The organism is Microbacterium sp. NPDC091662, from assembly GCF_044756705.1.
GTDB lineage: Bacteria > Actinomycetota > Actinomycetes > Actinomycetales > Microbacteriaceae > Microbacterium.
On the sequence record NZ_JBIVTM010000002.1, the window covers coordinates 768,930 to 825,419 of the forward strand.

Annotated in this window: 50 protein-coding genes and 1 riboswitch (1 of these 51 cut by a window edge); of the genes, 19 read left to right on the plus strand and 31 right to left on the minus strand. The window is 69.2% G+C overall.

The features are described from left to right. Window positions 1-180: 180 nt before the first annotated feature. Window positions 181-1,353: an N-acetylglucosamine-6-phosphate deacetylase gene (gene nagA / locus ACIQLD_RS16990; protein WP_402609872.1), complete on the minus strand. Its 1,173-nt coding sequence runs from the start codon at window positions 1,351-1,353 to the stop codon at window positions 181-183. Continuing rightward, the gene (locus ACIQLD_RS16995; RefSeq protein WP_402609874.1) at window positions 1,350-2,861 is read right to left on the minus strand and encodes a family 20 glycosylhydrolase; all 1,512 of its coding nucleotides are present in this window, start codon (window positions 2,859-2,861) and stop codon (window positions 1,350-1,352) included. Before ACIQLD_RS16995 ends, nagA begins: the two co-directional genes overlap by 4 nt. Window positions 2,862-2,969: 108 nt before the next feature. Further along, a riboswitch (ZMP/ZTP riboswitch) is annotated at window positions 2,970-3,054 on the plus strand. 40 nt (window positions 3,055-3,094) lie between these two features. Between ACIQLD_RS16995 and glyA the strand changes: the two genes are divergently transcribed. Both glyA and ACIQLD_RS17005 read left to right on the plus strand, forming a co-directional pair. Next, the gene (gene glyA / locus ACIQLD_RS17000) at window positions 3,095-4,369 is read left to right on the plus strand and encodes a serine hydroxymethyltransferase (RefSeq protein ID WP_402609876.1); all 1,275 of its coding nucleotides are present in this window, start codon (window positions 3,095-3,097) and stop codon (window positions 4,367-4,369) included. Window positions 4,370-4,577: 208 nt separating this feature from the next. Continuing rightward, a complete protein-coding gene (locus ACIQLD_RS17005; protein WP_402609878.1) occupies window positions 4,578-5,456 on the plus strand; it encodes a bifunctional methylenetetrahydrofolate dehydrogenase/methenyltetrahydrofolate cyclohydrolase in 879 nt (292 codons plus the stop codon). 85 nt (window positions 5,457-5,541) lie between these two features. Here ACIQLD_RS17005 and ACIQLD_RS17010 read toward each other — a convergent pair whose 3' ends face one another. From ACIQLD_RS17010 to ACIQLD_RS17055, 10 genes are all read right to left on the minus strand, one after another. After that, window positions 5,542-6,099: a hypothetical protein gene (locus tag ACIQLD_RS17010; RefSeq protein ID WP_402609880.1), complete on the minus strand. Its 558-nt coding sequence runs from the start codon at window positions 6,097-6,099 to the stop codon at window positions 5,542-5,544. 44 nt (window positions 6,100-6,143) lie between these two features. Further along, complete coding sequence (locus ACIQLD_RS17015) at window positions 6,144-7,232, minus strand: N-formylglutamate amidohydrolase (RefSeq protein ID WP_402609882.1); 1,089 nt, start codon at window positions 7,230-7,232, stop codon at window positions 6,144-6,146. 30 nt (window positions 7,233-7,262) lie between these two features. After that, complete coding sequence (locus tag ACIQLD_RS17020) at window positions 7,263-7,985, minus strand: DUF6882 domain-containing protein (RefSeq protein ID WP_402609884.1); 723 nt, start codon at window positions 7,983-7,985, stop codon at window positions 7,263-7,265. A gap of 38 nt (window positions 7,986-8,023) precedes the next feature. Beyond that, window positions 8,024-9,253: an MFS transporter gene (locus ACIQLD_RS17025; protein ID WP_402609886.1), complete on the minus strand. Its 1,230-nt coding sequence runs from the start codon at window positions 9,251-9,253 to the stop codon at window positions 8,024-8,026. A 113-nt stretch (window positions 9,254-9,366) separates the two neighbouring features. Beyond that, the gene (locus ACIQLD_RS17030; protein WP_402609888.1) at window positions 9,367-10,167 is read right to left on the minus strand and encodes an aldolase/citrate lyase family protein; all 801 of its coding nucleotides are present in this window, start codon (window positions 10,165-10,167) and stop codon (window positions 9,367-9,369) included. After that, the gene (locus ACIQLD_RS17035; RefSeq protein WP_402609890.1) at window positions 10,152-10,937 is read right to left on the minus strand and encodes a 2-keto-4-pentenoate hydratase; all 786 of its coding nucleotides are present in this window, start codon (window positions 10,935-10,937) and stop codon (window positions 10,152-10,154) included. Before ACIQLD_RS17035 ends, ACIQLD_RS17030 begins: the two co-directional genes overlap by 16 nt. 9 nt (window positions 10,938-10,946) lie before the next feature. Beyond that, on the minus strand, window positions 10,947-12,110 hold the full coding sequence (hpaD, locus tag ACIQLD_RS17040; protein ID WP_402609892.1) for a 3,4-dihydroxyphenylacetate 2,3-dioxygenase: 1,164 nt from the start codon (window positions 12,108-12,110) through the stop codon (window positions 10,947-10,949). A 93-nt stretch (window positions 12,111-12,203) separates the two neighbouring features. Then, window positions 12,204-13,703, minus strand: coding sequence for a 5-carboxymethyl-2-hydroxymuconate semialdehyde dehydrogenase (hpaE, locus tag ACIQLD_RS17045; RefSeq protein ID WP_402609894.1), 1,500 nt, complete (start codon window positions 13,701-13,703; stop codon window positions 12,204-12,206). Continuing rightward, window positions 13,700-14,398, minus strand: a complete 699-nt coding sequence (locus ACIQLD_RS17050) for a GntR family transcriptional regulator (RefSeq protein ID WP_402609896.1) — start codon at window positions 14,396-14,398, stop codon at window positions 13,700-13,702. Before ACIQLD_RS17050 ends, hpaE begins: the two co-directional genes overlap by 4 nt. Then, on the minus strand, window positions 14,395-15,879 hold the full coding sequence (locus ACIQLD_RS17055; RefSeq protein WP_402609898.1) for a fumarylacetoacetate hydrolase family protein: 1,485 nt from the start codon (window positions 15,877-15,879) through the stop codon (window positions 14,395-14,397). The genes ACIQLD_RS17050 and ACIQLD_RS17055 overlap by 4 nt, the downstream gene beginning before the upstream one ends. Window positions 15,880-16,032: 153 nt before the next feature. On the opposite strand from ACIQLD_RS17055, the gene ACIQLD_RS17060 reads away from it, so the two are divergent. Beyond that, entirely contained in the window at window positions 16,033-17,412 is a 1,380-nt protein-coding gene (locus ACIQLD_RS17060) for an MFS transporter (protein WP_402609900.1), read from the plus strand. 186 nt (window positions 17,413-17,598) lie between these two features. Here the strand turns inward: ACIQLD_RS17060 and ACIQLD_RS17065 are convergent, their stop codons facing one another. Then, a complete protein-coding gene (locus ACIQLD_RS17065; protein WP_402609902.1) occupies window positions 17,599-18,309 on the minus strand; it encodes an IclR family transcriptional regulator in 711 nt (236 codons plus the stop codon). 160 nt (window positions 18,310-18,469) lie between these two features. On the opposite strand from ACIQLD_RS17065, the gene ACIQLD_RS17070 reads away from it, so the two are divergent. The 6 genes from ACIQLD_RS17070 (at window position 18,470) to ACIQLD_RS17095 (ending at window position 24,610) form a co-directional block, all read left to right on the plus strand. Continuing rightward, the gene (locus ACIQLD_RS17070) at window positions 18,470-20,341 is read left to right on the plus strand and encodes an FAD-dependent monooxygenase (RefSeq protein WP_402609904.1); all 1,872 of its coding nucleotides are present in this window, start codon (window positions 18,470-18,472) and stop codon (window positions 20,339-20,341) included. 185 nt (window positions 20,342-20,526) lie between these two features. Next, window positions 20,527-21,501: an ABC transporter ATP-binding protein gene (locus ACIQLD_RS17075; protein WP_402609905.1), complete on the plus strand. Its 975-nt coding sequence runs from the start codon at window positions 20,527-20,529 to the stop codon at window positions 21,499-21,501. Window position 21,502: 1 nt separating this feature from the next. Further along, window positions 21,503-22,258: an ABC transporter permease gene (locus tag ACIQLD_RS17080; RefSeq protein WP_402609907.1), complete on the plus strand. Its 756-nt coding sequence runs from the start codon at window positions 21,503-21,505 to the stop codon at window positions 22,256-22,258. A gap of 40 nt (window positions 22,259-22,298) precedes the next feature. After that, the gene (locus ACIQLD_RS17085; protein ID WP_402609909.1) at window positions 22,299-23,492 is read left to right on the plus strand and encodes a sensor histidine kinase; all 1,194 of its coding nucleotides are present in this window, start codon (window positions 22,299-22,301) and stop codon (window positions 23,490-23,492) included. After that, window positions 23,486-24,118 carry a response regulator gene (locus tag ACIQLD_RS17090; RefSeq protein WP_402609911.1) on the plus strand — a complete coding sequence of 211 codons (633 nt, stop codon included), beginning with the start codon at window positions 23,486-23,488 and terminating at the stop codon, window positions 24,116-24,118. The genes ACIQLD_RS17085 and ACIQLD_RS17090 overlap by 7 nt, the downstream gene beginning before the upstream one ends. Window positions 24,119-24,235: 117 nt before the next feature. Further along, on the plus strand, window positions 24,236-24,610 hold the full coding sequence (locus tag ACIQLD_RS17095) for a VOC family protein (protein ID WP_402609913.1): 375 nt from the start codon (window positions 24,236-24,238) through the stop codon (window positions 24,608-24,610). Here ACIQLD_RS17095 and ACIQLD_RS17100 read toward each other — a convergent pair. Next, on the minus strand, window positions 24,598-25,002 hold the full coding sequence (locus ACIQLD_RS17100; protein WP_402609915.1) for a VOC family protein: 405 nt from the start codon (window positions 25,000-25,002) through the stop codon (window positions 24,598-24,600). The genes ACIQLD_RS17095 and ACIQLD_RS17100 overlap by 13 nt on opposite strands. A 169-nt stretch (window positions 25,003-25,171) precedes the next feature. On the opposite strand from ACIQLD_RS17100, the gene ACIQLD_RS17105 reads away from it, so the two are divergent. Then, window positions 25,172-27,088, plus strand: a complete 1,917-nt coding sequence (locus ACIQLD_RS17105; RefSeq protein ID WP_402609917.1) for an endonuclease/exonuclease/phosphatase family protein — start codon at window positions 25,172-25,174, stop codon at window positions 27,086-27,088. Between the two features lie 84 nt (window positions 27,089-27,172). On the opposite strand, the gene ACIQLD_RS17110 is transcribed toward ACIQLD_RS17105, so the two are convergent. Then, window positions 27,173-28,822 (minus strand): thiamine pyrophosphate-binding protein, encoded by a 1,650-nt coding sequence (locus ACIQLD_RS17110; RefSeq protein ID WP_402609919.1) that lies wholly within the window; start codon window positions 28,820-28,822, stop codon window positions 27,173-27,175. Window positions 28,823-28,985: 163 nt separating this feature from the next. Here ACIQLD_RS17110 and ACIQLD_RS17115 point away from each other — a divergent pair, with 163 nt between their 5' ends. Further along, the gene (locus ACIQLD_RS17115; RefSeq protein WP_021198813.1) at window positions 28,986-29,495 is read left to right on the plus strand and encodes a phosphoribosyltransferase; all 510 of its coding nucleotides are present in this window, start codon (window positions 28,986-28,988) and stop codon (window positions 29,493-29,495) included. An 18-nt stretch (window positions 29,496-29,513) separates the two neighbouring features. Here the strand turns inward: ACIQLD_RS17115 and ACIQLD_RS17120 are convergent, their stop codons facing one another. The 8 genes from ACIQLD_RS17120 to ACIQLD_RS17155 form a co-directional block, all read right to left on the minus strand. After that, complete coding sequence (locus ACIQLD_RS17120) at window positions 29,514-31,037, minus strand: ATP-dependent DNA ligase (RefSeq protein WP_402609921.1); 1,524 nt, start codon at window positions 31,035-31,037, stop codon at window positions 29,514-29,516. A gap of 160 nt (window positions 31,038-31,197) precedes the next feature. Then, window positions 31,198-31,968: an enoyl-CoA hydratase/isomerase family protein gene (locus ACIQLD_RS17125; protein WP_402609923.1), complete on the minus strand. Its 771-nt coding sequence runs from the start codon at window positions 31,966-31,968 to the stop codon at window positions 31,198-31,200. 11 nt (window positions 31,969-31,979) lie between these two features. Further along, the gene (paaE, locus tag ACIQLD_RS17130) at window positions 31,980-33,143 is read right to left on the minus strand and encodes a 1,2-phenylacetyl-CoA epoxidase subunit PaaE (protein ID WP_402609925.1); all 1,164 of its coding nucleotides are present in this window, start codon (window positions 33,141-33,143) and stop codon (window positions 31,980-31,982) included. 1 nt (window position 33,144) lies between these two features. After that, the gene (gene paaD, locus ACIQLD_RS17135; protein WP_402609927.1) at window positions 33,145-33,639 is read right to left on the minus strand and encodes a 1,2-phenylacetyl-CoA epoxidase subunit PaaD; all 495 of its coding nucleotides are present in this window, start codon (window positions 33,637-33,639) and stop codon (window positions 33,145-33,147) included. Further along, on the minus strand, window positions 33,633-34,484 hold the full coding sequence (gene paaC / locus ACIQLD_RS17140; protein WP_402609929.1) for a 1,2-phenylacetyl-CoA epoxidase subunit PaaC: 852 nt from the start codon (window positions 34,482-34,484) through the stop codon (window positions 33,633-33,635). Before paaC ends, paaD begins: the two co-directional genes overlap by 7 nt. Then, complete coding sequence (paaB, locus tag ACIQLD_RS17145) at window positions 34,481-34,786, minus strand: 1,2-phenylacetyl-CoA epoxidase subunit PaaB (protein ID WP_017828375.1); 306 nt, start codon at window positions 34,784-34,786, stop codon at window positions 34,481-34,483. The genes paaC and paaB overlap by 4 nt, the downstream gene beginning before the upstream one ends. After that, on the minus strand, window positions 34,786-35,760 hold the full coding sequence (paaA, locus tag ACIQLD_RS17150) for a 1,2-phenylacetyl-CoA epoxidase subunit PaaA (RefSeq protein ID WP_402609931.1): 975 nt from the start codon (window positions 35,758-35,760) through the stop codon (window positions 34,786-34,788). Before paaA ends, paaB begins: the two co-directional genes overlap by 1 nt. An 86-nt stretch (window positions 35,761-35,846) precedes the next feature. Continuing rightward, window positions 35,847-36,266: a pilus assembly protein CpaE gene (locus tag ACIQLD_RS17155; RefSeq protein ID WP_402609933.1), complete on the minus strand. Its 420-nt coding sequence runs from the start codon at window positions 36,264-36,266 to the stop codon at window positions 35,847-35,849. 92 nt (window positions 36,267-36,358) lie between these two features. Here ACIQLD_RS17155 and ACIQLD_RS17160 point away from each other — a divergent pair, with 92 nt between their 5' ends. Next, window positions 36,359-38,479, plus strand: coding sequence for a RecQ family ATP-dependent DNA helicase (locus tag ACIQLD_RS17160; protein ID WP_402609936.1), 2,121 nt, complete (start codon window positions 36,359-36,361; stop codon window positions 38,477-38,479). A 71-nt stretch (window positions 38,480-38,550) separates the two neighbouring features. Here ACIQLD_RS17160 and ACIQLD_RS17165 read toward each other — a convergent pair whose 3' ends face one another. Next, window positions 38,551-39,318, minus strand: a complete 768-nt coding sequence (locus ACIQLD_RS17165; protein ID WP_402609938.1) for an IclR family transcriptional regulator — start codon at window positions 39,316-39,318, stop codon at window positions 38,551-38,553. A 159-nt stretch (window positions 39,319-39,477) separates the two neighbouring features. Between ACIQLD_RS17165 and dhaK the strand changes: the two genes are divergently transcribed. From dhaK to ACIQLD_RS17200, 7 genes are all read left to right on the plus strand, one after another. Next, window positions 39,478-40,470 (plus strand): dihydroxyacetone kinase subunit DhaK, encoded by a 993-nt coding sequence (gene dhaK / locus ACIQLD_RS17170; protein WP_402610300.1) that lies wholly within the window; start codon window positions 39,478-39,480, stop codon window positions 40,468-40,470. Then, window positions 40,470-41,111 (plus strand): dihydroxyacetone kinase subunit DhaL, encoded by a 642-nt coding sequence (gene dhaL / locus ACIQLD_RS17175; protein WP_402609940.1) that lies wholly within the window; start codon window positions 40,470-40,472, stop codon window positions 41,109-41,111. The genes dhaK and dhaL overlap by 1 nt, the downstream gene beginning before the upstream one ends. Next, window positions 41,111-43,624, plus strand: a complete 2,514-nt coding sequence (gene ptsP, locus ACIQLD_RS17180) for a phosphoenolpyruvate--protein phosphotransferase (RefSeq protein WP_402609942.1) — start codon at window positions 41,111-41,113, stop codon at window positions 43,622-43,624. The genes dhaL and ptsP overlap by 1 nt, the downstream gene beginning before the upstream one ends. A gap of 151 nt (window positions 43,625-43,775) precedes the next feature. Continuing rightward, window positions 43,776-45,062, plus strand: a complete 1,287-nt coding sequence (locus ACIQLD_RS17185) for a hypothetical protein (protein WP_402609943.1) — start codon at window positions 43,776-43,778, stop codon at window positions 45,060-45,062. 135 nt (window positions 45,063-45,197) lie between these two features. Next, window positions 45,198-45,626 (plus strand): hydroxyphenylacetyl-CoA thioesterase PaaI, encoded by a 429-nt coding sequence (gene paaI / locus ACIQLD_RS17190; RefSeq protein WP_402609945.1) that lies wholly within the window; start codon window positions 45,198-45,200, stop codon window positions 45,624-45,626. Window positions 45,627-45,647: 21 nt separating this feature from the next. Next, on the plus strand, window positions 45,648-46,973 hold the full coding sequence (paaK, locus tag ACIQLD_RS17195; RefSeq protein WP_402609947.1) for a phenylacetate--CoA ligase PaaK: 1,326 nt from the start codon (window positions 45,648-45,650) through the stop codon (window positions 46,971-46,973). Window positions 46,974-47,049: 76 nt separating this feature from the next. Then, window positions 47,050-47,691 carry a TetR/AcrR family transcriptional regulator gene (locus tag ACIQLD_RS17200; RefSeq protein ID WP_402609949.1) on the plus strand — a complete coding sequence of 214 codons (642 nt, stop codon included), beginning with the start codon at window positions 47,050-47,052 and terminating at the stop codon, window positions 47,689-47,691. A gap of 36 nt (window positions 47,692-47,727) precedes the next feature. Here the strand turns inward: ACIQLD_RS17200 and paaZ are convergent, their stop codons facing one another. The 7 genes from paaZ to ACIQLD_RS17235 all read right to left on the minus strand — a co-directional run. Then, window positions 47,728-49,809: a phenylacetic acid degradation bifunctional protein PaaZ gene (gene paaZ, locus ACIQLD_RS17205; RefSeq protein ID WP_402609951.1), complete on the minus strand. Its 2,082-nt coding sequence runs from the start codon at window positions 49,807-49,809 to the stop codon at window positions 47,728-47,730. Window positions 49,810-49,835: 26 nt separating this feature from the next. After that, window positions 49,836-50,705, minus strand: a complete 870-nt coding sequence (locus tag ACIQLD_RS17210) for a 3-hydroxyacyl-CoA dehydrogenase family protein (RefSeq protein ID WP_402609953.1) — start codon at window positions 50,703-50,705, stop codon at window positions 49,836-49,838. Further along, entirely contained in the window at window positions 50,702-51,457 is a 756-nt protein-coding gene (locus tag ACIQLD_RS17215; RefSeq protein ID WP_402609955.1) for an enoyl-CoA hydratase/isomerase family protein, read from the minus strand. Before ACIQLD_RS17215 ends, ACIQLD_RS17210 begins: the two co-directional genes overlap by 4 nt. Further along, entirely contained in the window at window positions 51,457-52,650 is a 1,194-nt protein-coding gene (locus tag ACIQLD_RS17220; RefSeq protein WP_402609957.1) for a thiolase family protein, read from the minus strand. The genes ACIQLD_RS17215 and ACIQLD_RS17220 overlap by 1 nt, the downstream gene beginning before the upstream one ends. 132 nt (window positions 52,651-52,782) lie before the next feature. Then, window positions 52,783-54,102: an MFS transporter gene (locus tag ACIQLD_RS17225; RefSeq protein WP_402609959.1), complete on the minus strand. Its 1,320-nt coding sequence runs from the start codon at window positions 54,100-54,102 to the stop codon at window positions 52,783-52,785. 133 nt (window positions 54,103-54,235) lie between these two features. Then, window positions 54,236-55,678 carry a dihydrolipoamide acetyltransferase family protein gene (locus ACIQLD_RS17230; protein WP_402609961.1) on the minus strand — a complete coding sequence of 481 codons (1,443 nt, stop codon included), beginning with the start codon at window positions 55,676-55,678 and terminating at the stop codon, window positions 54,236-54,238. Next, window positions 55,675-56,490: the 3' portion of an alpha-ketoacid dehydrogenase subunit beta gene (locus tag ACIQLD_RS17235; RefSeq protein ID WP_402609963.1), read on the minus strand. It continues 213 nt past the right edge of the window; only the last 816 of its 1,029 coding nucleotides appear in the window; its start codon lies off the right edge, out of view — the gene reads right to left on this strand; the stop codon is at window positions 55,675-55,677. Before ACIQLD_RS17235 ends, ACIQLD_RS17230 begins: the two co-directional genes overlap by 4 nt.

Genomic DNA, 56,490 nt, shown 5'->3' on the forward strand with positions numbered 1-56,490 from the left:
GCACTGGTGCGGGGGGGTATTCGCACCGGTCGGGCAGGTCGGGATCCTCGGGGGAGGAGAGCCCGGCCGCCCGTCTCACGAGGGGGAACGAGGCCGCCGATCTGGGGAACGGCGGCCTCCCGCCCCATCACCTATGCATGATCGGAGAGCGCAGAGCTGCGCGTCGCGCGCGGCGCCGTCTCAGACGAGCAGCCGTGGTCCTGACCACACGCGCGCGACGCGCAGCTCCGCATCCCACAGCACGGCATCGCCGAGCATCCCGGCGGCCAGGCTGCCGAGAGCGGAATCGCGTCCGATCGCCCGTGCCGGCGTCTCCGTGAGCGCGCGGACGGCTTCGGGCAGCGACACGCCGGCCTGCACCGCCCGCTGCAGGGCCACATCCTGAGTCAGCGTCGATCCGGCGATCGATCCGGTGTCGTCAGCCCTCGCCACGCCATCGCGCACCGTGACGCTCACCGCTCCGAGATCGTAGTGGCCGTCGGCGCTCCCGGCGGCCGCCATCGCGTCGGTGATCAGCGCCACCCGCCCCGGGGCGGAGTCGAACACGAGTTTGACGACGTGCGGGTCCAGGTGCACGTTGTCGGCGATGGCCTCGAGCACCACGCGATGATCGGAGGCCGCCGCGAGCACGGGCCCCGGAGCGCGGTGATGGATACCCGGCATGGCATTGAACGCGTGGGTGAGGATGGAGGCTCCCGCCTCGAACGCGGCGACAGCCATCGCGGCATCCGCATCCGTGTGGCCGACCGCAGCCGCGGAGCCCGCCGCAACGATCTGCCGGATCGCGTCGAGTCCGCCGGGGAGCTCCGGTGCGATGGTGACCTGTCGGACGGTGCCGCGTCCGGCAGCCAGCAGGCGCGCGACATCCGCAGCCGCCGGATGACGAAGAAGCGACGGTTCGTGGGCCCCGTGATGACCGGGGTCGAGGAAGGGGCCCTCGAGGTGCGAGCCCAGGATGTCGGCATCGGTCTCGGTCAGATCCGCGATGAGGGCGACGCTGCGGGCGAGCGAGTCCAGCGACGCCGTGACGAGCGAGACGACCGCACGGGTGGTGCCGTGCGCGCGGTGAAGGTCTCGTCCGGTGCGGATCGCCTCCACGCCGTCATCGAACGCCGCACCGGCACCGCCGTGCCCGTGGATGTCGATGAGGCCTGGAGTGAGGAGGGCGCCGTCACCGCTCACCGCCACGGCGTCGACGACCTCGTCCGCCGTCGTCCACTCCGCCCCCGTCCCACGGGCGGCCACGATGCCCTCCTCGATGCGGACCCAGCCGTTCTCGACGATGCCGCCGCGATCGACGATCCGCGCGGAGTGGATGACCAGCGAACCGGTCGATGAGGAGTGGGTGCTCAACGTGCGCTCCAGGGAATCTCGTCTGCGGGGTGGAAGTCGACCCCCTCAGCCTTCCACAGCGGCGCCAGCGACCCGACCCGCACGCGGAACGACTCCCATGCGCGCTCCGGCGCCTCTCTCGGCGACCAGGCGACCTCTGCCTGTGCGGCAGCGCGCGGGAAGACGAGCTGCTCGACCTCGCTGATCGTGCGGGTGGTCTCGGACCAGAGCGGGGCTTCGACGCCGAGGATCGCGGCATCCGGCACATCGAGGACCGCTGTGGGCTCCCACTCGTAGGCGGAGCGGACGTCGATGATCGCCGCCCAGGTGAGTCCGAGAGGAAAGTCCTCGGTGTACTTCATGTCGAGGTAGGTGACGTTCGCCGCCGACATGATGAGGGCACCGCCGCGTTCGACGAAGTGGGCGGCCTCCGCGGCGTGCGTGCCTTCGGGGGTGGTCTTTCCCCAGTACTGCCCGACTGTCCCCTCGGCGATGTTCGCTGCGGATCCCATCTCGTGCCAGGCCACCGGGATCTTGCCCGCTTCCACGACGATCGAGGTCGCACGCTCGGCGAACAGATCGAAATCGGCCTGGGGAGTGCCGAGCGACTCGTCGCCGCCGATGTGGATGTACGGTCCCGGCGTCATCTCGGCCAGTTCACGGACCACGTCGCGCACGAAGTCGTACGTGCGCTCGTCGTGGATGCGCACGCTGGAGTGGCCGACGCCCCAGCCCACGTACGTCTCGCCGGCGACGGGGAGCGGCTGGCCCAGACGGGCGGAATCCGCGATGAGGTTGTCGTTCAGTACCGGCGCCTCGACGAGCTCGGGGTAGGCCACACCGATGGCATGGGTGTGACCGGGCAGGTCGACCTCGGGGATCACGATCATGTGGCGCGAGGCTGCGTACGCCACGATCTCGCGGTAGTCGTCCTTCGTGTAGAAGCCGCCGGCATCGCCGTTCGCCGAGGTGGCGGAAGCACGCTCTGTCAGCAGCGGCCAGGAGTCGATGTGCACGCGCCACCCCTGGTCGTCGGTCAGGTGCAGGTGCAGGTGGTTGTACTTGAGTGCGCTCGTGCTGTCGATGAACTTCTTCACATCGTCGACGCCGAAGAAGTGCCGCGCCACGTCGAGCATGACGCCCCGTCGCGGGAAGCGCGGGGAGTCTGCCACGTCGGCGCAGAGCAGCGCCCAGCCCGATTCGCCCTCGCGCAGCAACTGCAGCAGCGTCTGCACGCCGTAGAAGAGACCCGCCTCGTCGGCGCCCACGATGATCGCACGATCACCGATCTCGAGCGTGTAGCCCTCCGACGCAGACGATGCCGGGTCGACGATCAGCTCGATGTCCGCGGGGGCCTCGTCGGCCACGGAGAGGCGGATGCCACTGCGGCGCTCGACCGCGTCGATCAGCTGAGCGGTCGCGGGGGAGGGACCGAGCACGCGCGTCTTCGCGGTGATCGGCAGGCGTCCCTCTCGTGCGACGGCGGAGACGGGCGCGGGAACGAGCGGAAGAGGATGAGGAAGGACCATGAACAAAACCTACCCGTCGGAATCGCCCAGCGGAATGGTCCAAGTCGAATCGATTCTGCGATGGTCCTCCACACGTCAGCGTGCGCGGACCGCCTCATCGGCTATGCTCGTAACCGTCGCGACTGGCGTCTGGGTGGACTACCACCGGGGAGCGACTGACCACGGAATTCGACCGCGCGCCTGGGCCGATAGGAACACCCCTTTCGAATCCGTTGTCAAAGGAGCACGTCATCATGACCGACCGTTACTTCAACGCCCCGCTTTCCGAGGTCGACCCCGAGATCGCTCAGGTTCTGGATCGCGAGCTGAAGCGCCAGCAGACCTTCCTCGAGATGATCGCGTCGGAGAATTTCGTGCCCGTCTCGGTGCTGCAGTCGCAGGGTTCCGTGCTTACGAACAAGTACGCAGAGGGTTACCCCGGACGCCGCTACTACGGTGGCTGCGAAGAAGTCGACGTCGCGGAGTCCCTCGCGATCGAGCGGGCGAAGAGCCTGTTCGGCGCGGAGTTCGCGAACGTGCAGCCGCACTCGGGTGCCTCGGCAAACGCGGCGGTCCTGCACGCGATCGCGCGCCCCGGCGACACCCTGCTCGGCCTGTCCCTCGACCAGGGCGGCCACCTCACGCACGGCATGAAGATCAACTTCTCCGGCCGTCTGTACGACATCGTCGCCTACGGCGTCGACCCTGAGACCTCGACGATCGACATGGCGGAGGTGCGCCGTCTCGCGATCGAGCACAAGCCGAAGGTCATCATCGCCGGTTGGTCGGCCTACCCGCGCACCATGGACTTCGCGGCGTTCCGCGAGATCGCAGACGAGGTCGGCGCACTGCTCTGGGTCGACATGGCGCACTTCGCCGGTCTGGTCGCCGCTGGTCTGCACCCGAACCCGGTGCCCCACGCCCACGTGGTCTCCTCGACCGTGCACAAGACCATCGGCGGCCCGCGCTCGGGCTTCATCCTCACCAACGACGCCGACCTCGCCAAGAAGATCAACACTGCGGTGTTCCCCGGCCAGCAGGGCGGCCCGCTCATGCACGTGATCGCGGCCAAGGCGACGGCGTTCAAGCTCGCGGGCACCCCCGAGTTCAAGGAGCGCCAGGAGCGCGTGCTGCGCGGAGCGAAGCTCATCGCGGAGCGCCTGTCGCAGCAGGACGTGAAGGATGCGGGCATCGCGGTGCGCTCGGGCGGCACCGACGTGCACCTGGTGCTGGTCGACCTGCGCGACGCCGAGATCGACGGCAAGCAGGCGGAGGACCTGCTGCACGACATCCACATCACCGTTAACCGCAACGCAGTCCCCAACGACCCGCGCCCGCCGATGGTGACCTCGGGTCTACGAATCGGCACCCCGGCGCTCGCGACCCGCGGCTTCGGTGACGTCGAGTTCACCGAGGTGGCCGACATCATCGCGCTCGCGCTGCTCCCCGGAGCCGACGTCGAAGCCCTGCGCGCGCGCGTCGACGCCCTCGCCGCCGCGTTCCCGCTCTACCCGGACCTGCAGCAGTAGCACCTCTCGCTCCTCGCTCCTCGCTCCTCGCTCCTCGCTCCTCGCTCCTCGCTCCGCGAGTGCACGCGATATCGCCGAATGCACGGCTCGTTCACGCGAACCGGCCGTGCACTCGCCGAGTACCGGTGCACTCGACGGGCCGAGTGGGGCGAGGGGCGGGCGGCAAGGGTGCAGGAGCAGGACACGACAGGGAAAGAAGGAAGAAGACATGACCGCGAAGATCCTCGATGGGAAGGCGGCTTCGGCCGCGATCCGCGCCGAGCTCACCGAGCGCGTCACCGCGCTGAAGAGCAAGGGGATCACGCCGGGAATCGCGACCGTGCTCGTGGGCGCCGACCCGGCGTCGCAGCTGTACGTGGGCATGAAGCATCGGCAGTCCGAGGCGATCGGGATGAACTCGATCCAGCGCGAGCTGCCGGCGGATGCGACCCAGGCCGACGTCGAAGCACTGATCGACGAGCTCAATGCCGACCCCGCGTGCCACGGCTACATCGTGCAGCTGCCGCTGCCGAAGCACCTCGACACCGATGCGATCCTCGAGCGCATCGACCCGGCGAAGGATGCCGACGGCCTGCACCCGACCAACCTCGGCCGGCTCGTACTCAACGTCAACAGCCCCATCCACACGCCGCTGCCGTGCACACCACGCGGCGTGATCGAGCTGCTGCTGCGCAACGACTACGACCTCAAAGGCAAGCACGTCGTGGTGGTCGGGCGCGGCGTCACGATCGGACGCTCGATCGGCCTGCTGCTCACCCGGCGCGACCTCAATGCCACGGTCACGCTCACGCACACCGGCACGGTCGACATGCCGCGCTATCTGCGTGAGGCCGACGTGATCGTCGCGGCCGCAGGGGTGAAGCACCTGATCCGCGCGGAAGACGTCAAGCCCGGCGCTGCTGTTCTCGACGTCGGCGTGACGCGCGAGACCGACGAGGAGACGGGCAAGAGCATCGTGTTCGGCGATGTGGCCCCGGATGTCGCCGACGTCGCGGGATACATCTCCCCGAATCCGGGTGGTGTCGGCCCGATGACGGTCGCACTGCTCATGACGAACGTCGTTGAGGCTGCGGAACGGTCGCTCTGACGACGACCGCTACGCCGCACAGGAAAGGCGCCCTCCCGGCAACGGGAGGGCGCCTCTTCTCGTCCGGGGCTCGTACGCGCCGGGATCAGCCGAGTTCGTCGAGCATCCGTCGCTGCTCCGGTGTCAGCCCGTCGCTGAGTTCATCGCGTGCGGCGCGGGTCTCCGGCGAGTCCGGTGGTGCGGTGGGTGCGGCGGAAGGGTTCTTCGCGCCGCCCTTCACCCGCGCCTGCACCGAATCGTAGATCTCGCCGGCCTTCGCGCGCAGCCGATCGTCGATCTGGTCGTAGATCATCCAGCCGAACAGCAGCGCGAGCGGCGGCAGCACGAAGGCCCAGAAGCCGGAAGCACGCACACCGCTCAGCCACACCGTGAGCACCCAGATGATGAGCTCGACGAGATACACCAGGACGTACTGCACGACCTTCTCGCCGGTCTTCGTGCGCTCGGCCGCCGACTTCGCCGCGGACGTGCGGAAGGCCCCTGCGAGCAGCGGCTTGACGAACAATGCGGCGAGGGTCAGGATGACGGAGGCCCACAACGCGTTCAACCCGACCGAGACGCCGGGCAGCAACAGGCCGATCAGCAGCAGCACGGCGACGTTGAACACGTAGAGCGCCGCGAACCGGACGATTCCGTTCTTCATGCGACCAGAATCCCACATCCACTCGGAGCGGTCGAGGACGTGGCTCAGAGCGCGCGGTACAGATCCCAGGCACGCTGACATGCTGCGGCGACCGCGCGCACGTGGGTGGGGCTTTCGTCGACCCAGTCCGTTCCCGGACGATGCAGCTCGTCGACCGCATCCGGTCCGAGCAGGTACTCGCGCAGGAATTCGGCCTGCACGGCATCGAGCTCGAGCGCGGCTTCGGCAGCCTGTTCGGAGAGCTCGCGGAAGCGCGCTCGGGCGGCGCGGATCTCCTGGCTGCCGAGGTAGGGGGTGTTGAGGGCTACCGCATCGGGCTGCTCGACGCGGAAGCCCGCACGGTGGGCATCGGCGAGGGCGCGAAGACGCTCCGGGTCCATGGTGGGCGGATCCTCGGGGGTGCGCTCGTCTCCACGGGTGTCACCGCGGTTCGAGAGGGCGACCACCGCCGGCAGTCGATCCTCCGGCGCGCGCGCCACATCGACGGCACCATCGCGCGTCGTCGTGGTGTTCATCGTGTCGTGGAACGACAGTCGTGTGAAGCGTCCGCCGGTGCGGAGCTTCTCACTCACGAATCGCTCGGTGAGGTCGTCCCTGGTGCGCTCGTAGACACCGAGCCCTTGCTCGCCGACCTCGACGAAGGTACGCACGAGACGAGCGAGCTCTGCATCGTCGTCGGGGACCTCGAGGATCGGGAAGAACGAGAACGTCACGGGGCGGATCGCATCCACACCGGAGAGGTCGACCTTCTGCCAGGGCCCTGCCGCAGCGGTGCGCCCGATGGCCTCGGTCAGATCGGCGGCGATGTCGACAGGTCGGGCACGGTTGGGATCGCGCACCAGGCGCGGATGCGGGTTGATGACCGCGACGATGCGGCGGTCGTTGCGGGCCCACTCGCGCACGATCGCGTCGGTCGCGACGTCGGTGAAGTCATACTGCAGCCGCCTGGTCAGCGCGGGGGAGAGGAACGACACCAGCTCCTCGGGGATGCGGGCACCGGCATGCGGACAGCTCACCAGCACATCCGCCTCGGCGATCGCCTCGTCGAGCGTGCGGTGCGCGCTGTCGGCGAAGACCGTGATCTCCTGCGCGGTGAAGATGTGCCCGGCGGGGATGAGGTCGAGGTCGCTCATGCGCTCATGGTAGCCGCGACCCCGAAGGGGTCACCCCTGTGCGTGCAGGGTGCTCTCGATTCCACTGATGCGGGCCTGCTCGTCGAAGCGGAACGTCGCAGCGCCTGTGGCATCCGACACGGTCGCACCGGAGAACGCCTCATCGGTCCAGGTGAGGGTCCAGCCCGCGAGGCGGGCGAGGTCCCACACCGCGGTGCGGGCGTCGGGGAGGCGGGTGCCTGCGAGCACCCGGGGCAACGCGATGACCGCATCGGCGACCGTGAGCGGTGCGAGCGGAGCGTCGAGCAGGAACACCGCGCGCGTTCCGTTGCCGACCGGTGCGGAGTAGTACGGGGAGCGTCCGGTGAGTTCGACAGCGACGCCGCCGACCGTGTGGGCGGCCTGGGCGATCCATTCGTCGTCGCCGGAGACATCGGCGGGGAAGGGAACCTCGGCGGTGGAGAGTTCGGCGATGCCGTGCTCGCTGCCGTAGGCATGCAGCTGCGCCGCGACACCCTGCGGGTCGCCGCTGGGGTGCGCCCACGCCCACAGCAGCGAGCGGGGTCCGGGTGCGATCGTCGCGATGAGGTGTGCGCGGGCCACGAGCTGTCGCGACGGATCGGCGTCGGCTGTGAAGGTCAGCGTGCCGGCGGCCAGGTCCGCGTCCCAGCGGTGCTCGCCGAGGGCATCGGCGGCGGCGGATAGAGCATCCTGACGGAGTGCGACGAAGAGGGCGGCACGGTCGGCGAGGGGCTGGAGCGCGGCGAAGGTCATGCCGACAGTCTTGCGCTCGATGCTATGAATCCGCTAGTTCACGCGGAGATCGTCGCGTTCGCGGGGCGTCCCATCCGCCAGACGCTCGGCACCATCAGGGTGGCCAGCGCGATGACCGCGTACAGGGCGCCGGAGGCGATGAGCACGGTCGCAGGATCCGCATGCGTGATCAGCCAGCCGTACACGAGCGTGCCGATGGGCATCACGACGAAACTCCCGAGCATGTCGTAGCTCGACACGCGGGAGAGTTTCTCGCCGGGAATGTTCTCCATCATCGCGAGATTCCACCCCGTGCTGAACACCTCGGCACCCGCGCCCGCGATGAACGCGGCCATGGCGAGCAGGACCACGGCGGGATGCACCCCCAGCATCGTCACGGGGATCGCGAAGGCGGCCATCCCGATCATGCCGTAGCGCAGTGGTCGTCGCAGCGGGAACCACATCAGGAGCAGGGTCATCAGGAGCACACCGGCGCCCTCGGCGCTCACGACCCAGCCCCAACCGGTGATGCCGAGCAGGTCGTTGTTCTTCGCGATGTACGGTCCCACGACACCCCACGCGCCGACGTGGATGGCGTTCATGACCATGAAAGCCAGAACGATCGTCCACAGCCAGGAGCGACTCCAGAACTCCCGCCATCCGATGCGGAGGTCGTGGAACATCGTGGTGCCGCCCGCATGCGACGGCGGAGGGAGCTTCACCAGGGCCAGCACGGGGATCGCGATGACCCAGCCCGCGGCCTGCACCACCATCGCCCATGCGGGCCCGGCCGTCGCGACCAGGATGCCCGCGATGATCGGGCCGCCGATCGTCACGGCGGAGCGGACGAAGGACAGCATCGCGTTCGCCTGCTGCAAGTGCTCGGGCGTCGTCAGCTGCGGGATGATGCCCTGCATCGCGGGCAGCACGAACGCCGTGGAGGCGCCGTTGACGATGGAGAGCACCACCAGCAGCGGGATCGTGGCGTTCCCGGTGAACAGCAGCGCGGCGATCGTACCGATCGACAGGATGTCGACCACGTAACAGGCCTGGATGATCAGGGCTCGGGGGAGGCGGTCGGCGATCACGCCGCCGAACAGCACGAACACGATGTTGCTCACCGTGAAAGCGGCGAGCACGAAGGACAGCGATCGCGCGTCGTTGTCGATCTCCAGGACCGCGAAGGCGAGGGCGATCGAGGACATCGACCCCGCGATCATCGTGATCGCGCGGGCGAGGAAGAACCAGCGGAAGTTGCGGTCCTGCATCGCGGCGAGCCCGCGGCTCACCTCACGACCTCGCTCCTGTGCACCTGGCTATCCTGCCACGGGCGGGAGCCCTTCGAATCGCGCAGATGGTCGCTTTGGGGCCACAAATGCGGCCACATGCGCGATTCGAAAGGTCAGTAGCTGGCGCGGGAGGAGCCGTCGGTGGTGATGAAGCGCGCGGCCAGAGCCTCGGACGCGCGGGCGAGCAGGGCGACATCCGCCCCGACCGCCACGAAGTCGGCGCCGGCGGCGAGGTAGGCATCTGCTGCCGCGGGGTCGAACGCGTTGACGCCGACGGCCTTGCCCGCTGCCTTCACCGCGGCGAAGACCTTCTCGACGGCGGCCGTGACATCGGGGTGGGTCTGTTGACCGAGCAGGCCCATCGACGCGGACAGGTCGGAGGGTCCGACGAACACGGCGTCGATGCCGTCGATCGCGGCGATGTCCGCCGCGGCCTCGACGCCCGCCGCCGTCTCGATCTGCACCGTGAGGGAGATGTGCTGCGCCGACTCCTGCAGGTACCGATCGACGCGGTTCCAGCGCGCGCTGCGCGCCAGAGCGCTGCCCACTCCGCGCACTCCCTCCGGTGGGTAGCGGGTGGCCGCAACAGCGGCGCGCGCCTCGTCTGCGGACGAGACCATCGGCACGATCAGGTTCTGGGCTCCGAGGTCGAGGATCTGCTTGATCGAGACGGCGTCGTTCGACGGCACCCGCACGAGTGGGGCGATCGGGTACGAGGCGACGGCCTGGAGCTGCACGAGCACGGACTCGAGCGTGTTCGCCGAGTGCTCCATGTCGATCAGGAGCCAGTCGAGTCCCGACCCCGCGGCGACCTCGGCGAGCAGGGGGCTGCCGGAGCACACCCACATCCCCACGAAGGGTCGATCGGAGTCCGCGAGCTGCTCGCGGAACGAAGGGTCTAGACGAAGCGGCATGCAATTGTTCCCATCGGTCCGTAATCGCACAGCACCTCGTCGCCACGCGACACCCACATCGGGCGTGTGAACGATCCTGCCAGGATGATCTCCCCGGCCTCGAGACGCGCGCCGTGCTGATGGAACTTGTTCGCGAGCCACGCGACACCGGTGGCCGGATGACCGAGCACACCGGCGGCGACACCCGTCTCCTCGATCTCGCCGTTGCGCGAGAGGACGCCGGGAACCCAGCGCAGGTCGATCTCATCGGGGCGCTTGTGCACCGTGCCGAGCACCATCGCACCGTATGCCGCGTTGTCGCTGATCGTGTCGACGATCGTGCGACCCTCGAGCTCGATGTGCGAGTTCAGCACCTCGAGCGCGGGGACGGCGTAGTCGATCGCGGCGAGGGCATCCTCGAGCGTGCAGTCGGGGCCCTCGAGCGGCGTCTTCAACACGAAGGCCAGCTCGACCTCGATGCGCACGTTCGAGAAGTGATCGACCGGGATCTCGACGCCGGACTCGTGCACGGTGTCGTCGAACATCACGCCGTAGTCCGGCTCGGTGATGCCCGTGGCCTGCTGCATCGCCTTCGACGTCAGTCCGATCTTGCGACCGACGAGTCGGCGGCCCACAGCGATCTGCGAATCGCGCCAGACCCCCTGGATCGCATAGGAGTCCTCGACCGTGGCCTCGGGGTACCGAGCCGTGATGCGCGGGATCACGGAGTGCGTGCGGTCGGCCTCCGCGAGTTCCGCCGCGATCTGCGTGATCGTCTCTGCTGACAGCATCTGCGTCCCCTAGAGCTGGTGGCCCAGCTTGTACTCGCCCTGCTTGTACTCGGGCATGTCCTTGTCGTCATCCGCACGGGTGTACGAGAAACCGTCGGCACCGATCGTGACCGCCATCTCGGAGTCGTCGGTTCGGGCCACGACCGGCTGCGGATTGCCGTCGAGGTCGAGGACCAGCGAGGCATCCGTGTACCAGGACGGGACGACGGGGTTGCCCCACCAGTCACGGCGCTGGTTGTCGTGCACGTCCCACGTGATGACCGGGTTGTCGGGGTCGCCCGTGTAGTAGTCCTGCGTGTACACTTCGACGCGGTGCCCGTCGGGGTCGCGCAGGTAGAGGTAGAACGCGTTCGAGACGCCGTGACGACCGGGGCCGCGCTCGATCGAATCGGAGCGGCGGAGTGCACCGAGCTTGTCGCAGATCGCGAGGATGTTGTGCTTCTCGTGCGTGGCGAAGCACACGTGGTGCATGCGGGGGCCGTCGCCGCCGGTCATGGCGGTGTCGTGCACGGTGGGCTTGCGGCGCATCCAGGCGGCGTAGACCGTGCCCTCCTCGTCCTGGATGTCCTCCGTGACGCGGAAGCCGAGGTCCTGCATGAACCCCACGGCGCGCGGCACATCGGGGGTGACCTGGTTGAAGTGGTCGAGGCGCACCAGCTCGCCGGGGATGTGCAGGTCGTAGCGCCACGACATGCGCTCGACGTGCTCGGTCGCGTAGAAGAACTCGTAGGGGAAGCCGAGCGGGTCGACCACGCGCACCGAGTCGCCGATGCCCTTGACGAAGCCGTTCTCGTCGCGTCGCACATCGCAGCCCAGCTCGGTGTAGAACTCCACCGCACGGTCGAGGTCTTCCGGAGTGCGAACCCGGTACGAGAAGGCGGCCACGGCGGCGATCGGGCCCTTGCGCAGCACGAGGTTGTGGTGGATGAACTCCTCGGTCGAACGGAGGTAGATCGCCTCGTCGTCCTCCGCGGTGACGTACAGCCCCAGCACGTCGACGTAGAACTGGCGGGAGGCTGCGAGGTCGGTGACCACGAGCTCCATGTACGCACAGCGGAGGATGTCCGGGGGCGAGCTCTGCGGCGTCGCGATGGGGTTGTCCGAGCGGATCGGCGCCTCCTGGGAGACGTAGAAGCCCGAGGAGGTCAGGGTCATGTCGTCGCGGTGTGTCATGTCAGCGTCCTTGCGTGAGGGTTCCGGTCGCACTTGCTGTCGCATCTGCGCCGGCGGGGCGACAGGAAGTGCGACCGGAACGAGACAGTGGGGTCAGTTCTTGCCGAAGGTCGGGTTGTGGGGCGTGGAGGCGAGCGTGATGTGCACGCTCTGCTGGTCGGTGTAGAAGTCGATCGAGCGGTAGCCGCCCTCGTGGCCGAGGCCCGACGCCTTCACACCGCCGAACGGGGTGCGGAGGTCGCGCACGTTGTTGCTGTTGAGCCACACCATGCCGGCCTCGACCGACTGCGCGAAGTTGTGCGCGCGCTTGAGGTCGTTGGTCCAGATGTAGGCGGCGAGACCGTACTTGGTGTTGTTCGCGAGCGACAGCGCCTCCTCGTCGGAGTCGAACGGCGTGATCGCGACGACTGGGCCGAAGATCTCCTCCTGGAAGATGCGGGCGTCGGGGGAGACGTCGGCGAACACGGTCGGCGCGACGAAGTTGCCCTCCTCGAAACCCTCGGGGCGGCCGCCGCCGGCGACGAGACGCCCCTCGGTCTTGCCGATCTCGACGTAGCTCATGACCTTGTCGTAGTGCTCGGGGTGCACGAGCGCACCGACCTCGGTCTCCGGGTCGTGCGGGTAGCCGACCTTGACCCGCTTCGCCTGTGCGGCGTAGCGCTCGACGAACTCCTCGTAGATCGAGCGCTCGACGAGGATGCGGGAGCCGGCGGTGCAGCGCTCTCCGTTGAGGGAGAAGACGCCGAAGATCGTGGCGTCGACGGCGGCCTCGAGGTCGGCATCCGCGAAGACCACGGCGGGCGACTTGCCGCCGAGCTCCATCGACAGGCCCTTGAGGAAGGGAGCGGCGTTGCCGAAGATCAGCTGCCCGGTCGAGCTCTCGCCCGTGAACGAGATGAGCGGCACGTCGGGGTGCTTCACGAGCGCGTCGCCCGCGTCTTCGCCGAGGCCGTTCACGAGGTTGAAGACGCCCTTCGGGAGTCCTGCCTCCTCGAAGATGCCCGCCCAGAGGGAAGCCGAGAGCGGCGTGAACTCCGCAGGCTTCAGCACGACCGTGTTGCCGGTCGCGAGCGCAGGACCGAGCTTCCACGACTCGAGCATGAACGGCGTGTTCCAGGGCGTGATGAGGCCGGCCACGCCGATGGGCTTGCGGTTGACGTAGTTCATCTGGCGCCCTGGCACCTTGAAGGCGTCGTCGGACTGCGCCACGATCAGGTCGGCGAAGAAACGGAAGTTCTCGGCGGCACGACGGGCCTGGCCCAGCGCCTGCGTGATCGGGAGACCGGAGTCGTACGACTCGAGCTCGGCCAGACGCGCATCGCGGGACTCGACGATGTCGGCGATCTTGTGCAGCACCCGTGAACGCTCGCGGGGGAGCATGCGCGGCCAGGGGCCCTCGTCGAACGCGCGCTTCGCGGCGGCGACCGCGAGCTCGATGTCGGCCTTCTTGCCGGCGGCGGCCGTCGTGTAGGTCTGGTTGGTGACCGGGTCGAGCACATCGAACGTGTCTCCATCGACGGAGTCGACGAAAGCGCCGTCGATGTAGTGCTGGATGTGGTCGGGGAGGTCGGCGGGGATGCGCGATTCGGTCATGAGATTTCTCCGGTCGTCTGTGCGGAAGTCGTCTGTGCGGAACGGGTGTGCAGCGCGTCGAGGAACGCGTCCATGGTGCGCCAGCGGTGGTTGCGGGCGGCGAGTTCGATCTCGAGCGGGTCGGCGTCCGCGCGGATGAGGTCGAGGATCTCGGTGTGCTCCTCGACCGAGTGCTGGGCGCGTCCGGGGATCGACGCGAACGTCGTGTCGCGGATGCCGGAGAGTCGCGACCATCCGCGGTGCACGAGATCGAGCAGATGCGGGTTGGGGCACGGCTCGAACAGCACCGAGTGGAACTGGCGGTTGAGTTCGGTGAAGGCATGGGCGTCGAGATGGTCGAGCATCTGCGCCATCCGCTCGTTGATGCGGGCCGCCTCATCGAGGGCGGCCTCATCGAGCAGGGGAGCGGAGAGTGCGGTCGCACAGCCTTCGACGAGGCCGAGTGTCTGCATGGTGTGCGCGTACTCGCTCTCGTCGACGAGGGTCACGCGCGCTCCGACGTTGCGCTCGAAAGTGACGAGCCCTTCGGCTTCGAGGCGGCGGATGGCCTCGCGCACGGGAACGACGCTCATCTGGAGGTCTTCGGCGATGGAGCCCAGCACCAGACGGTAACCGGGGCTGAACATGTGCCCCGTGATGCGCGAGCGCAGCCACTCGTACGCCACTTCGGACTTGCTGGCCGCCGTCGTGGTCATCGTGCGCTCCGGTCGGCCGCGCTCCGGTCCGAGACGGCCTCCTCGTAGCGGGCGCGCCACTCGGCGTTCAGGGGGAACAGTCCGTCGACCGGGTGGCCGGCGGCGACCTGCTCGGCGATCCAGGCGTCTTCGATCTCCTGCGCGACGGCATCAGCGGCCACCTCTTCCGCGAGGGAGGGCGGGATGACGATCACGCCGTCGCTGTCACCGACGATGACGTCGCCGGGCTGCACGGTCGCGCCGCCGCAGGAGATCGTGACATCCACGTCCCACGGCACGTGCTTGCGGCCGAGCACCGAGGGGTGCGCGCCCTGCGAGAACACGGGAAGACCGATCTCGGCCACGGCGTCGAAGTCGCGGACCCCGCCGTCGGTGACCACGCCGGCCGCCCCACGAACCTTCGCGCGCAGGGCGAGGATGTCGCCGAGCGTACCGGTCGTGGCGTCGCCCCTGGCCTCGATCACGATGATCTCGCCGTCTTCCACCGCGTCGAAGGCGCGCTTCTGCGCGTTGTACCCGCCCCCGTGCGACGTGAAGAGGTCTTCTCGGTACGGCACGAAGCGCAGCGTCTTCGCGGTGCCGACGATCTTGGCGCCGGGGATGTTCACCGATACCCCGTCGATGAAGCAGGAGTGGTGTCCGCGCTTGCGGAGCTGGGCGGAAAGCCCGGCCGTCGGCGCCTCGAGGAGCTTGGCGCGCAGTTCGGGGGAGAGAGCGGGAGTCTTCTCGACGTGTGGTAGGCCCGCTTCCTCGCGGGAGCCCCAGGCCTCGGTGCGCTGCAGGTCGTCGACGGCGGGGAGCGAACCGAGGTCGCCGTCGAAAGGAGTCTCGCCCTGCGTGACGGTGGTGAGGAGCCGCCCCGAGGTCGGAGCTCCCGGGGCATCCGGAGCGTCTACCTCGACCTCGACGACGTCGCCGGGAACGATGACGGACGAGCCGGCGGGAGTGCCGGTGAGGATCACGTCACCGGGCTCGAGGGTGAAGTGCTGGGACAGGTCGGCCACGAGCTGCGCGAGCGGGAAGATGAGTCCGGCGGTGGTGTCGTCCTGGCGGAGCTCGCCGTTGACCCAGGCCCGCACCCGGAGGGCGGCGGGGTCGACCGTGCGGGCGTCGATCAGGTCGGGGCCGAGGGGAGTGTAGCCGTCGCCGCCCTTGGAGCGGACGTTCGAGCCCTTGTCGTTCGCACGCAGGTCGTACAGCCCGAGATCGTTCGAGGCGGTGACCCAGCCCACGTGGTCCCAGGCCCGGTCGAGGGAGACCCGACGGGCGGGCGTGCCGATCACGAGGGCGATCTCCCCTTCGAACGCGAGCAGCTCGGTGCAGGCCGGGCGCTCGACGGTGCCTCCGGAGACGCCGACGGAGCTGGCCGGCTTGAAGAAGTAGGAGGGGGATGCGGGGCGTCGGCCGCGCTGGTCGGCGCGAGAGGCATAGCTCAGGTGGATCGCGATGATCTTGCCGGGGCGGGTGATGGGGGCCGTCACGGGGCGCCTCCTTGCGCTCGTCTGCGATGTCGTGCGAGACGCCTTGTGCGTCGTATTCGAAATCATATATCATCGGTTCACCCCTCGGCAAGCACTTCGGATCCGCTCCGCTGCACGCCGTGACAATGCGGTCACAACCAAAGGAGACACCCCATGAGTGGGCAGTCACAGGCTGGGTTCACCCCCACCGGAACCATCGCGACAGCGGCCGATCGGCGCCGCGTCGTGTTCGCCACCGTCGTCGGCACCACCGTCGAGTGGTACGACTTCTTCATCTACGCGACCGCCGTCGGCTTGGTGTTCGGACAGCTGTTCTTCGAGCCCCTCGGGGCCGACAGTGCGCTGATCGCCTTCGCCACGGTGGGCGTGAGCTTCCTCTTCCGCCCGCTCGGCGCGTTCCTCGCCGGCCACTACGGCGACAAGCTCGGACGCAAGACCGTGCTGATGTGGACGTTGATCCTGATGGGGGCCGCGACCGCGCTCATCGGTCTGCTGCCCACCTACGAGACGATCGGCATCATGGCGCCGATCCTGCTGGTGCTCCTCCGTATCATCCAGGGCATCTCCGCCGGTGGCGAGTGGGGTGGCGCCGTGCTGATGGCGGTCGAGCACGCTCCGCGCAAGAAGCGCGGCATCTTCGGCGCATCGCCGCAGATCGGTGTGCCCCTCGGCCTGCTGCTCGCCTCGGGGGTGATGGCGCTGATGACGGTGATCGCCCCCGGTGACCAGTTCGCGGTCTGGGGCTGGCGCGTGCCGTTCCTGCTCAGCGTGGTGCTGATCCTCGTCGGCTACTACGTGCGCCGCAAGGTCGAGGAGAGCCCGGTGTTCACCGAGCTCGCCGCGCGCAAGGAGAAGGCGCGGATGCCGATCGCCCAGCTGTTCCGCAAGCACCTGCTGCTCGTGATCATCGCTGCGTTCGTCTTCGCCGGTAACAACGCCGTGGGCTACATGACCACCGGTGGGTACATCCAGGGCTACGCCACCAACCCCGAAGGGCCGATCGGCCTCGAGCGCGGTCCGGTGCTCTGGGCGGTCGCCGGCTCGGCGGTCACCTGGCTGCTCACGACTCTCCTCGCCGGCTGGCTGTCCGACCGCATCGGTCGCCGCACGACGTACATCGTCGGATGGGTGCTGCAGCTGGTCGGTGTGTTCACGCTGTTCCCGCTCGTCAACACCGGTGAGATCGGTCTGCTGTTCGCCGGGCTCGCGATCCTCACGGTCGGTCTCGGCTTCACGTACGGCCCGCAGGCGGCGCTGTACGCCGAGCTGTTCCCGGCGAGCATCCGGTTCTCGGGCGTCTCGATCTCGTATGCCATCGGTGCGATCGCCGGTGGGGCCTTCGCGCCGACCATCGCCACGGCCATCGTGAGCGCGACCGGGTCGACGCAGGCCGTCACCTGGTATCTCGCGGGGATGACGGTGCTCGGTCTCGTCGCCACCCTGCTGCTGCGCGACCGCTCGGGCATCCCGCTGGGCCCCGACCACGAGGAGGAGCAGTCCGTCAGCCCGATCTACGGACTCGCCAAGGCCTGATTCCGCAGGATGCGACCACGCTCCGGTCGCACTCTCTGCCGCCTGCTGTCACAGGGGCCGACAGAAAGTGCGACCGGAGCCTTCGTGTGTGGCGAGGCCGGAGCCTTCGTGTGTGGCGAGGCCGGAGCCTTCGTGTGGGGCGAGGCCGGAGCCTTCGTGTGGAGCGAAGGGGAGGCGGAAGGCGGATCAGCCGTCGAGGGCTTCGCGGACGACGGCTGCCGAGCGCTGCAGTCGTGCGGCGATCTCGGCATCGTCGAGGTCTGTGGCGACGTGCACGACGGCGATCGCCGCGGGGCGCTGTCCGCGGAGGGCGAGCGGGACCGCGACGGACTGCACGGTGGGGATGACCTCGTCGTGGCTGGTCGCATAACCGCGGCTGCGTGTCGCATCGACGTCGGCGGGGAGCGATGACGGGACCGCTGCGGGCCAGTCTCCCTCCGCGACCTGCGCGAGGATCGCCTTGCCCGGTGCGCCGACGGTGACGGGGTGCCGGGCTCCCGGTCGCTGCGCGACGCTTGCGACGGCATGCCGCGGTTCGACGCTGGCCAGCGTGATGCACTCGGTGCCGTCGAGGACGGCGAGGAAGCATGTCATGCCGAGCTCGTTGGCGATCGCCGTGAGCTCGGGAAGCGCCTCGGCCTGCAGGTCGTGGGCGACCCCGGCCGCGAGCGCTGCCATGCGCGCCCCGAGACTCACGGCGCCTGCGGCGTCGCGCGTGACCAGCCCGTGGTCTTCGAGCGTGCGCAGCAGGCGATACGCGATCGAGCGGTGCACGCCGAGACGGGACGCGATCTCGTCGATCGTGAGCGGGCCGCTGGCATCGGACAGCACCTCGAGGATGCGGATGCCGCGGCTGAGAGTCTGCGAGGCGGGGGAGGTGGTCGTGCTGTCGGGCATGCGGGCTCCCTTGCGATCACGGACGGCGCGGTTTAGGCTGTGTTCAATAGTAGAACTCCTTGTTCGAATATAGAACACGAGGGTTCCGGGTGCAACACCGGATCGGCCAGCTCCGACACAGACAACACCCGACGATGACGTCCGGAAGGAATCGACGACGATGCAGTTCCACCACCACGGTTACGTCTCCGCTGACCCGCGCGTGCAGGATGCCGCGGGCATCGGCGCCGACCGCACCGCCGACCTCCCCGACGAGATCGACGTGCTCATCGTCGGATCGGGGCCTGCGGGAATGCTGCTCGCCGCCCAGATGGCGCAGTACCCGGACATCTCCACCCGCATCATCGAGAAGCGCGACGGACGCCTGCCGCTCGGTCAGGCCGACGGCATCCAGCCGCGCAGCGTCGAGACGTTCCAAGCGTTCGGATTCGCGGAGCGGATCGTCGCGGAGGCGTACAACATCGGCTGGATGAACTTCTGGGGACCGAACCCCGACAAGCGCGGCGAGATCGTCCGCACCTCGCGCACCTCCGACTACGCCTACGACATCTGCGAGTTCCCGCACCTGATCGTCAATCAGGCCCGCGTGCTCGACTACTTCGCCGAGGCCGCGGCGAACGGACCGGGGCGCATCGTCCCCGACTACGGGGTCGAGTTCACCGGCCTCACGGTGCACGACGAGGGGGAGTACCCCGTCGAGGTCGGCATCCGCTACGTCGCAGGCGAGCGGGCAGGCGAGGAGCGCACCGTGCACGCCAAGTTCGTCGCCGGGTGCGACGGCGCCCGCAGCGGTGTGCGTCAGGCGATCGGACGCACGCACGTGGGGGCCTCGGCCGCTCATGCCTGGGGCGTCATGGACGTGCTCGTCAACACCGACTTCCCGGATTGGCGCACCAAGTGCGCGATCAACTCCGAAGCGGGCAACATCCTGCACATCCCGCGAGAGGGCGGATACCTCTCGCGCATGTACATCGACCTCGGTGAAGTCGCCGAGGACGATGACCACCGGGTGCGGCAGACGCCCATCGAGGAGATCATCCGCCGCGCGAACGAGATCCTGCATCCGTACACGCTCGACGTGCGCGAAGTCGCCTGGCACAGTGTGTACGAGGTCGGCCACCGGGTCACCGACGGCTTCGACGACGTGATCGACGGCTCGGGACGGACCCCCCGGGTGTTCCTCACCGGCGACGCCTGCCATACGCACAGCGCCAAGGCGGGCCAAGGCATGAACGTGTCGATGCAGGACGGCTTCAACCTCGGCTGGAAGCTCGGGTCGGTACTGACGGGCCGCGCTCCGGAAGCCCTGCTGGCCACGTATGGCGCGGAGCGGCGGCCCGTGGCCCAGCAGCTGATCGACTTCGACCGCGAGTGGTCGAGCCTCATGGCTCGAAAGCCCGAGGAGATCTCCGACCCCAACGAGTTGGCGACCTACTACCTCGCCACGGCCGAGTTCCCTTCCGGATTCATGACGCAGTACACCTCGTCGATGATCACCGGCACCGACGCGCACCAGGCGCTCGCCACGGGCTACCCGCTGGGCAAGCGGTTCAAGTCGGCCGAGGTGGTGCGCGTCGGCGACGGCAACGTCGTGCACCTCGGGCACCACGCGAAGGCCGACGGCCGCTGGCGCGTGTACGCATTCGGCGACCGCACCGCTGAGGCGCTCGCCGCGTGGGCGGAGAACGCGGAGCCGTTGTTCGCACGCTTCACGCCGGAGGACGCCGACGTCGATGCGGTCTTCGACGTCAAGGCGGTCTATCAGCAGCCGTTCGAAGAGGTCGAGGTCACCTCGGCCCCCGCGCTGTTCCAGCCGAAGACCGGGCCGCTCGGACTCACCGACTGGGAGAAGGTGTACGCGGCTGGTCCCAGCAAGTGGACCGAGACCGACATCTTCGCCGCGCGGGAGCTTTCGCGCGACGGGGTGGTGGTCGTGGTGCGGCCAGACCAGTACGTGGCGGCGATCCTGCCGCTGCATGACACGACCGAGCTGGCCGACTTCCTCGAGGCGGCGCTGCTTCCGGCGCGTTGAGGTCCCGGGCTCCGCTCCGTGTCGGGCGGAGATCTCCTCGACGGGCGGAGGGTCGGCCCCGGTCGTTCCGCCCGAGGGTGAGTTCTCCTCCCGGGGCGGCGGCGCGCCTGGACATGACACGTGTCACGTCGAGGAGATGACACTGCCCTCCGGCACGCACGGCCTCAGCGGACGAGGCTGGAGGCATGAACAACTCCTCTGTTGACGGGACGGCGACGCGGGTCACCGCCCGACCGGCATCCGCTGCTCCGGACGACGACCCGGTGGTGCTCGAACTGAGCGCCGTGAAACGACACTTCGGCACCGGCGACCGCCGGGTGCAGGCCGTCGACGGGGTCGACCTGTCGATTCGGCGCGGTGAGGTCGTCGCGCTGCTGGGGCCGAACGGCGCGGGCAAGACGACCACGCTCGACATGCTCCTCGGGCTCACGGAGCCCAGCAGCGGCTCCGTCCGGGTGCTCGGGGTGACACCGGACCGCGCCACCTCGAGCGGTGCGATCGGGGCGGTGCTGCAGACCGGCGGGCTGCTCGGAGACCTGACCGTCGGAGAGACCGTGCGCCTCATCGCCTCCCTCTACGGTGCAGAGGCACTCGGTCGGGTGCCCGATGTCATGGCGCGTGCCGACCTCGAGCACCTCGCCCGTCGGCGTGTCTCGAAGTGCTCCGGCGGTGAGCAGCAGCGCGTGAAGTTCGCGCTCGCGATGGTCTCCGACCCCGACATCCTGGTGCTCGACGAACCCACGGCCGGCATGGACGTCACGGCCCGACGCCACTTCTGGGACGTGATGCGCGCGGATGCGGATGCCGGGCGCACGATCGTCTTCGCCACGCACTACCTCGAGGAGGCGGAGCAGTTCGCCCGGCGGACCGTGGTGATGCATCGCGGATCGGTGGTCGCGGACGCCCCCACGGCGCTGCTGCGCGCCAGCCTCGGGGAGCGGACCGTCTCGGCGACGGTCGACCAGGATGCGGCGGCGCTCGTCACCGTGCTGAGTGCGACCGATGGCGTCGCCGGCGTGCGGCTCGACGGAGATCGCCTGAGCCTGCGCGCCGCGGATTCCGATGCCGCCGCCCGCATCCTGCTCGAAGGCGGCGCCCACGACCTGGAGATCGCCGCGCCCACCCTCGAAACCGCCTTCACAGCTCTTACGGAGAACTGACATGCTCGTCTCACCCACCATGCTGCGCATCGAAGGCGTCCGCCAGCTGCGCAACCCCTACACGCTCGCGTTCACCCTGGCGATGCCGGTCGCGATGTATCTGCTGTTCGGAGCCGGGATGGGCTACGGATCGCTCTCGGCCGGTCATGGGAACGTCTCGTTCTACGTCATGACCTCGATGGCCGCCTACGGCACGGCGGTCGCGATGAGCTCACTCACGTCGCTCGCGGCGACCGAGGCGAAACAGGGATGGGGGCGTCAACTCGCGATGACCCCGCTCACCACGGCAGGGTACGCGTTGACGAAGCTGCTCACCGCCGTCGCCTTCGCGGCGCTGGCACTGGTGGCGGTGTTCACCGCGGGGACGATGACCGGTGCCGCGGCGGAAGACGCCTGGCGCTGGGTCGCGACGGCGGGCATCATCCTCGGGATCGGCCTCATGTACGGGCTCTTCGGCCTCGGTGTCGGACTGTTCTTCAGCTCCGACTCGGCGGCGGCCCTCGCCTCGATCTCGATGACGTTCTTCGCGTTCTTCGGCAACGTCTTCATGCCGCTCGACGGTGTGATGCTCGACATCGCCCGCTTCACCCCCCTGTACGGCTTCGTCGCCCTGAGTCGGTGGCCTCTCACTGACGGGGTGCTCACGACAGGGCAGACCGACCCGCTGTGGATGCTGTTCCTCAACGTCGCCGTCTGGCTCGCGCTGTTCGCCCTTCTCGTCATGATGGGGATGAAGCGCTCCCGGGCGAGGCAGTGACGGCCCCGACGGCGGCGCGCCGCGACAGTAGGTTGGACGGATGACGCGACACACGAACCCGGAGCGTCCGGAGACGCCGGGGCCCGCCCACGATGCCGCGAAGCTCGCGGCCGCGGGCGCGGCCCCTGCGGCATGGGCGGCTCCCGGGGCGCGCCGCGATGCGGGAAAGGACCCGTGGGCGCGATTCGGCTGGCTGATGGCCGTGATCTGGCTCGTGTTCCTCGTCTATCCGGTGATCGCGCTGCTGGGCTCGGACGCGTCGATCGCGTGGGTGAGCGCGGGGTGGGTCGCACTGGTCGCATTCGTCGCGCTGTACGTGACCGGATTCATGCACGGCATGCGGGGCGGTGGCGGGCTCGGCCGCACGCCCTCGCGGAGGCAGTGGATCACGTTCGGGGCCCTCATCGTGTGCGTGCTGATCTCGGTGCCGGCCGAGGGGGGAGCTGCCCTCAGCTTCCTGCCCTTCATCATGTCGTTCGCCTCCTACGGGCTGACGCGCGTGTGGCACTGGATCACGACGATCGCCGCTGTCACCGTGACAGCGCTGTGCGTCTTCCTGCTTCCCGGTGGGATCAACTACCTGTCGGTCCTCGCGATCGTGGCACTGCTCGGCGTGGTCAACACGGTCTCGACCTGGCTCATCCTGCGCTCGGCGGAGGCGGAGCGGCTCGGCCTCGAGCTCGCGACCAGCGAGGGGCGCGAAGCGGTGGCGCGCGATGTGCACGACCTGATCGGGCACTCGTTGACGGTCGTCGGGCTCAAGGCGCAGCTGGTGCGGCGGCTGATGGACTCCGACCCGGAGCGAGCCAAGGCCGAGCTGGCCGATATCGAGCGCCTCACCGCCGAGGCGATCGCCGGTGTCCGCTCGACGGTGTCCGGCACCCGGGGGACCACGCTCGTCGAACAGCTCGCTTCGTCTCGAGACTCGTTCCGGGCGGCGGACATCGCCCTGGAGGTCGAGGGGGAGCCGAGCGTGCTGTCACCGGTGCAGGCGCTCACCGCGAGCTGGATCCTGCGTGAGGCGACCACGAACACGCTCCGGCATTCACGGGCTCGCACGGTTCGGGTCCTGCTGCTGCCCGGGCGACTGGTGGTGGAGGACGACGGAGTGGGTATGCGCACGACGGAAGGCAACGGCATCCGCGGCATGCGCGAGCGTGCGGCGGCGGCCGGCGCATCGTTCGTGCTCGGCGCGACGGATGACGCGGGCACACGCGTGGAGGTGACGTGGTGAACGCCTCGACCGGCGACATCGGCATCCGACTGCTGATCGCGGATGATCAGGCGCTCGTTCGCGGTGCGCTCGGGGCACTGCTCGATCTGGAGCCTGACCTCGCCGTCGTCGGCATGGCTTCGGATGGTGCGGAAGCCGTGCGCCTCGCGGAGGAGCTGCGACCGGACGTGTGCCTCATGGACATCCAGATGCCAGGGATGGACGGGGTCGAGGCGACTCGGCGCATCCGCGAGGTGAGCGCGAGCACGCGCATCCTCGTCGTGACGACGTTCGCGCGCCCCGGCTACCTGCGCTCCGCCCTGGAGGCCGGTGCCAGCGGGTTCATCGTCAAGGACACGCCCGCCGAGGAGCTGGCCGAAGCCGTGCGACGCGTGCAGTCCGGCCTGCGGGTGCTCGATCCGGCGCTCGCGGCCGACAGCCTGTTCGACGGTGCGAACCCGTTGAGCGATCGGGAGCGGCAGGTTCTGAGGCTCGCGGTGGACGGACGTTCCGCCGCGATGATCGCCGCGGAGGTGTTCCTTTCGGCGGGAACCGTGCGCAACCACCTTTCCGCTGCGATAGGGAAGACCGGGGCGGCGAACCGAGCACAGGCGGTGCGCATCGCCCTCGACAAGGGGTGGATCTGACGTCGGCGTCATCGGTCGGTTCGGACGCTCTGTTCGGGGGTGGTGGGATGTCGGTGCCCCCGCGTACCTTTGGGGCGACGGGCGACGGGCGACGGCGCCCGACGGGAGGAGTGCCTGATGGACTGGAAGATCGAACTCATCTTCGTGCCGGTCACCGACGTGGACCGCTCGAAGGCCTTCTACGAGAAGATCGGTTTCAACGCCGACTGGGACCAGACGCCCACCGAGGGGCTGCGCTTCGTGCAGATGACGCCGCCGGGGTCGGCATGCTCGATCGCATTCGGCACCGGCCTGGGCATCGATCTCGAGCCGGGCAGACAGAACACGATCCAGGTCGTCGTGCCGGATGCCGATGAGGCGCTCGCTCACCTGCAGGGTCTGGGGGTGTCCGCCCGCGGGGTGCAGGAACTGGACTGGGGGCGGTTCGTGTCGTTCGACGACCCTGACGGCAACTCCTGGACGCTGCAGCAACTCCCCGACTACGGAGCGTAGGGGCCGGGGTCGGCGACGATCTCGACCTTGAAGCCGGAGGCGTTCTCGAGCCACCCGGCGTAATGCCGGTTGCCGCCGGCGTGAGGATAGCGGTCGGCGTAGAGCGGGTTCCAGCCGTGGGCAGGCGCTTGCGTCATGAGCGCATCGACCGCAGCGCGCGGACCGCCGTGGAACGCGAGATGGTTGAGCCCGGGACGCCGGCGGTCGTGCGTCGGGTCCGACAGATTCGGAGACGTCGTGAGGGTGAGGTAGGCGCTGCCGGCGACCCACGATTCACCGCCGGGCCATTCGCTGTCGAGCGTGAAACCGAGGCGGTGCAGGATCCAGCGCCATTCCGCGCGCACCGCGTCGAGGTCGGCGATCCACAGTTCGACGTGATGAAAACCCGGCATGGTCCGAGTCTGCCAGGCGTGGGCGGAGCGGACGACGCCCACGGTGGTTCCCCGCACCGGCCACCATTCGCCGCGCCACTCGCGACCGGCATTCACCTCGAGGTCACGAGCCGGTCATCCGACGCCCGTACCGTCTCGACGGACCGCGCTTCGAAAGGACCTCTTCGCAATGACCTTCCCCTCCCGGCCGAAGCGAGGGCGACTCGCTCTCCTCGGTGCAGCCATCGCTCTCGCCGGAATCCTCGTGGCCCCGCCCGCGCACGCGTCAGACGGATCGCTCGCCGTCGACTCTCCGAGCATTGCGATCGATGACACCGCGACGTTCACGTTCGATGCCGGCACGGCTGTTCACGACCGCAACTGGATCGGCATCTATCGCGACGGCGTGGTTCCCGGCGGCCCGGCATCCCTGGACTGGCGATACGTTCCCGCCGCGGCCGGCGAGGTCACCTGGAACCCGTCGACGCGCGAGGGATGGACCCGCAACTCAGCGACGATGGGAGCGGGGGAGTACGACATCTATCTCCTCGAGGACGACGGCTACAACGTGCTCGCCGGACCCATCGACCTCACCGTCGCAGACGATGACGCCGAACCTCCCGTCACCCCCGCCGAGCCGAAGCCGGAGATCGAGGGGAAGAGCGGCCTCAACGTGCTGACGTTCAACGTGTGGCACGGCGGCACGCAGGTCGCCGACGGGGCGCGGCAGATCGCCGACATCATCACGCAGACCGATGCCGACGTGACGTTCCTGCCCGAGGTGGGTCAGGCCCCCGCCCAGGTCGCGGCGCTGCTCGGCTACCAGCACCTCACCGCGACCGACACCGGCATCGTCTCGCGGTATCCGATCGTCTCCACCGACACGGTCGGCCGCTGGTGGTCGAAAGCGGTGCTCGATGTGAACGGCTCCGAGGTGGTCGTCTACGGCGGTCACCTGGAGTACCGCTGGTACACGACCTACCTTCCGCGGGGGTACGGCGGCGAGGTCCTCGGCGACTGGCCGACCGGTTGGAACACCTGGAACAAGCTCGGCGCTCCCGTGACCGATGTCGAGGCGATCCTGAAGGCGAACGAGCAGTCCGGCCGGCCCGCTGCGGCTGCGGATCTCGTCGCCGACATCGACGCCGAGCGAACGGCGGGACGACTCGCCATCGTGGGCGGAGACTTCAACGAACCACCCTCGCAGGACTGGACGGCAGCCACCGCGGGGCTCTTCGATCACAACGGCGTCGTCGTCCCCTGGCAGACGACCCAGACGCTGCTCGACGGGGGACTCGTCGACGCCTTCCGCACGGTGCACCCCGACCCTGTGACGAACCCTGGCTTCACGTGGCCTTCGGACAACCCGCTGTTCCCCACGTCATCGCTCACCTGGGCGCCGGAGGCGGACGAGCGCGACCGCATCGACTACATCTTCGCGACGCCGGACGGGCGGCTCTCGATCGACGGAGCGGCCGTGGTCGGCCCACAGTCGACCATCGTGCGCAACGCCCGCATCGTCGACGACAGCGCCGACGAGATCTTCACTCCGGATGCCGTCTGGCCCTCCGATCACAAGGCGGTCCTGGCGAACTTCACGGTCTGCGACGAGGGGTGCGCGAAGCCCGATCCCGAGCAGCCGAACGTGCAGCTCGGCGCGGCCTCGGTCGCCGCCGGGAGCGACCTCACGATCTCGGGTACCGATTTCTCCGCCACGACCGCGCTGCGGATCGAGCTGCGTTCGACTCCGATGCCGCTCGGGACGGCGACCACGGATGCGTCGGGCGCGTTCCGTGCGACCGTCACCGTTCCGGCGGACGCATCCCCCGGGGCTCACAGCATCGTCGTCATCGACCCCGATGGTGCGGAGACGACCGTCGCGCTCACCGTGACGCCTCCTGCCGGTGGCGGAACGCCAGGGGGTGCCCCGGGTGGCGCACCCGGCACCGGGGGAGCCGCAGCCCCCGGATCCGGGTCCGGGACGGTGAAGAGTGACAGCCTCGCCACGACCGGCGCCGACAGCACGCCGTTGCTCCTCGGTGGAGCGCTGCTGCTCGGCGTGGGGCTGGGCCTCGTCGTGTGGCGACGGCGTCGGCGTCACGGTTGATCCGACGGGCGGTGCCGGCTCGGCCTCAGCGGCGTGCCGGCATCGCCCGATCCCGATCCCGATCGCGGAGCGGATGCGCCGAGGTCAGGAGTTCACGCGGATGATCTCCTGCTGATACGGCGCGATCACGTCGCCGGAGATGCGCAGATCGAGGAGCAGGAAGGGGCGCGTCGCCGCGTCCTCTTCCGTCCAGCTCGCGAGACGGTCGAGGTCGGCGAGCGTGCGCACCACGACGCCCTCGGCGCCGACCGCGGCACCGAACGCGGCGAAGTCGACCTCGGGGATGCGCATCGGGCCCTCCGCCAGCCCCTTGAGACCGTAGAGGTTCACCTCGGCGCCATAGGCGGCGTCGTTCCAGACCACGGCCATGCCGCGGCCACCGGCAGCGCGCACGGCCGATTCCAGATCGGCGATCGCCATCAGCCCGCCGCCATCGCCCGATGTCAGCACCACGGTCGAATCCCGTCGTGCCAACGCCGCACCGACCACGCTCGGCCATCCCTGACCGATCGACTGGAACGCGGTGCCGACCATCATCATGCGGTCGGGAGCGGCGACCGGCCAGTACATGTTCGCCCACCCGATGAAGTGACCGCCGTCGGACACCACGACGCGGTCCTCCGGGAGCAGCTCGGCGATGCGGCGGGCGGCGGAGCGCGGGTCGAGGCGTCCGTCCGGAGCAAGTTCGTCGCCGGCATCGTACGTGCGCGCGGAAGCGACATCGACCGTCTCGCGCCAGGGCGTCGCCGATCCGGCGGATCCGATCCGGGCGACGAGCTCCTCCGCGGCCAGCCGGGCGTCGGCACGCACGAAGCCTCCGACGTGCGCGTGCGTCGCGGCCGGCGCGATGTCGATCTGGAAGACGCGCGTGCCCGGAGCGAACAGCTCGCCGAACCGCATCGTGAACTGGTTCAGGGCTGCGCCGAACACGACGGCGACGTCCGCCGTGCGCACGAGCTCCATCGCGCCGTCGGCACCGAAGCCGCCGGTCACCCCGAGGTCGTACCTGGTGTCGGGGAACACTCCGCGGCCGAGGGCCGACGATGCGGTGAGGGCGCCCGTCGCGGCGGCCAGTTCTCCCAGCGCGGCGCTCGCTCCTGACAGCCACGCGCCGCGACCGGCGAGCAGGAACGGTCGCTCGGCACCTGCCAGCGCGGCGGCGATCTCGTCGAGCATCGCGTCGGCGAACTCCCCGCGCGGGGCGAGCGCAGCGGGGATACGCGGAGCCGGGGCCTCCGGGACTTCGCCCGCTTCGAGCGCCGCGACGTCGTATGGGATCGCGAGGACCACCGGCACCCGGTAGGTGAGGGCGTGTTCGATCGCGATCACCGTGGTGGCGGCGGCATCCGCGCGTCCGACGGTATAGGTGCGGGCGCCGACCGCGGAGGCGAGGGCGATCTGGTCGACGTCCCACGGGCGTGGGCCGGACGTGGGCTCGTCTCCGACGACGAGCACGAGCGGCACGTGCGCCTGCACGGCTTCTGCGAGCGCGGTCAGGGTGTTCGTGAAACCGGCGCCGTACGTCGACGTGCCGGCGGCGATGCGACCCGACGCCCGGAAGTGGGCGTCGGCGGCGACCACGGCACCCTGCTCGTGGCGGACGGCGGTGAACACGGCATCCGTCTGCGTCTCGATCGCGTCGAGGAAGTAGGCGTTGCCGTTGCCCATCACCCCGAACACGGCGTCGACGTGCTGAGCGAGGGTGAGGGCGACGTGCGCGGAGACGGTGGGCATGCGAAAGCCTTTCGAGACAGGGACGGAGGTAGTGCGGAATCCGTATGTGTCTCGCCTCTGCGTCTTCGCGGAGCGCTTCGTGCCTCTTTTTCAGGCACCGGCCGGGCCGGACCCGCTCAGTCTACCGGCGGGAGAGCCTTGCGGAATGCGGGAGAATGCAGGAATGACTGATGCAGAGATCGAGCGCGAGACACTCACCTGGGACGGCTTCGGAGCGGCGACGCGCGATCTGGCACGGAACATCCTCGACAGCGGCTTCATGCCCGAGGTCGTCGTGGCCATCGCGCGCGGCGGACTCCTCCCGGCAGGCGCGATCGCCTATGGTCTCGGTGCCAAGAACTGCGGAGCGATCAATGTCGAGTTCTACACCGGCATCGGCACCGTGCTCGACGCGCCGGAGGTGCTGCCTCCCGAGCTCGACATGGCGTACCTGGACGGGCGCCGCGTGCTGCTCGTCGACGACGTCGCGGATTCGGGTCGCACCCTCGCCCTGGCCGTGCAGCTGCTGAAGGACAAGGGCGCCGACGTGCGGTCGGTCACGATCTACACCAAGCCGTCGACGATCATCCAGCCCGACTTCGCCTGGAAGGACACCGACCTCTGGATCGACTTCCCCTGGTCGTTCCGCGGAACCGTCCGCGAAGAGGATCAGGGGCTCGCGCCCTCCGCCTGAGCCTGCTGCGCAGGGGGGTCACGCGTGCAGCATCGAACGCAACGTCTGGATGGTGTCGGCTTCGGTCGGAGCCTTGTCGGGGCGGTATCCCTTCACGCGGGCGAAACGCAGCGCGAGGCCGCCCGGATACCGCGGTGAGCGCTGCACGCCGTCGATCGCGATCTCCACGACGAGCTCGGGCCGCAGGAACACGGTCGACGCGGTGCGGTGCGACTCGTGCTCGGGGAACTCCGCGGTCTGCCACCGCAGCAGCTCGTCGGTGAGTCCTTTGAACGTCTTGCCGACCATGACGAAGCCGCCGGGATCGCCGAACTCACCGGCGGGATCGCGCGCGCCCAGGTGCAGGTTCGAGAGCCATCCGCGACGGCGGCCGGAGCCCCACTCCGCGCCGAGGACCACCAGATCGAAGGTCAGCACGGGTTTGACCTTGACCCAGGACTTGCCTCGACGACCGGCTGCGTAGGGGGCGTCGATCGCCTTGACCACGACTCCCTCGTGGCCCGCGGCGAGGGCCTCGCGCGAGAGACGTTCGGCGGCATCCGGATCGGCCGTGACGAGGCCGGGCATCCGCCAGTCGCCGGCCACGCGTTCCAGTTCGGCCAGCCGCACGGACAGCGGCTCGTCGATCAGATCGCGCCCATCCACGTGCAGCACGTCGAAGAACCACGGTCGCAGGACGAGCTCGCGCGACACATCGGCGCCGAACCGCGACATGGTCTCCTGAAACGGGCGCGGCCCGCCGTCTTCGTCGAGCGAGAGCGTCTCGCCGTCGAGGATGACATCGTGCACGGGAAGTGCGCGCACGATCTCGACGAGCTCCGGCACCCGGTGCGTGATGTCGGCCAGGCTCCGCGTGTAGACGCCGACCTCGTCTCCGTGACGGTGCACCTGGATGCGGGCGCCGTCGAGCTTGTACTCCACCGATGCGGTGCCGGTGATCGCGAGCGCAGCGGAGGGCGTCGGCGCGGTGGCCGCCAGCATCGGCAGGACGGGGCGTCCGACCTGAAGACCGATGGCCTCGAGGGCATCGGCGTCGTCGGCGAGGGCGACTCGCGCGGTCTCCCCGAGGTCACCGGAGAGCATGGCCGCGCGCCGCACGAGGGCGAGGGGGCGGTCGGCTGCTCTCGCGATCGAGTCGAGGAGCACGCCGGACAACGCCCCCGTGCGGAGTTCGCCGAGCATGGCGCGGACCAGGAAGTCCCACTCCGCCGCCGTGGCGCGCGACGCGAGCTCGACGAGGATGCCCGTGCGGGTGGCCGTCGAGCCGGAACCGGACGCCGCGGCGAGGGCGTCGAGCGAGGTGTCGACATCGCCCACGGTCAGCGTGGGATCGTCGGCGTGCGCGATCTCGATGGCTGTGAGCCCCCGCCATCCGACGCCGAGTCGGCCCTGACGTGGGGAGGCCAGCAGCAGTCCCACGAGCGTTGCGATCTCATCTGGGGCGGATCGTGCCAGCAGTCGCGCCAGGGCATCGACTTTCGCGAGCCGAGACGCCGTGGCGGAGACCTCATCTGTCGCGGAGACGACCTCGGAGAGCATCATCCCGGTATTGTCGCACCGGCCACCGACGCTGGACAGGAGACGGATTCAGGCCGATGCGCCGATTCAGGCCGATCGTCGCCCGAACTGCCTGATGCGGCGCGACTGCCTGATGCCGCGTGAGTCGGGTCCCCGCTCGGGCACGCGTGAGCGGGGCGAGGCGTCAGCGTCCACGGAACTCGGGCTTCCGCTTCTCCTGGAACGCCGCGAACCCTTCCCTGTAGTCGTCGGTGTCGCACAGTGCGGCCTGGGCGGCATTCTCGATGCCGACCGCATCCCAGAGCGTGAGCCGCTCGTCGCGGATGCGGGTGATGAGCTCCTTGCTCGCCAGGAACGCCGCCGTGGCGCCGCGCGCCGCCGTCGATGCGGCATCCGTCGTCGCCTGCACGACCTCGTCGTCGGGGAACACGCGCGAGAACAGGCCCGATGCCACGGCCTCCGCTCCACTCATCAGCCGCCCCGTGTAGATCAGGTCGAGAGTCTTGTGTGCGCCGAGCCGCTCGAGGAACAGGGCGTGGCCGCCGGAGTCGAGCGTCGCACCGAGCGCCGCGAACGGGGAGCCGATCTTCGCCGACTCCGCCACGTACACGACATCCGTCGCGATGAGCAGCCCGAGACCCACACCGAGGCACGCTCCGTGCGCGACGGCGAACGTCGGCGCGGGGAATCGTGACATTCGTTGCAGCAACGGCGTCACACGTCCGTCGAGATAACCGAGCACATCGTCATCCCGAGGATCGACGCCGGAGATGTCGCGGCCCGCGCAGAACCCGCGCCCCTCGCCGCGGAGCACGAGCGCTCGCACGCCCGCCGCCTCCGCCTCGACATAAGCCGCATCCAGTTCGGTGAGGGCCTGCTCGTCGAGGGCGTTGAGCTTCGACGGCGCGTTCAGGACGATCGTGGCGACGTCGTCGGCGATGGTGAGGTCGATCATCAGGTCTCCGGTCAGACGTCGTAGTCGACGACCACGCGGTCGCTGGTCGGGTGGGACTGGCAGGTGAGCACGAACCCGCGCTCGAGTTCGTCGGGCTCGAGCGCGTAGTTCTCGGTCAGGGTCACACTGCCCTCGATCACGCGGGCGCGGCAGGTGCCGCACACACCGCCAGCGCAGGCGAACGGAGCGTCGGGCCGCACGCGCAGCGCCGCGTTGAGCACCGACTCGTGCGCATCCACCGGACTCTCCACGGTCGACGAGACGCCGTCGAGCGTGACCTCGATGCGCACGGTCTTCTCACCGGCGCGCACCTGCACAGGCCGGGCCGCCCGTGCCGGTTCGTCGCCGGTCGTGAACAGCTCGAAGCGGATGTGCGAGCGGTCCACCCCGACGTCGGCCAGCACCTCGCGACAGAGGTCGACCAGGGCGAGCGGTCCGCACAGGAACCACTCGTCGACGGTCGACGGCGGGATGAGCGTGCCGAGGATCGTGCGTAGCTTCTGCTCGTCGATCCGGCCAGACAGTACGGGGGCTGCACGCTGCTCCCGAGACAGCACGTGGTGCAGCACGAGCCGGGTCGGGTAGCGGTCCTTGAGATCGGCCAGGTCTTCCAGGAACATCACGTCGAGCGTGGCGCGGTTCGTGTAGAGCAGGGTGAACCGCGACGTGTCCGACCGGGTCAGCACCGTGTGCGCGAGCGCCATCAGCGGCGTGATGCCGGAACCGGCGGCGATCCCCACCACATGACGGTCGTCGAGGTCGTCGAGTGCCGAGGTGAAGGTACCCTGCGGGCTCATCACGTCGATCTCGTATCCGGCGTGCAGGCCGGTCTGCGCCCACGTCGAGAAGAGTCCGCCCTCGTCGCGCTTCACGGCGACGCTCAGTCGGGTGTCGTGCCCGTCGTCACGATGCTCCGGTGCGCGGCAGAGCGAGTAGGAGCGCCGCACCTCGACGCCGTCGAGCGTGGTGCGCAGGGCGACGTACTGACCGGGAAGGTGGTCGTAGTCGTCGGCGAGTGCAGCGGGAACCGTGAACGTCACCTCGACCGCGTCGTCGGTGAGCGGGCGCACGTCCTCGACCGTGAGGGTGTGGAAGCGGGCGCGCTTCCGAGGGGAGGTCGCGCGTGCGGCCGTCGCCCGCGGCGAGGGTGCGGGAGCCGAGGTGAAGAGCGACATGTCAGTGCACCTTGAAGTGATCGAAGGGTTCGAGGCAGGCGCGGCACTCGAACAGCGCCTTGCACGAGGTGGAGCCGAAGTGGGAGACCTCCCGGGTGTCGAGCGAGCCGCATCGCGGGCACCGCACGCTCAACGCCAGGCGGATCGGGCCGGTCGAGACGGCGGCGCGACCGGAGGGCGGCGCGATGCCGTACTCCGCGAGCTTCGTCTTGCCGGCATCCGTCATCCAGTCCGTCGTCCAGGCGGGGGAGAGCACCAGGCGCACATCCACCCGGTCGAAGCCGGCGGCGGTGAGGGCGAGGATCACGTCGTCTCGGATCGTGTCCATCGCGGGGCAGCCGCTGTACGTCGGCGTGATGTCGACGTGGACGACCGTGCCGTCGACCTCGACGGCACGGAGAACGCCGAGGTCTTCGATCGTGAGGACGGGGACCTCCGGGTCGGGAACGGAGGCGGCGATCCGCCAGGCTGCCTGTGTCGGGGTGAGCGTCACCATGTCGCCCCCGGGTGCCGTCGTGCGAGCACCTGCATCTCGGCGAGGATGTGGCCGAGGGGGGTCGCGTGCGCGCCGTGGCGCCCACCCGCCGACGACGGCATCACGTCGGGAACCGTCAGCCCCGCCTCGGTGAAGACGGTCGCGACCACTCCGTCGAACCCGGGACGCAGGCTCGACGGGGCCACGGCCGCATCGCCGAGTCGCTCGATCAGCTCATCGTCGCGGAACAGCTCGTCGACGTATGGCCAGACATCACCGATCGCCCGGATGATGCGGGCGCGGGACTCCTCGGTGCCGCCCGCGAGGCGCAGCATCCACTGAACGGCGTGATCGCGGTGGTAGTCGACTTCTTTGAGCGACTTCTCGGCGATCGCGGCGAACGTCTCATCGCTGCTCCCGCGCAGCGCCGAGTAGAGCTCGAACATGGAGGTCGCCACGACGAACTGCCGGGCGATCGTCTGGGCGAAGTCGCCGTTGGGCTGCTGCACGATCCACGCGCAGCGGAACTCGGGTTCATCGCGGAAGAAGGCGAGGTCGTCTTCGCTGCGGCCGTCGTACGACCCCGCGTAGTGCAGGAACGAGCGCGCGTGGCCGAGCAGGTCGAGGGCGATGTTGCCGAGGGCCACGTCTTCCTCCAGCTCCGGGGCGCGCGAGATCCACGCCCCCAGCTGCTGAGAGAGGATGAGGGCGTCATCGCCGAGACGCAGTGCGTACTCGGCCACGTCGGCGGATGCGGCCACTGCGCCGGTGCCGGAGAGCTCCTGCGAGAGGCGGAGCTCGTCGACCGAGACGTCACCGTGGATGTCGACGTCCGCGTGCGCGGTGCCCGGGCGCGGCGCGCTCACAGGTGCGGGACCCCTTCGGAGGCCGTGTAGTACACGGCGTGGCGGTAGTTCTTGCCCGCGGGACTCTCGAAGTACGCGCCCTTGGCATCGGGGTCGCTCGTGGTGATCGCGTCTGCCGGGGCGACCCAGATCGACACGCCCTCTCCGCGTCGGGTGTAGAGGTCGCGCGCATTGCGGATCGCCATCTCGGCGTCGGGGGCATGCAGCGAGCCGACATGCACATGGCTCAGCCCGCGGTTCGCGCGCACGAAGACCTCCCACAGTGGCCAGGGTTCGCGCTCGTCCGCTCCCGGAGTGGCCATCACGCCACCGCCTTCGTCTTCGATGCCTGCTTGCGGGCGTACTCCGCTGCGGCCTCGCGCACCCAGGCGCCCTCTTCGTGGGCCGTGCGTCGGCGCTCGAGTCTCTCGGCGTTGCACGGCCCGTTGCCGCGCACCACCTCGAAGAACTCGTCCCAGTCGATCTCGCCGATCACGTACTGACCGGTCTGCTCGTCGAAGCGCAGATCGGGGTCGGGCAGGGTCACCCCGAGGATCTCGGCCTGGGGTACGAGCATGCCGACGAACCGCTGGCGCAGCTCGTCGTTCGAGAACCGCTTGATCTTCCACTTCATCGACTGTGCCGAGTTGGGGGACTGGTCGTCGGGCGGCCCGAACATCGCCAGGCTCGGCCAGTACCAGCGGTTCACAGCGTCCTGCGCCATCTCGCGCTGTTCATCGCTGCCCTGCATCAGCGTGAGCAGGATCTCGAAGCCCTGCCGCTGGTGGAACGACTCCTCTTTGCATACGCGCACCATGGCGCGGCCGTACGGACCGTACGACGCGCGGCACAGCGGCACCTGATTGCAGATCGCGGCACCGTCGACGAGCCAGCCGATCGCGCCCATGTCGGCCCAGGTCGGGGTCGGGTAGTTGAAGATCGACGAGTACTTGGCCTTGCCGCTGATGAGTTGGTCCATCATCTCGTCGCGGGTGGTGCCGAGGGTCTGCGCGGCGGAATAGAGGTAGAGGCCGTGCCCGGCTTCATCCTGCACCTTCGCCATCAGGATCGCCTTGCGCTTGAGGCTCGGCGCGCGCGTGATCCAGTTGCCCTCGGGCTGCATGCCGATGATCTCGGAGTGCGCGTGCTGGGAGATCTGCCGCACCAGCGTCTTGCGGTAGGCGTCGGGCATCCAGTCGCGCGGTTCGATGCGCTGCTCGTTCGCGATGAGCTCGTCGAAGAGGCGCTCATCGTCGGAGGGCTCGCCCACCAGGGACAGGTCTGCGGGACTGGTCATCGTCGACTCCTCGGCATCCGGCCAACTTTACTGACCGATCGTTAGGTAATTCTGACACAGAGCCCGGCCGGTTTCAAGGCGCGTGGTCAGTGCGAGCGTGAGATCAGCTCGAGGAGCGCTCGGCCATATGCCTCCGAAGGGTCGGGGTGCTCGAATGCGATCATGTCGCCACCGATCTCGACCTCGACGCGAAAGGCGTCTTCGAGGCGCACCAGCGCGCGGAAGGTGCCCCGGAGCAGCTCGCGCAGCTGGTCCTCCCGCGGCAGCCACACCGCCTCCGCGAGGGTCACCGCGTCGAGTGCCCATTCCGTTGTGCCGTTGAAGGCCAGGTCAGTGCCGCTCGGTGTCTGACGGGCCTCGATCGTCATCTCGCTGACGGTGAAGACCTCGGCCTCGGCTTCGCGCTCCACCTCGTCCGGCAGGTCGAGCTGGAAGCGGTCGCCCTCGGCGGGATGCCAGACCAGTCCGGAGTCTCGCAGGGCGACGGCGAGCTCGCGTGTGATCATCTCCTCACGCTAGACGACCGGACTCGCCGAAGGCTCGGCGAACCTGTGGATGACGACGACGTCGTGTCGGCGGCGTGGGGCAGAGTGGGGGCATGACTTCCGCAGCCCCCGCCGATACCCGTGAGGCCGCACGCGCGGCGCTGCGCGAACTCGTCGGCCGCTCAGACGCCGACTTCCACGACGGGCAGTACGAGGCGATCGAGGCGCTGGTCGAGGGACGTCGGCGCGCGCTCGTGGTGCAGCGCACCGGCTGGGGAAAGTCCGCGGTGTACTTCGTCGCGACCCTGCTGCTGAGGCGTCAGGGCGCAGGGCCGACCGTGCTGGTGTCGCCGTTGCTGGCACTCATGCGCGACCAGATCGCGGCTGCAGAGCGTGCGGGGGTGCGGGCCGTCGCGATCAACTCGACCAATGCTCACGAGTGGACCGACGTGCTGGGGCAGCTCGACCGCGACGAGGTCGACGTGCTGCTGGTCTCGCCGGAGAGGCTCAACAACCCCGCGTTCCGCGAGCAGCAGCTGCCGGCGCTGGTGCGTCGCATCGGCATGCTCGTCGTCGACGAGGCCCACTGCATCAGCGATTGGGGACACGACTTCCGCCCCGACTACCGGCGGCTGCGCGACCTCATCGCGCAGATGCCCGCCGATGTGCCGGTGCTGGCGACCACCGCGACGGCGAACAGTCGCGTCGTGGCAGATGTCGCCGAGCAACTCGGCAGTCTCCAGAGCGGTGACCGCGACGCCGAGCCGGTGCTCACGATCCGCGGCCCGCTCGCGCGCACGTCATTGCGTCTGGGAGTGCTGCGGCTGCGCGATTCGGCGAGCCGTCTCGCGTGGCTGCTCAGCCACATCGACGATCTTCCCGGTTCCGGCATCATCTACACGCTGACCGTCGCGGCCGCCGTCGACACCGCCCGGCTGCTGCGAGACCACGGACACGACGTGCGGGCCTACACCGGACAGACCGACACCGACGAACGGGCCGAGTCCGAGGCGATGCTCAAGCGCAACGAGGTCAAGGCGCTGGTCGCCACCAGCGCACTGGGTATGGGCTTCGACAAGCCAGACCTGGGCTTCGTGCTCCACCTCGGTGCACCCTCGTCGCCGGTGGCCTACTACCAGCAGGTCGGCCGTGCCGGCCGTGCGAGCGAGAGCGCCGACGTGCTGCTGCTGCCCGGTGTCGAGGATCGCGACATCTGGCATTACTTCGCGACGGCATCGATGCCGGATCGTGAGCGTGCGGAACGCGTCATCGGTGCGCTCGGCGCTACCCCGATCTCGACGCCGGCACTCGAGGCGATGGTCGACATCCGCCGCACGCCGCTCGAGCTGCTGCTGAAGGTTCTCGACGTCGACGGCGCGGTGCGGCGCGTGCAGGGCGGATGGGTCGCGACCGGCGAGCCGTGGACCTACGACGCCGAGCGTTACGAGCGCATCGCCGCCGAGCGTCTCGCCGAGCAGCAGCACATGATCGAGTACGAGCAGACCGACGGCTGTCGTATGGAGTTCCTGCAGCGCGCCCTCGACGACGACACGGCCGCGCCCTGCGGAAGGTGTGACAACTGCGCGGGCGGGTGGTTCCCTCGCGAGATCGGAGAATCCGCGAGCTCGCAGGCCGCGGAGTCGCTCGACCGTGTCGGTGTGCCGATCGAGCCTCGTCGTGCCTGGCCGACCGGTGCCGATCGGCTCGACGTGCCGGTCAAGGGGCGCATCCCCGCCGATGAGCAGGCGGGCGAGGGGAGGGCGCTGGCGCGTCTCACCGACCTGGGCTGGGGAGGGGCGCTGCGCGATCTGTTCGCGGCGGGGGCGCCCGATGCCGCGGTGACCCCGCAGCTGCTCCAGGCCTGCATCCGCGTGCTCGCCGGATGGGGGTGGGAGGAGCGCCCCGTGGCGGTGGTCGCGATGCCGTCGCGTTCGCACCCGCTGCTGGTCGACTCGCTCGCCCGCGGGCTCGCCGATGTCGGCCGGCTGCCGTACCTCGGCGCGCTCGAACCCGTCGGGGGCGGGCCCTCCGGCGGACCGGGTGGGAACAGCGTCTTCCGTCTCGCCGGACTCTGGGATCGCTTCAGCGCGCAGCACCTCGATGTGCCGCCGGGCCCGGTCCTCCTTGTCGATGACCTGGTCGACAGTCGATGGACCATGACAGTCGCTGCCCGGTCGCTCCGCCAGGCCGGGGCGACCGCGGTCCTGCCGTTCGCCCTCGCGCTTCGCGGCTGAGTGGATCAGACGTCGGGCGAGTGCTGGTCCGCCGCGCCGCACCGAGCGCGCATGTATGTCAGTCGTATGTGTCAGTCGTCGGCGGGCGCGACGCGCGGTGGCCAGGTGGTCGCTCCGAGTTCGCGGGAGACGTTCCGTGCCGTCTCTCGCAGGGCATTGAGGATCGCATCCGAGGCGGGTGTCTGCGATGTGGGCAGCACCACGGCGACCGCGGCGACGATGTCGTTCGACGCATCGGCGACGGGGGCGGCGATCGAGGACTCGCCGAGCACAGCCTCGTCGAACTCTCCGGCCGTACCGCGTTCGGCGATCGCCGGTAGCTCGAGGGTCAATCGTGCGACATCGGTGATCGTGTCGCCGGTGAGGCTGCGCAGTGGCTGCTCGAACACGCTCTGCTGGAAGCCCAGGTCGTAGGCGAGGAGCACCTTTCCCATCGCCGAGGCATGAGCGGGGATGGCGACCCCGGTCTCGAGCATCTGCTGGCTGTCGTCGGGGCGCAGGTTGTGATGGATGACGAGCACGTCGGTGAAGTGCGGTGCGCCCAGTCGTACCGAGAGATTCGTGCGGCGCGCGAGTTCCTGCGTCCACCGCATCGCCCTGGCGCGCACGTCGAGGGTGTCGAGATAGACGTTGCTCAGGCGCAGGAGGGTCGGACCGAGCATGTAGCGCTGGCCGCCCCGCTCCTTCGCGACCAGTCCGTGCGCGCGCAACGACTTCACGATCCCGTGCACGGTCGACGGCGGCAGGCCGAGTGCTGCCGCGAGGTCGGTGATGCCGAGATGGCGTGCTCCCTGGAGCAGCTCGAGGATCTTCGCCGCGCGGTCGATCGCCTGGATCACGGGGAGGCCTCCTTCGGGTGCGTCGTCGAGCCGGTGCAAGTGGAGCCGGGCTTCACGATTGATCTTGACAACCCGGCAGGGTCCGAGCATATTCGACATTAACGAATTGCTTTCGGATTTTTGCGAAAGCAGCCTCGAAGGATCAAAGGAGATCGAATGATGAAGAAGCTCATCAACGCCCCGGAAGACGTTCTCGTCGAATCGTTGAAGGGCGTCGCCCTCGCTCACCCCGAGCTCTCCGTCGACCTCGAGAACCATGTCATCACCCGCGCCACACCCAAGGCGCAGGGCAAGGTCGCGATCGTCTCCGGCGGTGGGTCCGGCCACGAGCCCCTGCACGGCGGTTTCGTCGGCACCGGGATGCTGGATGCGGCGGTCGCCGGCGAGGTCTTCACCTCTCCGACCCCTGACCGCGTCCAGGTCGCCACCCAGGCCGTGGATCGCGGCGCTGGCGTGCTCCATATCGTCAAGAACTACACCGGCGACGTGCTGAACTTCGAGATGGCCGCCGAGCTCGCCGCGATGGACGGGATCGAGGTGGGCAGCATCACCGTGGATGACGACGTCGCCGTGCAGGACTCCTTGTACACCGCCGGTCGCCGCGGGGTGGGTCTCACCGTGCTGCTCGAGAAGATCGTCGGCGCGGCCGCGGAGGAGGGGCGTGACCTCGCCGCCGTCCTCGAACTGGCCAAGAAGGTCAACGGTCAGGGACGCTCGATGGGCATGGCTCTGACGAGCTGCACCGTGCCCGCCGCCGGCAAGCCCACGTTCGACCTTCCGGACGATCAGATGGAGATCGGCATCGGCATCCACGGCGAGCCGGGGCGTCACCGCGAACCCCTCGCTCCGGCGTCCGAGATCGCCCGGCAGCTGGTCGAGCCGATCCTCGCCGACATCGATGCCGCAGGACCCGCAATCGTGATGCTCAACGGCATGGGCGCGACGCCGCTCATCGAGCTCTACCTCATGTACGGAGAGGTCGCGGCGATCCTCGAGAAAACGGGCGTGCAGATCGCCAGGAACCTCGTCGGCAACTACATCACCTCGCTCGACATGGCGGGGTGCTCGGTCACCCTCCTCAAGGCGGACGACGAGCTGCTGCGCCTGTGGGACGCACCGGTGAACACGCCGGGTCTGCGGTGGGGCGTCTGATGGCTGCGGTCGACACCACCGTCCTCGCCGATTGGGTCGCCAGGTTCGGCACGGCGGTCGCCGAGAAGCGTGACTGGCTCACCGAACTCGACTCGGCCATCGGCGACGCCGACCACGGCGCCAACATGGCTCGCGGCATGGGCGCGGTCGGCGAGAAGCTCTCCGCGGGCGCGCCGGGTACGGTCGATGAGCTGCTGAAAACGGTCGGCATGACTCTGGTGAGTTCTGTCGGCGGAGCCAGTGGGCCGCTCTACGGCACCTTCTTCCTGCGGATGGGGATGGCGGCCGGGCCGGTGTCCGAAGTCGACGGCCCCGCTCTCGCGTCCGCGCTCCGGGCGGGACTCGACGGAATCGTCGCACGCGGCAAGGCGGAAGCGGGGGACAAGACCATGTTCGACGCGATGGCGCCGGCGGTGGATGCGATGGATGCGGCGCTCGCCGGGGGCTCGTCCGTCGCGGATGCCGCCCGCGCGGCAGCGGATGCCGCGGCCGCGGGCCGTGATGCGACCCTCCCGCTGGTAGCCCGAAAGGGCAGGGCGAGCTATCTCGGGGAACGCAGTGCCGGGCATCTCGACCCGGGTGCGGCTTCCACGGCGATCCTCTTCGACACGCTCGCCGCGGCGGTCGCGAGCAGCGCCTGATGATCGGCATCGTCGCCGTCTCCCACAGCGCACGGCTCGGCGAGGCGGCACTGGAGCTTGCCCTGCAGATGGTGCACGACGACGATGGCGTGCGGGTGCAGGTCGCGGCCGGAGGAGGTGTGGATCCCGAGGGCGCACCCATTCTCGGGACGGACGCGGTCGCTGTCGCCGCGGCGATCGACGAACTCGCCGCTGATTGCGATGGCGTGCTCGTCCTCATGGACCTGGGATCCGCCGTGCTCAGCGCGGAGCTCGCGCTGGAGCTGCGGTCGAGCGACGTGCCGGTGCGGCTCGCCCCCGCCCCGTTCGTGGAGGGACTCCTCGCGGCCGTGGTCTCTGCTGCTGCGGGCGGTTCGCTGGACGCGGTGGCCGCGGAGGCCGTGGCGGCGTTGGGGGCGAAGACCGGTGCGCTCGGTGTCGAAGAGGAACACGCACCGAAGGCTCCCGATGTCCCGGCTTCGGGGGGCGATGCCCAGGTGCGCCGGGTGCGCGTGCGCAATTCGCTCGGCATCCATGCGCGTCCTGCCGCCCTCATCGCCAAAGCGGCGGCAGGAGCGGACGTGCGCCTGCGCCGCCTCCCTGACGGACCCGACGCGGCCGCGGCTAGTCTGACCCGTCTCCTCGTCCTCGGGGCCCGGCAGGGCGACGAACTCGAGTTGTCCGCCCGCGGTGACGATGCGACGGAGGCGCTCGACCGCCTGGTCGCGCTGTTCGACGACGGGTTCGGCGAGGGGACGGAGCAGGCGCCTTCCGAGACGGCGGAGGCGCCCTCCGCTGCGGTATCCGCGGGCGACGCTGCGGTATCCGCGGGCGCCGCGCCGTCGTCGCCAGAGAGGGGGCCGGTGCGTGCGATCACGCCGGGTACCGTGCTTCGCGGCCGTGGCGTGAGCTCGGGTCGCGTCGCCGCGCCCGTGATCCACCTCGCGCCCCCGCTTCCTGAGCCCGATCCGACCACGGTCGTCCCCGAGGCCGATCGCGACTCCGAGGTCTCGGCGATCGAGTGGGCAGCCGTCGCCGTGGCCGATCAGCTCCGCTCGCGCACGGCCACGACGACGGGGGAGACCAGGGCGATCCTCGACGCCTCCCGCCTGTTGGCATCCGATCCCGAACTGGTGTCCGAGGCGACGGCGCTCGTGCGGTCGAAGGGACGCAGCGCCGCCCGTGCGGTCTGGGAGACAGCCGTGGTCCACGAGAAGGCGCTCGCCGCGCTGGGAGGGCGGATGGCCGAGCGCATCGCCGACATCCGCGACGTGCGCGACCGGATCATCGCCGAGATCCTCGAGGTCGACATGCCGGGCGTCCCCGAGCGCGATGAGCCGTTCGTACTGGTCGCAACTGATCTCGCCCCGGCTGACACGGCATTGCTCGCCGGCGGAATGTGCATCGCCCTCGTCACCGCGCAGGGCGGACCTACGTCGCACACCGCCATCATCGCGCGATCCCTCGGACTGCCGGCGGTGGTCGGTCTGACCGACGCGGAAGGCATCGCTGCGGGAGCGATGGTGCTCGTCGACGGTGACCGCGGCACGGTCGAGGTCGAGCCGACGCCGTCTCGCGTCGCCGAAGCGCGCGCGTCGGCGACGGTCGTCGAGTTCGACGGTGCCGGCGCCCTCTCCGACGGGCACCGTGTCCGGCTCCTGGCGAACGTCGGGGGCGCGGCCGACGCGACGATCGCGTCTTCAGCTCACGCGGAGGGCATCGGGCTCTTCCGCACGGAGTTCTGCTTCCTCGATCGCGCCGACGCTCCGAGCGTGGACGAGCAGATCGTCGCCTATCGTGGGGTGCTGGCGGCCTTCCCCGGGCGCAAGGTCGTGGTGCGCACCCTCGACGCCGGCAGCGACAAGCCGCTGCCGTTCGCCAACGCCGACAGGGAGGACAATCCGGCCCTCGGCGTTCGCGGCCTGCGGATCGCCAGACGTCGGCCGCAGCTTCTCGACGACCAGCTTCGGGCTCTCGCGCGCGCGGCCGCCGAGGAGCAGGCGCTGGTCGAGGTGATGGCGCCGATGGTCGCGACGGTCGATGAAGCCAGAGCGTTCGCCGACCGGTGCCGGGCCGCGGGGTTGGACCGGGTCGGCATCATGATCGAGACCCCGTCGGCCGCCCTGCTCGCGGCCGAGCTCTTCGAGGTCGTCGACTTCGTGAGTCTCGGCACCAACGACCTCGCGCAGTACACGATGGCGGCCGACCGCCTTCTCAGCGAACTGGGAGACTTGAACGATCCGTGGCAGCCCGCGGTGCTGCGACTCATCGCCGCCGTCGGCGAGGCGGGGCGAGCGGCCGGCAAGCCGGTGGGAGTGTGCGGCGAGGCGGGGGGCGACCCCGAGCTCGCACCGGTGCTGGTCGGGCTGGGGGTGACATCGCTGTCGATGGCGTCTCGCTCGCTGGGACGGGTGGCCGCGAGACTGAGTGAGCTGTCGTCGGACGACTGCCGAAGGGCTGCTGCCGGCGCGATCGAAGCGTCCTCCGTCGCAGCCGCCAGAGCGGCGTCGTCGTCGGCACTAGCTCGTGCCTGAGGAGGTCCGACACATCTATATGCGTGCAACGACATGCTTCCCCATCTCATTCTGATATCGACAAGCCGGCTCCCCAGGGGCCCGTGTGTGCTCGCGCCTATGCTCGTCGGAGGGGGCTCCGAGCTCGGCGCCACGATGAAGCGGAGGGCACATGTCCACACAGCTGTCTTTTTCGCGGGGCACGCTCGGGCTCCTCGCCGTCGGTGTCCTCCTCGCCCTGTCCGGGTGCACTCCTGCACCCCAGAGCACACCGAAACCGACTCCCTCGCCGGAGGCTTCGGCGCCGGCTCCCTACGACGGCCCTGTCGTGTTCGTCGGAGACGAGCTCGACTGGTTCCTGCCGGATTCCGAAGAGATCTCGGGCCTGCTCCCCGACGTCGGGGAGGTCGCCGCACCGACCCCTTCGCTCATTCAGATCTCAGACGGAGGCGGGCCCGACCCCGTTCCGGCGATCTGCAGCACGTTCGTGTATGAGCCGTCCCTGAGATCGGTCGGTGCCCGCTCGGTCACCTGGACAAGCTCCCTCCCAGACGAACGGGACGGGTGGCTGCACGTCCTCCAGTTCGCCGACGAGGCCGCCGCGCAGGCGCTGATGGATCAGTATGTCGATGCTGCACAGCAGTGTGCCGAGTTCACATACGGCGGTCCTTCGACGTTCGCCTCGACGGTGCGAGAGTCCGACGACGGAGTGAGGGCCGTCGCCGGCTCATTGGTCGTCGACGACGGTTTCGGAGGCGGCAACAGGCTCTACCTGGGGTACGCCACGGTCGGAAACGTCGTCGTGAACTTCTGGCAGCCGTTCTCGGGTGACGGCGCTTTCGACAGCGTGCAGGCCGCGGAGTTCCTCCGCGACAAAGCATCAGACGCTAGGAAGCAGCTGGTCGAGGAGCTGACGGCGAATCCGCCGGAGCCGTCGGAGACCCCACCAGCGGCAGACCCTGCTGCCGCGTGGAGCACGTGGGAGGTGACCGATCGTGGCGTCGGTCCGATCCTTCTCGGATCCGAGCTCGAAGACGCCATCGCGGCGGTGCCGGGAGCGAAGGTGATCAGGCCGGAGTGGGATGGTGGGCAGACGCGACTCGTCAGTCCAGACGGGTCTGCCTCCTTGCTGCTCTGGACGGACGATGGGGGCACGGTCGTCGCCGCCGTCTCGGTCGGGTTCGCGAACGTTTCGGATGAGCCCCGCGAAGACCCTGCTGCGCTTCCGGCCGCGGGCGATGTGCGTATCGGCGACACGGTTGCCGAGGCCATGAGCGCTTTCCCCGGTGGGACGTCGGTCAGGATCGTGTCCTCCGGCGAGTACTTCTACGACTGGACGACGCGGGAGGGTGCGCTGATCCGGTTCCGTGTCGACCGGGATGCGATGGACCCGGCGGCCGTGATCACCGGAATCCTGACGGAAGATGCCACGCTGCGCCAGATTCCGGATTTCGGCTGAGTCCTCTCCGGCGGGTGGCGCGCCTCGAAGTCCGACCCATCGACTCTTCTGACTAACTGAACGATCGGTCGGTTAGTATGGGCGGATCGGATGACGCGCCTGCGGTATCCGACCCGCTCGACGAGGAGGTCGACGATGACAGAAGCGACGACGAAGACGGCGGACGCCGTGCGCCCGAATCGCGCCATGATGGAACGCGACCGCGCATCGGCGTCGCTGGGACTCGTCGTCGAACGCGACGACCCCGGTCATGCGGTCGTGTCGATGCGCGTGCGTGACGACATGACGAACGGCTTCCACATCACGCACGGCGGATTCGTGTTCGCCCTCGCCGACACCGCTTTCGCGATCGCGTGCAACGAAGACGATCGCGTCACGGTGGCCGCCGGTGCGGATATCTCGTTCCTCAAGTCGACCGTCTCCGGCCAGACGCTCACGGCGACGGCCGTCCGACGTTCGCGCACCGGCCGCTCCGGCATCTACGACGTGACGGTCATCGATGAGCAGGGCGACCCCGTCGCCGAGTTCCGCGGGCGTTCCCGCACCACCAACCAGACCTTCTGATCCCCACTCCCGGAGAATCTCGTGTCGACGACGACCGCAACCGCCTCCCGTGTCCGCCCTCCCACATCCGCCGAGCTCGATGTCGAAGAGCGTATGAGTCGCGATGAGATCGCCGCTCTCCAGCTCGAACGACTCCAGCAGACCGTGCGCCACGCGTATGCGAACGTGCCCCTCTACACGCGCAAACTCGATGACGCGGGCGTGCATCCCGACGACATCCGCACGCTGGACGACGTGCAGCGGCTGCCGTTCACGACCAAGGCGGATCTGCGCGAGACCTATCCGTTCGGGATGTTCGCCGTGCCGATGTCCGACGTCGCCCGCATCCACGCATCGAGCGGCACCACCGGCCGTCCGACGGTGGTCGGTTACACCAAGGGCGACCTCGAGCGTTGGGGGTCGCTGGTGGCGCGGTCGTTGCGGGCGAGCGGGATCCGCCCTGGCATGAAGGTGCACAACGCCTACGGATACGGGCTGTTCACGGGCGGGCTCGGCGCACACGCGGGGATCGAAGCCCTCGGCGCCACCGTCATCCCGATGTCCGGCGGTCAGACGGCCCGCCAGGTGCAGCTCATCCTCGACTTCGAGCCCGACGCGATCCTGTGCACGCCGAGCTATCTGCTCACGATCGCCGACGCGATGGCGGTGCAGGGGGTGGACCCGCGCTCCACCTCGTTGAAGGTCGCGGTGCTGGGTGCCGAGCCGTGGTCGAACGAGATGCGGCACGAGCTCGAACAGCGCCTCGGAATCGACGCCCTCGACATCTACGGGCTCAGCGAGGTCATGGGGCCGGGAGTGGGCAACGAATGCCTCGAGACGAAAGACGGCCCGCACCTGTGGGAGGACCACTTCCTGCCGGAGATCATCGACGGCGAGAGCGGCGCGACGCTGCCGGACGGGGACCTCGGTGAACTCGTCTTCACCTCCCTCACGAAGCAGGCCTTCCCGGTGATCCGCTACCGCACCCGCGACCTCACCCGTCTGCTTCCGGGGACAGCGCGCCCCGGGATGCGGCGGATGGAGAAGATCACCGGACGCAACGACGACATGATCATCCTGCGGGGCGTGAACCTGTTCCCCACGCAGATCGAGGAGCTCGTGCTGGGGATCGAGCAGCTGACGCCGCACTTCATCCTCGAGCTGTCGAAGGACGGCCGGATGGACACGCTGAAGGTGCGGATCGAACGCCACCCCGACCTGTCGGTGGCGACCTGCCGGAGCGCCGCGGAAGTGCTCGCGCAGCGCATCAAGATCTTCGTGGGTTCGACCGTCGCCGTGCAGCTGGAGGAGCCGGGCACTCTGCCGCGGAGCGAGGGGAAGTACAAGCGGGTGTACGACCTGCGGTGACGACGGGCGACACCCGGATCGCCTCGCGGTCGACGATCCGGGCCGCGAGCGTCATCGGGTGCGAGACTGTGGGGTGATGTCCGAGATGCAGAGCACACGACGAGGCCGCCCCGGTTACGACCAGCAGGGAATCCTCGGTGTCGCCGTCGCCGCCTTCAACGAGTACGGGTACGACGCGACGTCGATCGGCATTCTCGCCGAGCGGCTCGGACTGTCGAAGTCGGCGATCTACCACCACTTCGGTTCGAAGGACGAGATCCTCGACCTTGCGCTCGATGCGGCACTGAGCGGCCTGGAAGCCGTGGTGGAGGAGCCGCTTCCCGAGTCGGGCGACGCCCCGGAGGCGTCGAGCGCGGTCGACCGGCTCGAGCTCGTGCTGCGCGGCGCCGTCCGGGTGCTCGTGGAACAGCTGCCGGCGGTGACGCTGCTTCTGCGCGTGCGGGGCAACACCGAGGTGGAGCGCAAGGCGCTGATCCGCCGTCGCGCGTTCGACCGTCGGATCACCGCGCTCGTGTCGGAGGCGCAGAGCGAGGGTGCGCTGCGAGCCGACATCGACGCGAGCGTCGTCGCCCGTCTCGTGTTCGGGATGATCAACTCGATCGTCGAGTGGTACCGGCCCGGCGGGCGCGAGGGCGCCGACCGTCTCGCCGACGACGTGGTCGCGATCGCTCTCGACGGGCTGCGCACGAACGACGACGCCCGAGCCGCGGCCGTCTGACCCCGGCTACGGCGTCCGCTGCTACGCAGCCGCTTTTCAGAGTGCCGCCTGCTCCTTCGCGACCAGCGTGAGCACGTCGTAGGTGGCCACGATGTCGTCGTGCTGGTTCTTCAGCATCGCGTCCCACCGCACCTCGCCGTACTCGTCGGTCTCGCGCGGGGTGATCTGCTTCGCGGTGAGCTCGACGCGGATGTCGTCGCCGGGGGAGACCGGCGTCACGAACCGCAGGTTCTCCAGCCCCGAGTTCGCGAGCACGGGGCCCGGCGCGGGGTCGACGAACAGTCCCGCAGCCCACGACACCAGCAGGTACCCGTGCGCGACGCGTCCGGGGAAGAACGGGTTGGCGGAGGCTGCGGTCTCATCCATGTGCGCATAGAACGTGTCGCCGGTGAACGCCGCGAACGTCTCGATGTCGTCGAGCGTGACGGTGCGGGAACCGCTCGCCACCTGGTCGCCCACGCGGAGCTCGGCCAGCGACTTGCGGAACGGGTGCACTCCGTCGCTCTGCTCGAACGGGCGCGCGGCCGCACCCTGGTGCCAGACGCCGGTGAGTGCGGTCATCATCTCGGGTGAGCCCTGCACAGCGGTGCGCTGCATGTGATGCAGCACGGCGCGGATGCCACCGAGCTCCTCTCCTCCGCCCGCGCGACCCGGACCGCCGTGCACGAGGTTCGGCAGCGGTGAGCCGTGCCCGGTCGAGCTGCGCGCATCATCGCGATCGAGGAAGAGCACGCGCCCGTTGTACGCGGCCATCCCGGTCGCGAGTGCGACGGCGACCTCGGGGTCGTGCGTGGCCACACTCGTCACGAGCGACCCTCCGCCCCGCGCCACGAGCGCGCTCGCCTCGTCGAGGGTGCGATAGCCGACGATGCTCGACACCGGGCCGAACGCCTCGATCTCGTTGACGGCGGCGCTCTCCGGATTGGGGAACCGCAGCAGCATCGGCGCCACGAACGCGCCGTCAGGAGCGAGGCCTTCGCTGCCGTCGCCATGCCTCACGGTCGGTGCGTCGGTCGTGCCGATCACGAGCTCACCGCCGCCGTCCTGCAGACGGCCGACCTGGCGCAGCACCTCCTCGCGCTGCGCGGTCGAGGCGAGTGGACCCATCGTCACCCCCTCGGCGCGCGGGTCACCGAGGACGACGCGCGTAGACAGCCGTTCTCGGACCGCGGCGATGACGTCATCGACCGAATCCGCCGGCACGATCGCCCGACGGATCGCCGTGCACTTCTGCCCGGCCTTGGTCGTCATCTCGGTGACGAGCTGCTTGACGTACGCGTCGAACTCCGGGGTTCCGGAGACGGCATCGGTCCCGAGGATCGAGGCGTTGATGGAGTCGGTCTCGCTCGTGAAGCGCACACCGCCCGTCTGCACGGAATCGTGAGCGCGCAGTTTCTCGGCGGTCGACGCCGAGCCGGTGAAGGCCACGAGGTCGCCCAGTCGCAGTTCATCGAAGAGCCCCGGCACGCTGCCCGAGACCAGTTGCAGCGAGCCGTCGGGGAGGAGGCCGGACTCCACCATCACGCGCACCATGGCTTCGGCGAGATACCCGGTCGGGGTGGCGGGCTTCACCAGGGTCGGGACACCGGCGAGGAACGCGGGAGCGAACTTCTCGAGTGATCCCCAGACCGGGAAGTTGAAGGCGTTGATCTGCACGGCCACACCGCGGAGTCGCGTGTAGATGTGGCGGCCGAGGAAGGAGCCGTCCTTGGACAGGTTCTCCACGCCTCCGTCGACATACACCTTCGCATTCGGCAGCTCGCGTCGGCCCTTGCTCGAGTACGCGAACAGCACGCCGATCCCGCCGTCGATGTCCACCCAGGAATCCTGCGCCGTGGCACCGGTGCGGCTGGAGAGCTCGTACAGCTCGGCCTTGCGCGCGGTGAGGGCGAGCGCGAGCTGCTTGAGCCGCACGGCGCGCTGATGGAAGGTGAGTTCTCCGAGCGACGCCTGTCCCACGGTGCGGGCATGATCCAGCGCGGTACCCAGGTCGAGCCCGTCGGTCGAGACGCGGGCCACGACCTCTCCCGTCGACGCATCGCGGACCTCCATGGCCTGCGCGTCGGACGTCGGCGTCCACCACTCGCCCTGGATGTAGCTGGGGAGGATCCCGGTCATCTCTGTTCCTTTCATGAGGGTTCCCTTCATGAGGCGTCCCATTCGTAGAAGCCGCGTCCGCTCTTGCGGCCGAGGTGTCCCTCGGCGACCAGTCGACGCAGCAGGGCGGGAGGTTCGAAGCGCTCGCCCAGATGCGCGGCGAGGTATTCGGCGATGCCGAGCCGCACGTCGAGTCCGACGAGGTCGGTGAGACGGAGCGGGCCGACGGGGTGCTTGTATCCCAGGGTCATGGCAGCGTCGATGTCCTCGGCGGAGGCGACGCCTTCCTCGAGCATGCGGATCGCCTCGAGCCCGATCGCGACACCCAGCCGGGACGATGCGAACCCGGGCGCGTCGGCCACGACGATCGGTGTCTTGCCGAGCGCGGTCACCCATCCGCGGGCGGCGTCGACGAGCGGGGGAGCAGTGGTCGCACCCCGCACGATCTCGACGAGCGTGGAGGCCGGCACGGGGTTGAAGAAGTGCATGCCGAGGAAGCGCGAGGGGCGATCGAGCACGGCGGCCAGCTCATCGATCGAGATGGAGGAGGTGTTCGAGGCGATCGCCGCGTCGGGCGCGATCGCCGCCTCGACGCGTCGGAGCGCATCGATCTTGAGGGCGAGGTCTTCGGGCACAGCCTCGACGACGAGAGTGCACGAAGCGAACAGCGCCGCATCCGTGCTCGTGGTGAGACGCGTCCGGTACTGCTCGACGGATTCGTGCGCTGTGCCTCTCGCGATCGAGGAGTCGATGGATTCGAGCACGCGGCCGGATGCCGCTCGGGCCGCATCGGCATCGCGTTCCACGACGGTGACGCGGGAGCCTGCCAGGAGGAACGCATGGGCGATTCCGGCACCCATGCGTCCGCCGCCGAGCACCCCCACGTGTCCCGGGGCTGGGGAACTGCTCTCGGTCATCTGTCTCTCCGCTCCAGGAAGTCGGTCATCCGCCGGAACTTCTCCGGGCTTTCGAACAGCACAGCCTGTGCATCGAGGTCGACCGAGGGGTGCTGGTCGCGCGGCGCCCGGAACACCCGCTTGGTCGCGATGGTGGCTGCCCGGTCGTTGCGCGCGATGCGATCGACGAGGGCGTGAGCGGCCGGCAGCAGATCGGTGGCGTCGTGGATCGCCGTCACGAGACCGATGCGCAGCGCCTCCTCGGCCTTCACGGTGCGACCGGTGAGCAGCAGCTCGATCGCCCTGGCGTCTCCGATGATCTCCTTCAGGCGCCATCCGGCCCCCGCCGCGGCGACGATGCCCAGCCCGGTCTCGGGGTTGCCGATGGCGAGCGCTGGCGTGGCGATGCGGATGTCCGCGGCATAGGCGAGTTCGGCTCCTCCGCCGAGGGCGTAGCCGTCGATCGCGGCGATGACCGGCATCGGCAGTTCGGCGAGTCGGATGAACGCGTGGGCGTTGATCCCGCGCAGCGCATCGGCCGCGCGGCGCTCGCGCAGCTCGGCGATATCGGCGCCCGCGGCGAACACGCCTCCGGCACCGGTGAGGATCAGCGGGCGCGGCGCGGCCTCGAGCTCTGCGCACAGCACGTGCAGCGCATCGACCGTGGCCTGGTCGATCGCGTTGCGCTTGTGCGGGCGATGGAGCGTCGCGACCACACGGTCATCACGTCTCTCGACGAGGAGCGGTGCGCTGTCGAGCGGGGCGTCGGACATCACACCTTCTCCACGATCACGGCCGCACCCTGCCCGACGCCGACGCACATCGTGGCGAGACCGTAGCGAGAGCCTTCGCGCTCCATGCGGCCGAGGAGCGTGACCAGCAGGCGGGCGCCGGAGGAGCCGAGCGGATGACCGAGAGCGATAGCGCCACCGTCGGCATTCACACGTGCGTCGTCGAGGCCCAGTCGTCGGATGCAGGCGATGGACTGCGTGGCGAACGCCTCGTTGAGCTCGATCGAGCCGATGTCGTCGAGGGAGAGCCCGGCCCGTCGCAGCGCCTTCTGCGTCGCAGGAACCGGACCGAGGCCCATGACCTCGGGAGCGAGGCCCGCGCTGGTGCCGGCGACGATGCGGGCGCGCGGGACCAAGCCGTGCCGCTCGATGGCCTCTGCGCTCGCGACCATGATCGCGGAGGCGCCGTCATTGAGGGCGCTGGAGTTGCCTGCGGTGACGACCTGACCGCCGGCCACGACGGGGCGCAGGCGCGCGAGACCCTCGAGCGTCGTCTCCGGCCGCGGGCCCTCGTCGACGAGCACCTCCGCACCGGCGCCGCCGGGGACGCCGACGATCTCCGCCTCGAAGCGTCCTTCTGCGATCGCCGCGGCGGCCCGTTGCTGCGAGCGCAGTGCGAACGCATCCGCCTCGTCTCGGCCGATCCCGTCGACGCGGGCGACCTCTTCTGCCGTCTCTGGCATCGTGAACGTCGCCTTCTCGCGTGCGAGCAGGCGAGAATTCGGGAATCTCCAGCCGATCGAGGTGTCGAATGCGGCACCCGGTTTCGCCCAGGCCTTCTCCGGCTTGGCCTGCACCCAGGGGGCGCGTGTCATCGACTCGACGCCTCCGGCCACGATGAGGTCGGCATCCCCCGCGCGGATGGCCTGCGCTGCCATCGTGACAGCCGACATTCCCGAAGCGCACAGTCGGTTGACCGTGATGCCGGGCACGGTGTCGGGAAGGCCAGAGAGCAGGACGGCCATCCGGGCGACGTTGCGGTTGTCCTCCCCGGACTGGTTGGCCGCACCGAGGATCACCTCGTCGATCTCCGCCTGCAGCGGGTCGATCCCCGCGCGCCTGACCGCTTCGCGCACGACGATCGATGCGAGGTCGTCGGGTCGCACGGCGGCGAGGGCGCCACCATAGCGTCCGACCGGGGTGCGTACGCCTCCGACGAGGTATGCCTCGGTCATGCGGAACTCCTGACTGCGTTGTCTCGACGGTGGCCCGTTGTCCGGACGATCGGTCCGAATTACTGACCGATCGTCCGGTAATTATGTCACAGGCGCGGCGGCCGCCGCGATCCCGCACCGCCGTTCCGCTCGTCAGGTGAGCAGATCCACGCCCTTGGTCTCCTTGACGAGTGAGACGCCGATGAGCGAGATCACGGCGGCCACGGCGATGTAGACGCCGATCGTCCATGCAGCATGGAACTGATTCATCAGGGCCTCGGCGATCATCGGTGCGAACGCTCCGCCGAGGATGGCGCCGAGGGCGTAGCCGATCGAGACTCCCGAGTAGCGCACGTTCGCGGGGAACATCTCCGCGTAGAGGGCGGCCTGGGGGCCGTACGACAACCCGAGGGCGAACGTCATGACGAACAGCGCCACGAAGTACCAGAGGATGTTCGCGGTGTCGATCAGGAACCACATCGGCACCGCCCAGAGCGCGAGCGCGACGTAGCCGATCTGGAAGGTGCGGATGCGCCCGAGCCGATCGGAGAGGTGTCCGCCCCACAGGGTGAAGATGAGCCACCCGAACGAGGCGAGGGTGGTTGCCAACAGCACGGGCGGGCGCTCCATGCCCAGCGTGGTGACGGCGTAGGTCGCGAAGAACGCGATGAGCAGGTATCCCGCCGCGTTGTTCGCGATGAAGATGATCGCGGTCAGGATGACCTGCTTGGTGTTCTGGCGGAACAGGCGGCTCAGCGGGGCTGAGGCCTCCTTGCGACGACGGCGCAGATCCTCGAAGACCGGGCTCTCGTCGACCGCACGGCGGATCACATAGCCGACCGCGATCAGCACGATCGAGAGCAGGAACGGGATGCGCCAGCCCCATTCGAGGAAGGCCTCCGGCGACATCGAGCTGGTGAGCACCCACAGCGTCGACGTGGCGAGGATCATGCCGACGGGGACTCCGATCTGCGGGAACGCCCCGAAGAGTCCTCGTCGATTGTCCGGCGCATGCTCGACCGCCATCAGTGCGGCGCCGCCCCACTCGCCACCCGCGGAGAACCCCTGCACGATGCGGAGCAGGATGAGCAGGATGGGCGCAGCCACACCGATCGCCGCGTAGGTCGGCAGGAGGCCGATCAACGACGTGGACAGCCCCATCATGATGAGCGTGAGCACGAGCATCTTCTTGCGCCCCAACTTGTCGCCGAGGTGGCCGGCGACGATCGCTCCGAGCGGGCGGAAGAGGAACGAGATGCCGATCGTCGCGAACGAGAGCACCTGTGCGAAGCCGGGACTCTCCTCCGCGATCGGGGCCAGGAACAGGGGTGCGAGCACCAACCCTGCGGCCTGGGCGTAGATGAAGAAGTCGTACCACTCGATCGAGGTGCCGACGAGAGTGCCGGCGAGCACTCGCCGTTCTTCGGCGGGCATCCGTGTGGACGTGGTGCGGGCGGACACTGCTGACGTCATGCGAACTCCGTTGTTCTGCGATTCCGAGTGGGGAGGCGTCGGGACGTTCTCCCTTAATGACCGAATGGTCGGTCAGTAAATGCCGAGCGTAGCGCATCGCCATCCTCGGAATCGAGAGTTCAGGACTTCTCCGTCAGACCCTCCCGAACGTGCGCAGCGGATGCTCGATGAGCTCGGTCACCCGTCGCAGGAAGCCCGCGGCGTAGCCGCCGTCGCACACCCGGTGGTCGAACGCCAGGGAGAGCTGCACGATCCGGCGCGCCACGATCGCCCCCTCCACGACCCAGGGCCGCTCGATGATCCGGCCGATGCCGAGGATCGCCACGTCGGGGTGGTTGATGATCGCGGCCGAGCCGTCGACCCCGAGGCCGCCGTAGTTGTTGAGCGTGAACGTCGATCCTCGCAGGCGCTCCGGTGGCATCGTCCCGGAGCGGGCCGTGGCGGTGAGTTCGCGCAACGCGGTGTCGAGCTGTGCCACGGTGAGGGCGTGCGCGCGGGGGACCACCGGAACCAGGAGTCCGCGTTCGGTGTCTGCCGCGATGCCGAGGTTCACGCCGTCGAACGAGATGATCTCGTCCCCGCTCTCGCTGAGGCGCGACGCCAGCACGGGGTAGTCCTCGAGGGCCAGTAGCACGAAACGCGCGAGGAGGGCGGTCACCGAGGGAGCCTTGCCGCCCTCCGGTGCCATCTGCGAACGCAGGTTCCACAGTGCGGTGGCATCGACGTCGACCCAGACGGTCGCCTCGGGGATCTCGGAACGGCTGCGAGAGAGTTTCGCGCTCACGGCACGGCGCAACGGCGACATCCGTTCGCGGGCGAGCACGCCGAGACCGTCGACCGTCTCGTCGATCCGCTGTTCGGGGGCGCCGCTGCGTGCGGCGGCGCTGGTGTGGTGTGCGGTGGCACTGTCGACGGCGTTGTCGACGGCGGCGCGAAGCACATCTGCGCGGGTGACGGCACCGTCGACGCCGGTCGCGGTGATCGAGTGCACGTCGAGACCGAGGTCCCGAGCGAGTCGGCGAACGAGCGGGGAGCGGACGGCGACGGGTCTGCGGTCGGCCGATTCCGACGGCGGAGGAGTCGCGGGGGTGCTCGGGGCGGAATGGATCGCCGTCGGCACGGGGGCCGGTGCTGTCGCGGGTGCCCGAGGTGTGGACACCGATGAGGCCGCCGGACGGCGTCGCCCCGTGGTGAGACGCGCGGTGGTGCCGTAGCCGATGAGCACGTTCCCCGAACCCGCCCGCTCCTCTTCGCGGTAGGCCTCATGCTCGGGCTGCGCCGGTTCGGCGGTGGGCGTGGCCGGAGCTGTCGGCGAGTCCGCCACCTCGAGCACAGGGGCGCCGACGTCGATTGTGTCGCCGGCGGTGCCGTGCAGCGCGGTGACGACTCCGGCGAACGGCGACGGCAGCTCGACGATGCTCTTCGCGGTCTCGACCTCGGCGATCGGCTGGTCGGTGGTGATCGTGTCGCCCACGCAGACGAGCCACTGCACGAGTCCTGCCTCGGTGAGGCCCTCGCCGAGATCGGGCAGGAGGAACACCTGGGTGCCGGTGTGCGGCTTCAGCGGCGTGCTCATGCGTCGTCCTCCCATTGCAGCGTGTCGATCGCATCGAGCACACGGTCGACGTCGGGCAGATACCAGTGCTCGAGCTTCGGCGGGGCGTACGGCGTGTCGAAGCCGGTCACCCGTCGCACGGGGGCCGCGAGGTACTCGAAGCAGCGCTCGAAGACTCGGGCCTGGATCTCCGACGCGACGCTCACGTATCCCGGGGCCTCGGCGATGACGACGGCGCGACCGGTCGACTTCACGGCTGCCGTCACGGTGGCGTCGTCGAACGGCGAGAGTGAGCGTACGTCGACGACCTGCACGCTGCGTCCCTCGGCGGCGGCGACGTCGGCGACGTCGAGCGCGAGCGGAACCGACGATCCGTATGCCAGAAGCGTCACGTCGGAGCCCTCACGGGCGATGCGGGCTGTTCCGAGTTCGGCGGTGACCGAGGTGTCGACCTCGCCCTTGGCCCAGTACAGCTTCTTCGGTTCGAGGAAGATCACCGGGTCGGGGGAGGCGATCGCCGCACGCAGCAGCGAGTACGCGTCCTGCGGGGTGGACGGGCTGACGACCGTGAGGCCGGGCGTGTGCGCGTAATAGGCCTCGGAGGAGTCGCAGTGATGCTCGACGCCGCCGATGCCGCCGCCGAATGGGATGCGGATCACCAATGGCATCCGCATGCCGCCACGGGTGCGGTTGCCGAGTTTGGCGACATGACTGACGACCTGTTCGAAGGCGGGGAGTGCGAACGCATCGAACTGCATCTCGACCACGGGGTGCAGACCGTTCATGGCCATGCCGACAGCGGTGCCGATGATGCCGGACTCCGCGAGGGGGGT

What these genes read in the sequence shown, in the direction of transcription:
- ACIQLD_RS17085 (WP_402609909.1), top strand. Translation starts at nt 22,299, where the DNA reads ATGACGCGACACACGAACCCGGAGCGTCCGGAGACGCCGGGGCCCGCC.
- ACIQLD_RS17005 (WP_402609878.1), top strand. Translation starts at nt 4,578, where the DNA reads ATGACCGCGAAGATCCTCGATGGGAAGGCGGCTTCGGCCGCGATCCGC.
- dhaL (WP_402609940.1), top strand. Translation starts at nt 40,470, where the DNA reads ATGGCTGCGGTCGACACCACCGTCCTCGCCGATTGGGTCGCCAGGTTC.
- ACIQLD_RS17080 (WP_402609907.1), top strand. Translation starts at nt 21,503, where the DNA reads ATGCTCGTCTCACCCACCATGCTGCGCATCGAAGGCGTCCGCCAGCTG.
- ACIQLD_RS17185 (WP_402609943.1), top strand. Translation starts at nt 43,776, where the DNA reads ATGTCCACACAGCTGTCTTTTTCGCGGGGCACGCTCGGGCTCCTCGCC.
- paaA (WP_402609931.1), bottom strand. Translation starts at nt 35,760, where the DNA reads ATGACCAGTCCCGCAGACCTGTCCCTGGTGGGCGAGCCCTCCGACGAT.
- ACIQLD_RS17115 (WP_021198813.1), top strand. Translation starts at nt 28,986, where the DNA reads ATGACTGATGCAGAGATCGAGCGCGAGACACTCACCTGGGACGGCTTC.
- ACIQLD_RS17050 (WP_402609896.1), bottom strand. Translation starts at nt 14,398, where the DNA reads ATGACCACGACGGCGGCCAGCAAGTCCGAAGTGGCGTACGAGTGGCTG.
- hpaD (WP_402609892.1), bottom strand. Translation starts at nt 12,110, where the DNA reads ATGACACACCGCGACGACATGACCCTGACCTCCTCGGGCTTCTACGTC.
- ACIQLD_RS17220 (WP_402609957.1), bottom strand. Translation starts at nt 52,650, where the DNA reads ATGACCGAGGCATACCTCGTCGGAGGCGTACGCACCCCGGTCGGACGC.
- ACIQLD_RS17100 (WP_402609915.1), bottom strand. Translation starts at nt 25,002, where the DNA reads ATGCCGGGTTTTCATCACGTCGAACTGTGGATCGCCGACCTCGACGCG.
- ACIQLD_RS17225 (WP_402609959.1), bottom strand. Translation starts at nt 54,102, where the DNA reads ATGACGTCAGCAGTGTCCGCCCGCACCACGTCCACACGGATGCCCGCC.
- ACIQLD_RS17230 (WP_402609961.1), bottom strand. Translation starts at nt 55,678, where the DNA reads ATGAGCACGCCGCTGAAGCCGCACACCGGCACCCAGGTGTTCCTCCTG.
- ACIQLD_RS17160 (WP_402609936.1), top strand. Translation starts at nt 36,359, where the DNA reads ATGACTTCCGCAGCCCCCGCCGATACCCGTGAGGCCGCACGCGCGGCG.
- ACIQLD_RS17010 (WP_402609880.1), bottom strand. Translation starts at nt 6,099, where the DNA reads ATGAAGAACGGAATCGTCCGGTTCGCGGCGCTCTACGTGTTCAACGTC.
- ACIQLD_RS17200 (WP_402609949.1), top strand. Translation starts at nt 47,050, where the DNA reads ATGTCCGAGATGCAGAGCACACGACGAGGCCGCCCCGGTTACGACCAG.
- paaI (WP_402609945.1), top strand. Translation starts at nt 45,198, where the DNA reads ATGACAGAAGCGACGACGAAGACGGCGGACGCCGTGCGCCCGAATCGC.
- ACIQLD_RS17015 (WP_402609882.1), bottom strand. Translation starts at nt 7,232, where the DNA reads ATGAGCGACCTCGACCTCATCCCCGCCGGGCACATCTTCACCGCGCAG.
- glyA (WP_402609876.1), top strand. Translation starts at nt 3,095, where the DNA reads ATGACCGACCGTTACTTCAACGCCCCGCTTTCCGAGGTCGACCCCGAG.
- ACIQLD_RS17035 (WP_402609890.1), bottom strand. Translation starts at nt 10,937, where the DNA reads ATGCTGTCAGCAGAGACGATCACGCAGATCGCGGCGGAACTCGCGGAG.
- paaE (WP_402609925.1), bottom strand. Translation starts at nt 33,143, where the DNA reads ATGTCGCTCTTCACCTCGGCTCCCGCACCCTCGCCGCGGGCGACGGCC.
- ACIQLD_RS17105 (WP_402609917.1), top strand. Translation starts at nt 25,172, where the DNA reads ATGACCTTCCCCTCCCGGCCGAAGCGAGGGCGACTCGCTCTCCTCGGT.
- ptsP (WP_402609942.1), top strand. Translation starts at nt 41,111, where the DNA reads ATGATCGGCATCGTCGCCGTCTCCCACAGCGCACGGCTCGGCGAGGCG.
- ACIQLD_RS16995 (WP_402609874.1), bottom strand. Translation starts at nt 2,861, where the DNA reads ATGGTCCTTCCTCATCCTCTTCCGCTCGTTCCCGCGCCCGTCTCCGCC.
- ACIQLD_RS17210 (WP_402609953.1), bottom strand. Translation starts at nt 50,705, where the DNA reads ATGACCGAGAGCAGTTCCCCAGCCCCGGGACACGTGGGGGTGCTCGGC.
- ACIQLD_RS17215 (WP_402609955.1), bottom strand. Translation starts at nt 51,457, where the DNA reads ATGTCCGACGCCCCGCTCGACAGCGCACCGCTCCTCGTCGAGAGACGT.
- ACIQLD_RS17095 (WP_402609913.1), top strand. Translation starts at nt 24,236, where the DNA reads ATGGACTGGAAGATCGAACTCATCTTCGTGCCGGTCACCGACGTGGAC.
- ACIQLD_RS17065 (WP_402609902.1), bottom strand. Translation starts at nt 18,309, where the DNA reads ATGCCCGACAGCACGACCACCTCCCCCGCCTCGCAGACTCTCAGCCGC.
- paaD (WP_402609927.1), bottom strand. Translation starts at nt 33,639, where the DNA reads ATGGTGACGCTCACCCCGACACAGGCAGCCTGGCGGATCGCCGCCTCC.
- ACIQLD_RS17070 (WP_402609904.1), top strand. Translation starts at nt 18,470, where the DNA reads ATGCAGTTCCACCACCACGGTTACGTCTCCGCTGACCCGCGCGTGCAG.
- ACIQLD_RS17075 (WP_402609905.1), top strand. Translation starts at nt 20,527, where the DNA reads ATGAACAACTCCTCTGTTGACGGGACGGCGACGCGGGTCACCGCCCGA.
- ACIQLD_RS17030 (WP_402609888.1), bottom strand. Translation starts at nt 10,167, where the DNA reads ATGCCGCTTCGTCTAGACCCTTCGTTCCGCGAGCAGCTCGCGGACTCC.
- hpaE (WP_402609894.1), bottom strand. Translation starts at nt 13,703, where the DNA reads ATGACCGAATCGCGCATCCCCGCCGACCTCCCCGACCACATCCAGCAC.
- dhaK (WP_402610300.1), top strand. Translation starts at nt 39,478, where the DNA reads ATGAAGAAGCTCATCAACGCCCCGGAAGACGTTCTCGTCGAATCGTTG.
- ACIQLD_RS17020 (WP_402609884.1), bottom strand. Translation starts at nt 7,985, where the DNA reads ATGACCTTCGCCGCGCTCCAGCCCCTCGCCGACCGTGCCGCCCTCTTC.
- ACIQLD_RS17125 (WP_402609923.1), bottom strand. Translation starts at nt 31,968, where the DNA reads ATGATCGACCTCACCATCGCCGACGACGTCGCCACGATCGTCCTGAAC.
- paaZ (WP_402609951.1), bottom strand. Translation starts at nt 49,809, where the DNA reads ATGACCGGGATCCTCCCCAGCTACATCCAGGGCGAGTGGTGGACGCCG.
- paaB (WP_017828375.1), bottom strand. Translation starts at nt 34,786, where the DNA reads ATGGCCACTCCGGGAGCGGACGAGCGCGAACCCTGGCCACTGTGGGAG.
- ACIQLD_RS17110 (WP_402609919.1), bottom strand. Translation starts at nt 28,822, where the DNA reads ATGCCCACCGTCTCCGCGCACGTCGCCCTCACCCTCGCTCAGCACGTC.
- ACIQLD_RS17155 (WP_402609933.1), bottom strand. Translation starts at nt 36,266, where the DNA reads ATGATCACACGCGAGCTCGCCGTCGCCCTGCGAGACTCCGGACTGGTC.
- ACIQLD_RS17120 (WP_402609921.1), bottom strand. Translation starts at nt 31,037, where the DNA reads ATGATGCTCTCCGAGGTCGTCTCCGCGACAGATGAGGTCTCCGCCACG.
- ACIQLD_RS17060 (WP_402609900.1), top strand. Translation starts at nt 16,033, where the DNA reads ATGAGTGGGCAGTCACAGGCTGGGTTCACCCCCACCGGAACCATCGCG.